This is a genomic window from Bradyrhizobium algeriense, assembly GCF_036924595.1.
Classification (GTDB): domain Bacteria; phylum Pseudomonadota; class Alphaproteobacteria; order Rhizobiales; family Xanthobacteraceae; genus Bradyrhizobium; species Bradyrhizobium algeriense.
In genome coordinates this window covers 3,175,294-3,231,760 of record NZ_JAZHRV010000001.1, presented here as the reverse complement: position 1 = coordinate 3,231,760, position 56,467 = coordinate 3,175,294, and the positions used below count along the sequence as shown (strand labels likewise).

53 protein-coding genes (2 of these 53 running past the window's edge) are annotated in these 56,467 nt (G+C 63.2%); 25 read left to right on the top strand and 28 right to left on the bottom strand.

Translation table 11 applies throughout. From position 1 onward, the window contains the following. Positions 1-486 carry the 5' portion of a beta-1-3, beta-1-6-glucan biosynthesis protein gene (locus V1286_RS15935; protein ID WP_334480871.1) on the bottom strand. It extends 87 nt beyond the left edge of the window, so the window shows 486 of its 573 coding nt (coding positions 1-486); the start codon lies at positions 484-486; the stop codon falls past the left edge of the window. 249 nt (positions 487-735) lie between these two features. Here V1286_RS15935 and V1286_RS15930 point away from each other — a divergent pair, with 249 nt between their 5' ends. Beyond that, the gene (locus V1286_RS15930) at positions 736-2,361 is read left to right on the top strand and encodes a glycoside hydrolase family 17 protein (RefSeq protein ID WP_334480870.1); all 1,626 of its coding nucleotides are present in this window, start codon (positions 736-738) and stop codon (positions 2,359-2,361) included. On the opposite strand, the gene V1286_RS15925 is transcribed toward V1286_RS15930, so the two are convergent. Together V1286_RS15925 and V1286_RS15920 are read right to left on the bottom strand one after the other, a co-directional pair. Beyond that, complete coding sequence (locus V1286_RS15925; protein WP_334480869.1) at positions 2,321-2,701, bottom strand: hypothetical protein; 381 nt, start codon at positions 2,699-2,701, stop codon at positions 2,321-2,323. The two genes, V1286_RS15930 and V1286_RS15925, sit on opposite strands and share 41 nt — an antisense overlap. A gap of 96 nt (positions 2,702-2,797) precedes the next feature. After that, positions 2,798-4,174 (bottom strand): hypothetical protein, encoded by a 1,377-nt coding sequence (locus V1286_RS15920; RefSeq protein ID WP_334480868.1) that lies wholly within the window; start codon positions 4,172-4,174, stop codon positions 2,798-2,800. Positions 4,175-4,343: 169 nt separating this feature from the next. Between V1286_RS15920 and glmU the strand changes: the two genes are divergently transcribed. The 3 genes from glmU to V1286_RS15905 all read left to right on the top strand — a co-directional run bounded on the left by glmU (position 4,344) and on the right by V1286_RS15905 (position 7,086). Next, a complete protein-coding gene (gene glmU / locus V1286_RS15915; protein ID WP_334480867.1) occupies positions 4,344-5,702 on the top strand; it encodes a bifunctional UDP-N-acetylglucosamine diphosphorylase/glucosamine-1-phosphate N-acetyltransferase GlmU in 1,359 nt (452 codons plus the stop codon). Positions 5,703-5,855: 153 nt separating this feature from the next. Beyond that, positions 5,856-6,662, top strand: a complete 807-nt coding sequence (locus V1286_RS15910; RefSeq protein WP_334480866.1) for an FRG domain-containing protein — start codon at positions 5,856-5,858, stop codon at positions 6,660-6,662. A gap of 28 nt (positions 6,663-6,690) precedes the next feature. Beyond that, a complete protein-coding gene (locus V1286_RS15905; RefSeq protein WP_334480865.1) occupies positions 6,691-7,086 on the top strand; it encodes a DUF4145 domain-containing protein in 396 nt (131 codons plus the stop codon). Positions 7,087-7,280: 194 nt separating this feature from the next. Here the strand turns inward: V1286_RS15905 and V1286_RS15900 are convergent, their stop codons facing one another. After that, positions 7,281-7,733, bottom strand: coding sequence for a hypothetical protein (locus V1286_RS15900; RefSeq protein WP_334480864.1), 453 nt, complete (start codon positions 7,731-7,733; stop codon positions 7,281-7,283). A gap of 327 nt (positions 7,734-8,060) precedes the next feature. On the opposite strand from V1286_RS15900, the gene V1286_RS15895 reads away from it, so the two are divergent. Continuing rightward, positions 8,061-8,450, top strand: coding sequence for a hypothetical protein (locus V1286_RS15895; RefSeq protein WP_334480863.1), 390 nt, complete (start codon positions 8,061-8,063; stop codon positions 8,448-8,450). 107 nt (positions 8,451-8,557) lie between these two features. Here V1286_RS15895 and V1286_RS15890 read toward each other — a convergent pair whose 3' ends face one another. Continuing rightward, positions 8,558-9,136, bottom strand: coding sequence for a hypothetical protein (locus V1286_RS15890; protein WP_334480861.1), 579 nt, complete (start codon positions 9,134-9,136; stop codon positions 8,558-8,560). Positions 9,137-9,670: 534 nt separating this feature from the next. Here V1286_RS15890 and V1286_RS15885 point away from each other — a divergent pair. The 4 genes from V1286_RS15885 (at position 9,671) to V1286_RS15870 (ending at position 15,277) form a co-directional block, all read left to right on the top strand. Continuing rightward, the gene (locus V1286_RS15885; RefSeq protein WP_334480859.1) at positions 9,671-10,321 is read left to right on the top strand and encodes a PEPxxWA-CTERM sorting domain-containing protein; all 651 of its coding nucleotides are present in this window, start codon (positions 9,671-9,673) and stop codon (positions 10,319-10,321) included. A gap of 1,265 nt (positions 10,322-11,586) precedes the next feature. Then, positions 11,587-13,413: a glutamine--fructose-6-phosphate transaminase (isomerizing) gene (glmS, locus tag V1286_RS15880; protein ID WP_334480857.1), complete on the top strand. Its 1,827-nt coding sequence runs from the start codon at positions 11,587-11,589 to the stop codon at positions 13,411-13,413. A 90-nt stretch (positions 13,414-13,503) separates the two neighbouring features. After that, positions 13,504-14,286, top strand: a complete 783-nt coding sequence (locus V1286_RS15875) for a DUF502 domain-containing protein (RefSeq protein WP_334480855.1) — start codon at positions 13,504-13,506, stop codon at positions 14,284-14,286. A gap of 7 nt (positions 14,287-14,293) precedes the next feature. Continuing rightward, positions 14,294-15,277, top strand: coding sequence for a dihydrodipicolinate synthase family protein (locus V1286_RS15870; RefSeq protein WP_334480853.1), 984 nt, complete (start codon positions 14,294-14,296; stop codon positions 15,275-15,277). Here V1286_RS15870 and recG read toward each other — a convergent pair. The 3 genes from recG to V1286_RS15855 form a co-directional block, all read right to left on the bottom strand. Continuing rightward, positions 15,229-17,337 (bottom strand): ATP-dependent DNA helicase RecG, encoded by a 2,109-nt coding sequence (recG, locus tag V1286_RS15865; protein WP_334480851.1) that lies wholly within the window; start codon positions 17,335-17,337, stop codon positions 15,229-15,231. The genes V1286_RS15870 and recG overlap by 49 nt on opposite strands. 84 nt (positions 17,338-17,421) lie before the next feature. Beyond that, positions 17,422-18,045 carry a peptide chain release factor H gene (gene prfH, locus V1286_RS15860; protein ID WP_334480850.1) on the bottom strand — a complete coding sequence of 208 codons (624 nt, stop codon included), beginning with the start codon at positions 18,043-18,045 and terminating at the stop codon, positions 17,422-17,424. Then, the gene (locus V1286_RS15855; protein ID WP_334480849.1) at positions 18,042-19,235 is read right to left on the bottom strand and encodes an RNA ligase RtcB family protein; all 1,194 of its coding nucleotides are present in this window, start codon (positions 19,233-19,235) and stop codon (positions 18,042-18,044) included. Before V1286_RS15855 ends, prfH begins: the two co-directional genes overlap by 4 nt. 419 nt (positions 19,236-19,654) lie before the next feature. Here V1286_RS15855 and V1286_RS15850 point away from each other — a divergent pair, with 419 nt between their 5' ends. Together V1286_RS15850 and mfd are read left to right on the top strand one after the other, a co-directional pair. Further along, positions 19,655-19,945, top strand: a complete 291-nt coding sequence (locus V1286_RS15850) for an FAD assembly factor SdhE (protein WP_334480846.1) — start codon at positions 19,655-19,657, stop codon at positions 19,943-19,945. Further along, entirely contained in the window at positions 19,942-23,460 is a 3,519-nt protein-coding gene (gene mfd / locus V1286_RS15845) for a transcription-repair coupling factor (protein ID WP_334480845.1), read from the top strand. Before V1286_RS15850 ends, mfd begins: the two co-directional genes overlap by 4 nt. A 157-nt stretch (positions 23,461-23,617) precedes the next feature. Here the strand turns inward: mfd and V1286_RS15840 are convergent, their stop codons facing one another. From V1286_RS15840 to V1286_RS15830, 3 genes are all read right to left on the bottom strand, one after another. Continuing rightward, positions 23,618-24,859 (bottom strand): GGDEF domain-containing protein, encoded by a 1,242-nt coding sequence (locus V1286_RS15840; RefSeq protein WP_334480844.1) that lies wholly within the window; start codon positions 24,857-24,859, stop codon positions 23,618-23,620. Between the two features lie 93 nt (positions 24,860-24,952). Then, entirely contained in the window at positions 24,953-26,458 is a 1,506-nt protein-coding gene (locus tag V1286_RS15835) for an AMP-binding protein (RefSeq protein ID WP_108515763.1), read from the bottom strand. A 47-nt stretch (positions 26,459-26,505) separates the two neighbouring features. After that, entirely contained in the window at positions 26,506-28,350 is a 1,845-nt protein-coding gene (locus V1286_RS15830) for an extracellular solute-binding protein (protein WP_334480842.1), read from the bottom strand. Between the two features lie 260 nt (positions 28,351-28,610). Between V1286_RS15830 and V1286_RS15825 the strand changes: the two genes are divergently transcribed. Further along, positions 28,611-29,381, top strand: coding sequence for an invasion associated locus B family protein (locus V1286_RS15825; protein WP_334480841.1), 771 nt, complete (start codon positions 28,611-28,613; stop codon positions 29,379-29,381). 116 nt (positions 29,382-29,497) lie between these two features. Here the strand turns inward: V1286_RS15825 and hspQ are convergent, their stop codons facing one another. Then, a complete protein-coding gene (gene hspQ / locus V1286_RS15820; RefSeq protein ID WP_108515756.1) occupies positions 29,498-29,830 on the bottom strand; it encodes a heat shock protein HspQ in 333 nt (110 codons plus the stop codon). Positions 29,831-29,953: 123 nt separating this feature from the next. Between hspQ and V1286_RS15815 the strand changes: the two genes are divergently transcribed. Beyond that, positions 29,954-30,907: an AEC family transporter gene (locus V1286_RS15815; RefSeq protein WP_334480839.1), complete on the top strand. Its 954-nt coding sequence runs from the start codon at positions 29,954-29,956 to the stop codon at positions 30,905-30,907. 99 nt (positions 30,908-31,006) lie between these two features. Here the strand turns inward: V1286_RS15815 and V1286_RS15810 are convergent, their stop codons facing one another. Next, on the bottom strand, positions 31,007-32,197 hold the full coding sequence (locus tag V1286_RS15810) for a UbiH/UbiF family hydroxylase (RefSeq protein WP_334480838.1): 1,191 nt from the start codon (positions 32,195-32,197) through the stop codon (positions 31,007-31,009). A 134-nt stretch (positions 32,198-32,331) separates the two neighbouring features. Here V1286_RS15810 and pcsA point away from each other — a divergent pair, with 134 nt between their 5' ends. The 3 genes from pcsA (at position 32,332) to V1286_RS15795 (ending at position 34,857) form a co-directional block, all read left to right on the top strand. After that, a complete protein-coding gene (pcsA, locus tag V1286_RS15805) occupies positions 32,332-33,066 on the top strand; it encodes a phosphatidylcholine synthase (protein ID WP_334480837.1) in 735 nt (244 codons plus the stop codon). Further along, positions 33,063-33,788, top strand: a complete 726-nt coding sequence (locus tag V1286_RS15800; RefSeq protein WP_334480835.1) for a TerC family protein — start codon at positions 33,063-33,065, stop codon at positions 33,786-33,788. Before pcsA ends, V1286_RS15800 begins: the two co-directional genes overlap by 4 nt. 94 nt (positions 33,789-33,882) lie before the next feature. Further along, positions 33,883-34,857: a quinone oxidoreductase family protein gene (locus tag V1286_RS15795; protein ID WP_334480834.1), complete on the top strand. Its 975-nt coding sequence runs from the start codon at positions 33,883-33,885 to the stop codon at positions 34,855-34,857. Between the two features lie 59 nt (positions 34,858-34,916). On the opposite strand, the gene V1286_RS15790 is transcribed toward V1286_RS15795, so the two are convergent. The 5 genes from V1286_RS15790 to V1286_RS15775 form a co-directional block, all read right to left on the bottom strand. Then, on the bottom strand, positions 34,917-36,113 hold the full coding sequence (locus tag V1286_RS15790; protein WP_334480833.1) for an acetylornithine transaminase: 1,197 nt from the start codon (positions 36,111-36,113) through the stop codon (positions 34,917-34,919). 261 nt (positions 36,114-36,374) lie between these two features. After that, entirely contained in the window at positions 36,375-36,551 is a 177-nt protein-coding gene (locus tag V1286_RS38910; protein WP_417021259.1) for a PaaI family thioesterase, read from the bottom strand. Next, positions 36,478-36,825 carry a PaaI family thioesterase gene (locus V1286_RS15785; RefSeq protein WP_334480831.1) on the bottom strand — a complete coding sequence of 116 codons (348 nt, stop codon included), beginning with the start codon at positions 36,823-36,825 and terminating at the stop codon, positions 36,478-36,480. Before V1286_RS15785 ends, V1286_RS38910 begins: the two co-directional genes overlap by 74 nt. A gap of 15 nt (positions 36,826-36,840) precedes the next feature. Further along, on the bottom strand, positions 36,841-38,160 hold the full coding sequence (gene rimO, locus V1286_RS15780; RefSeq protein WP_334480829.1) for a 30S ribosomal protein S12 methylthiotransferase RimO: 1,320 nt from the start codon (positions 38,158-38,160) through the stop codon (positions 36,841-36,843). A gap of 77 nt (positions 38,161-38,237) precedes the next feature. Then, positions 38,238-38,702 (bottom strand): hypothetical protein, encoded by a 465-nt coding sequence (locus V1286_RS15775; RefSeq protein WP_334480827.1) that lies wholly within the window; start codon positions 38,700-38,702, stop codon positions 38,238-38,240. Between the two features lie 218 nt (positions 38,703-38,920). Between V1286_RS15775 and V1286_RS15770 the strand changes: the two genes are divergently transcribed. From V1286_RS15770 to V1286_RS15745, 6 genes are all read left to right on the top strand, one after another. Then, positions 38,921-39,511 (top strand): ANTAR domain-containing response regulator, encoded by a 591-nt coding sequence (locus V1286_RS15770; protein WP_057852587.1) that lies wholly within the window; start codon positions 38,921-38,923, stop codon positions 39,509-39,511. Beyond that, on the top strand, positions 39,508-40,674 hold the full coding sequence (locus V1286_RS15765) for a CmpA/NrtA family ABC transporter substrate-binding protein (RefSeq protein WP_334480826.1): 1,167 nt from the start codon (positions 39,508-39,510) through the stop codon (positions 40,672-40,674). The genes V1286_RS15770 and V1286_RS15765 overlap by 4 nt, the downstream gene beginning before the upstream one ends. Before the next feature lie 355 nt (positions 40,675-41,029). Then, entirely contained in the window at positions 41,030-42,829 is a 1,800-nt protein-coding gene (locus tag V1286_RS15760; protein ID WP_334480825.1) for a NirA family protein, read from the top strand. Further along, entirely contained in the window at positions 42,826-44,412 is a 1,587-nt protein-coding gene (locus V1286_RS15755; protein ID WP_334480823.1) for a sulfite reductase subunit alpha, read from the top strand. Before V1286_RS15760 ends, V1286_RS15755 begins: the two co-directional genes overlap by 4 nt. 325 nt (positions 44,413-44,737) lie before the next feature. Beyond that, positions 44,738-45,811, top strand: a complete 1,074-nt coding sequence (locus tag V1286_RS15750; protein ID WP_334480821.1) for a serine hydrolase — start codon at positions 44,738-44,740, stop codon at positions 45,809-45,811. Positions 45,812-45,990: 179 nt separating this feature from the next. Beyond that, complete coding sequence (locus V1286_RS15745) at positions 45,991-46,140, top strand: hypothetical protein (protein ID WP_334480820.1); 150 nt, start codon at positions 45,991-45,993, stop codon at positions 46,138-46,140. 3 nt (positions 46,141-46,143) lie between these two features. Here the strand turns inward: V1286_RS15745 and V1286_RS15740 are convergent, their stop codons facing one another. From V1286_RS15740 to pxpB, 3 genes are read right to left on the bottom strand one after another with little or no spacing between them, the layout of a single operon-like run. After that, positions 46,144-46,914: a LamB/YcsF family protein gene (locus V1286_RS15740; RefSeq protein WP_108522421.1), complete on the bottom strand. Its 771-nt coding sequence runs from the start codon at positions 46,912-46,914 to the stop codon at positions 46,144-46,146. A 35-nt stretch (positions 46,915-46,949) separates the two neighbouring features. After that, positions 46,950-48,005 (bottom strand): 5-oxoprolinase subunit C family protein, encoded by a 1,056-nt coding sequence (locus tag V1286_RS15735; protein ID WP_334480817.1) that lies wholly within the window; start codon positions 48,003-48,005, stop codon positions 46,950-46,952. Beyond that, positions 48,002-48,733, bottom strand: a complete 732-nt coding sequence (gene pxpB, locus V1286_RS15730) for a 5-oxoprolinase subunit PxpB (protein ID WP_334480815.1) — start codon at positions 48,731-48,733, stop codon at positions 48,002-48,004. The genes V1286_RS15735 and pxpB overlap by 4 nt, the downstream gene beginning before the upstream one ends. A gap of 227 nt (positions 48,734-48,960) precedes the next feature. Here pxpB and V1286_RS15725 point away from each other — a divergent pair, with 227 nt between their 5' ends. Together V1286_RS15725 and V1286_RS15720 are read left to right on the top strand one after the other, a co-directional pair. Further along, positions 48,961-49,659, top strand: a complete 699-nt coding sequence (locus tag V1286_RS15725; RefSeq protein WP_108522424.1) for a ribonuclease activity regulator RraA — start codon at positions 48,961-48,963, stop codon at positions 49,657-49,659. A 138-nt stretch (positions 49,660-49,797) separates the two neighbouring features. Then, entirely contained in the window at positions 49,798-50,202 is a 405-nt protein-coding gene (locus V1286_RS15720) for a (R)-mandelonitrile lyase (RefSeq protein WP_334480812.1), read from the top strand. A 12-nt stretch (positions 50,203-50,214) separates the two neighbouring features. Here V1286_RS15720 and V1286_RS15715 read toward each other — a convergent pair whose 3' ends face one another. The 3 genes from V1286_RS15715 to V1286_RS15705 all read right to left on the bottom strand — a co-directional run bounded on the left by V1286_RS15715 (position 50,215) and on the right by V1286_RS15705 (position 52,552). After that, positions 50,215-50,592 carry a hypothetical protein gene (locus V1286_RS15715; RefSeq protein WP_334480811.1) on the bottom strand — a complete coding sequence of 126 codons (378 nt, stop codon included), beginning with the start codon at positions 50,590-50,592 and terminating at the stop codon, positions 50,215-50,217. A 132-nt stretch (positions 50,593-50,724) separates the two neighbouring features. Beyond that, on the bottom strand, positions 50,725-51,564 hold the full coding sequence (locus V1286_RS15710; RefSeq protein ID WP_334480810.1) for a DUF2147 domain-containing protein: 840 nt from the start codon (positions 51,562-51,564) through the stop codon (positions 50,725-50,727). Between the two features lie 211 nt (positions 51,565-51,775). Further along, positions 51,776-52,552, bottom strand: a complete 777-nt coding sequence (locus V1286_RS15705) for a transporter substrate-binding domain-containing protein (protein ID WP_334480808.1) — start codon at positions 52,550-52,552, stop codon at positions 51,776-51,778. 96 nt (positions 52,553-52,648) lie between these two features. Here V1286_RS15705 and V1286_RS15700 point away from each other — a divergent pair, with 96 nt between their 5' ends. Beyond that, a complete protein-coding gene (locus V1286_RS15700; protein ID WP_334480807.1) occupies positions 52,649-53,161 on the top strand; it encodes a DUF1993 domain-containing protein in 513 nt (170 codons plus the stop codon). 21 nt (positions 53,162-53,182) lie between these two features. Here the strand turns inward: V1286_RS15700 and V1286_RS15695 are convergent, their stop codons facing one another. From V1286_RS15695 to V1286_RS15680, 4 genes are all read right to left on the bottom strand, one after another. Next, positions 53,183-53,608, bottom strand: a complete 426-nt coding sequence (locus tag V1286_RS15695; RefSeq protein ID WP_334480806.1) for a hypothetical protein — start codon at positions 53,606-53,608, stop codon at positions 53,183-53,185. A gap of 121 nt (positions 53,609-53,729) precedes the next feature. Beyond that, a complete protein-coding gene (locus V1286_RS15690; RefSeq protein WP_334480805.1) occupies positions 53,730-55,154 on the bottom strand; it encodes an amidase in 1,425 nt (474 codons plus the stop codon). 68 nt (positions 55,155-55,222) lie between these two features. After that, the gene (locus V1286_RS15685; protein ID WP_334480804.1) at positions 55,223-56,212 is read right to left on the bottom strand and encodes a hydroxyacid dehydrogenase; all 990 of its coding nucleotides are present in this window, start codon (positions 56,210-56,212) and stop codon (positions 55,223-55,225) included. Positions 56,213-56,242: 30 nt separating this feature from the next. Beyond that, positions 56,243-56,467 carry the 3' portion of an ABC transporter ATP-binding protein gene (locus V1286_RS15680; RefSeq protein ID WP_334480802.1) on the bottom strand. 876 nt of this gene lie beyond the right edge of the window, so the window shows 225 of its 1,101 coding nt (coding positions 877-1,101); the start codon falls outside the window, past its right edge; its stop codon occupies positions 56,243-56,245.

Below are 56,467 nucleotides of genomic sequence, written 5' to 3'. Positions count from 1 at the left end.
CGCCGGGTTGGCCGCCGCGGCAGCCTGGGGCTGGGCGCCCGGATTGATCCAGCAGACGTGGATGCGGCTGTCGAGGGTTTCGGCCACTTTGGGATCGATCTGTCCGCCAAAGCGGGTCAGGCAGCGGAAGGCCGCCTGGACATGGCCGCCGGGGCAGCCGAACCGGTCGTAGAGATCGAGATGCCGGAACGCGGTGTCGAGGTCGTCGCGCCACATCAGGCGAACCACGCGGCGGCCGAGCCAGACGCATTCGGGGTTTCCACCCGGGCCGTTGATGGCCTGGGCCGCCTCGACGAATTCGTCGGCCTTGCGCTGATTGTCCTTGTTGACGTCGGCGGCATTGGCGGGCGGCTTGCCGGACTGATCCTGGGGCGCCGGGGTGCCGCTCTGGGCAAACGCGCCGGCCGATCCGATCAGGAGGGCCAGGCCGGCAGCGGCGAAGCGCCGCAAAACCGCAACTCTTGGATCAAGCACCCGTCGACGCATACATTCCCCGATTAGTTTCCAGCCGCGCGCGGCTGGTGTGGTGGTCTGGCTTGTTGCCGCCCAAATTCGTCCCCAATGCGGCGGACAAGCTCGACGATTCACATGACGGGTATTTCGGATTTTGTCCAGCAAAGTCACAACTTTATCATGGCGGTGGTAAAACTGCCGCAGGGGATGAGGGGCAATAGGACCACCGTGCATCTTGGCAGAACGCCGTTGAACGGGTAATCGACGGTCCCCGCCCGGAGGATGGAACCGATTTCTCTTCGTACGCCGCTGGCGCTTCTCCTTTCATCGCTAGGTATGATCGCGGCCCTTTGGTGGTGGCTTGCCACCCCGATCACGCTTGTGCGCGCGCCGATCGATCCCAGCGCAAAACTGCAATGCGTTTCCTACGCGCCGTTCCGCGGCGCGCAGACGCCGCTGATTCCGTCCACGCAAATTCTTCCTGAACAGATCGCGCAGGATCTGGCGCAGCTTGCCAAGATCACCGACTGCGTGCGGACCTATTCGATCGAGAACGGGCTCGACCAGGTTCCGGCGCTGGCCGCCAAGGTCGGCCTGAAGGTGATCCAGGGAATCTGGCTCTCCAGCAACCGGATCAAGAATCTCGCCCAGATTTCGGTCGCGGTCGAACTGACCAAGGAACACCCTGACGTCATCACCGCGCTGGTGGTCGGCAACGAGGTGCTGCTGCGCGGCGAGATGACGACATCGGACCTCGCGGCCCACATCCGCTCGGTCAAGTCGCGCGTCACCGTCCCCGTGACCTATGCCGATGTCTGGGAATTCTGGCTGCGCAACCGCGAAGTATATGACGCCGTCGACTTCGTTACGATCCACATCCTGCCTTACTGGGAAGACATCCCGGTGCGCGCGAAGCACGCCGCCGGCCATGTCGACGATATCCGCAAGCGGATGGCGGTGGCGTTTCCGAACAAGGAAATCCTGATCGGCGAAACCGGCTGGCCGAGCGCGGGCAGGATGCGCGAAGGCGCGCTGCCGTCGCGCACCAACCAGGCGCGCGTCGTGTCCGAAATCCTCGACCTCGCCAAGCGCGAGAAGTTTCGGGTCAATTTGATCGAGGCCTACGACCAGCCGTGGAAGCGCCAGCTCGAAGGCACCGTCGGCGGCTATTGGGGCCTGATCGATGACGCGCAGCGCGCGGTGAAATATCCGCCCGGAGAGCCGATCAGCAATTATCCGTCCTGGAAACTGCAGATGGGAAGCGGGATGGCGCTCAGCGCCTTCGTCTTCCTGACGGGCTGGCTGACGCTGCGGCGGCGGCCGTGGAAGCCGCGGCCGGCCGCGTGGATCGCGGTCGGGACGTCGGCGACAACCGCCGGCATGCTGCTCGGGGTCGCCGTCGACAAGATGTATTATGAGAGCTACGGCGCCGGCGGCTGGCTGCAATGGGGGGCGCTGCTGGCGGCCGGCATTGCCTCACCCTTGCTGTGCGCGAACGCTGCGATGTCGGGACGGCCGCTACCGACATTCCTCGAATTGTTCGGGCCGCGCAACTTCCGGACCAAATCGGTGCTGACGGCGCTGTTGGGTTTCGTGCTTGTCGTCACCACGGTGATCGCAGCGGAAACCGCACTCGGCTTTACGTTCGATCCGCGCTACCGCGATTTTCCGTTCGCCTCGCTGACCATGGCGGTGGTGCCGTTCGCGGCCCTGATGCTGCTCAACCGGCCGGTGGAGGGCGTGCGCCCGATCGCTGAATCTACCTTTGCCGGTCTGCTGGTCGCCGCCGCGCTCTTCACCGGCTTCAACGAGGGCAACCAGAACTGGCAGTCGATGTGGACTTGCGCGATCTATCTGCTGCTGGCGCTCACGCTGTGGCGGGCGCGGGCCGTGCAAATCCCAAAATGAGCAGGCCGATCGCAATTCCCGACAGCACGATATTGTAGAGCACGATCCCGAATCCCGCCGCGATCAGCCCGCCGGTCAACAGCACGATCGACGGCCGCATGACGTGAAGCGTCGCAATGATCAGCGCGGCGATGCCGAATACCGAATTCTTGAAAAGGTACGTCGCAAGCGTCCGCGACTTGCACAGTATGCTTTGCAGGCCGGCGTCGCAGGCCAGCGCGACGGTTGAGAACTCGACCGCGAGGTAGCGCAGGTAAAGCGCGTAGCCGACGGTGACGAAGCCGACCACCAACAGGAATTGGACTTGATAGGGCGTGAGCCGGAACGGGGATTTTTTCATGGGCGCAATATGGTCGGGATTGGCTGCCGGGACAAGCGTTCGCCAATGGCGATAGCGCTTGTCAAAAGTTCGGCGTAACGCGCTGTAGTCAAAAGATTATTGTGAACTTTTCCTGTTGAAGAAGGACGATAATGTCGTCTGCGTCGCCGGTGGCGGCGGTTCCGGCTTCTTCGCTGTTTCCTCGACGACCGCCGCCGCCCGTTTGGCGATGCTGGGCCGGCGCGGCGTCGGCTTGGCGGCGGTGGGCGGCGAATCATCCGGCTTCAGCGACAGCCGCTGGCCCTCGAAGATCGCGGTCTCGCAAGGCCGTTTGTTTTCGGTCAGGACGGCGCAGATCCTGGCGGCGGCGCCGGCGTCGTTAAGCGGACCGGCTACCAGGCGAAGCTGCATGCCGAGCCCATTGGTGTTTTCCTTGATGACGATGATCGGACGCAACGCCGTCAGGAGGGCGTTCGATCTCGATTTCAACAGCCCGAGCCACAACGCGCGCAGCCCGTTCACCGAATTGGCACTGCCGAGATCGACCCCGAACTCGGTTCGCCGCAGCGAGACTTTTGGCGCGGTGTCATCGTCGGTTTCCGCATCGGTCGCCGATGGCGCCGCCGCCACGACGTCGGGGATCGGGCTCGCGATGACAGGGTTTGGCGCCTTGCCCGGCTCGATCAGCTTGCTGGCGGCGGGATCGGGCGGGGCCATCATCGACTGCAACGCCACCAGCGGCGTGGCGGGCGAAGGTTTTGCGGGCTCCGGCTTGACGGCGTCGGCTTTTGCCGCCTCGACCTTTACCAAGTCCGACTTTGCCAAGTCCGCTTTTGTCATGTCCGCTTTTGCCATCTCCGCCTTCGCCGTTTCGAGCTTGGCGCTATCCGCTTTGGCCGCGTCGGTCTTCGCAGCATCCTTTGCGGCGGAGTAAACCGCAGCAGGGGCGGGCTCCGGGGTGGCGGCAACGGGTTTGTCGGCGACGGGCTTGTCGGCGACGGGCGCCGTGGCCGTGGTGGTTATTACCGGCGCGACGGGTGGCGAAGGCTGCGGGTTTTGGGCGGCCTGCAGTTCCGCATTGGCAACCGGCGGCGAAGCCGCAGCGGAACCCTGCCGGGCGATGGCCCCGGTGACGGAGTCGAGCCCCTGTTCCAGACCGGTAACCCGGGAATACAGCCTGTCGCGATCGCTATTGAGCGTGTCGATGGCGGCGGCAAGCCGTCGCGCCTCGTTCTGGGTTTCTCTCGCAACCATCTGGATCTGTTGCGCTTGCCGGGCCAGATCGGCGGCGGCGACCTGTTCCCGCTTCAATCCGAGCGACGACTGGTTGGCCATCACGGCCAGAATCACCGCAGCCGTGGCGCCGACGCCCCATGATCCGATCCGCCACAGCGCGCGGCGGTCGAGCTCGTCTTCGTCGGCCAACAGGTTGCCCAGCACGCCACCGGTGTCATCCGCCTCGAAGTCCGCGAGATGGTCTGGTTTCTTGGCCAAGCGCCCCTGGCCCTCCTCAAGGCCCTGCCGAATCACAGGGGCAAACATTAACAGGAAAAGCGACGCCCACTTGAATCCGGACGTTTTCGGGGCGCCGAATCGGTTTGATCTCCGGGGGAAAACAATTAAAGACGGCCGGCGCCATCCGAATTGTCCGCTAGGAAGTAGAATGACCGCTCGATCCAGCCTGACTGTCGTGCTTGCGGCCGGTGAGGGGACGCGCATGCGATCCTCGCTGCCGAAGGTGTTGCACCCCGTCGCCGGCCAGTCGCTGCTGGCGCATGTGCTGGACGCGGCCCCGCACGGAACGGGCGCAGCCCTCGCGGTGGTGATCGGGCCGGACCACAAGGCGGTCGCCGACGAGGTCAAGCGCATCCGCACCGATGTAGCAACGTTCATTCAGGCTGAGCGCCTCGGCACGGCGCATGCCGTGCTGGCCGCCCGCGAGGCGATTGCGCGCGGTGCGGATGATCTGCTGGTGGCGTTCGGCGACACGCCGCTGATTTCGGCAGAAACCTTTACGCGGCTGCGCGCGCCGCTGGAGCAGGGCGCAGCCCTTGCCGTGCTCGGCTTCCGCGCCGCGGATCCGACCGGCTATGGCCGGCTGCTGCTCGAGGGCGGCCGCCTGGTGACAATCCGCGAGCATGCCGACGCGACCGAAGAAGAGCGCAAGGTGACGCTGTGCAATGCCGGCGTGATGGCGTTCGATGGCCACCGTGCGCTGGAAATTCTCGACCGGATCGGCAATGCCAACAGCAAGGGCGAGTATTATCTGGTCGATGCCGTTACCATCGTCAGGGAAATGGGATTGGAGGCCGTCGTGATCGAAACCAGCGAAGACGAAGTGCGCGGCATCAACAACAAGGCACAGCTCGCCGAAGCGGAAGCGGTGATGCAGGCGCGGCTGCGCAAGGCGGCGCTCGATGCCGGGGTGACGCTGATCGCGCCGGAGACGGTCCATCTCGCGGCCGATACCACGTTCGGCAACGATGTCACCATCGAGCCGTTCGTGGTGATCGGCCCCGGCGTCACCATTGCCGACGGCGCGGTGATCCATTCGTTCTCGCACATCGTGCAGGCCTCGATCGGCAAGAAGGCGTCCGTCGGCCCCTATGCCCGCCTGCGCCCCGGCACCTCGCTCGGCGACGGCGTCCGGATCGGCAACTTCGTGGAGACCAAGGCCGCGACGCTCGAGGCGGGCGCCAAGGTCAACCATCTCTCCTATGTCGGCGACGCCCATGTCGGCCCCAACGCCAATCTCGGCGCCGGCACCGTCACCTGCAACTATGACGGCTTCTTCAAGCACAAGACCACGATCGGCACCGGCGCCTTCATCGGCACCAACTCCTCGCTGGTGGCGCCGGTGAAAATCGGCAACGGCGCCTATATCGGTTCGGGCTCCGTCATCACCAAGGACGTGCCTGATGATGCGATGGCCGTGGAGCGCAGCCCGCAGAGCAACCGCGAAGGCGGGGCGGCGCGGTATCGCGAGATGAAGATGCGGGCGAAGAAGCCGAAAGAGGGTTAAGCGGCAGGGCCTGTTAGCTTTCCGCTTAAGGCTGTCTCAATCGGTAATAAGGTAATTGTCAGATATGCACGTTTTACGGGGCTAAACTCAATCATCCGCAATTTATGACGTGTATATAACGGGTGCCAGCTTCAGCTATCGCAAGGTACTTTGATGATCGATGGCAATTGCACATGGGAAGAATTCAAAACGCGCACCGCCGAATTATTGGACAAGGCAGAAGGCTCTAAGCTGCTCTTCAGAGGTCACGGTTCGTCGAAGTGGGAATTACAGACTACGCTTGAGCGCAGTCAGCATACGGTCGAGATCGAAGATTATTACGAGACGATCTTAAAAATCAGAACCGAAGTTCAGACCTATACCGGTCAGAGTTGGCCTGACGGTATCGACTTCAGCGAAATTCAAGCGAATCTTCGCGGCGGGTATGACTCGTTCTCAAGGTTGATGACGTTCGGAAGTTTCCCGCACTACGCATACATGGCTTACCTTCGCCATCATGGTTTCCCTTCGCCATTGCTCGATTGGAGTGCCTCTCCATTCGTCGCGGCCTACTTCGCCTTTCGTGAACCTCGTGAAGAGGACATAGCGATATTTGCGTTTCGCGAGCGTGGTCCCGGCGGTATGAAGATCGGGGGAAGTGACTCGCCGGCGATCACGCTATTAGGGCCGTACGTGCAAGGCCCGAAGCGCCATTTTGCTCAGCAGTCGCAGTATACGATCTGCACGACGTGGGAAGAAAACTGGCCGTTCTTCTCTGAGCATTCCAAGGTGTGTCGCCCCTACGATCCCGAAGCGGAATTTCAGCAGGACGTTATTTTCAAGTTCGTTCTTCCACACACAGAGCGAAGGAAGGTGCTCAGGGAACTTCAGATGTACAATTTGAACGCTTTCACTCTTTTCGGGTCGGAAGAGAGTTTGATGGAAAGTCTCTCAATTCGCGAGGAGCAAGGTGGCGGCTAATTTCAGTCGTTAGAAGACGCCAGCCGAGGTGGTGAAGGAGCTGAAGCTGTCCTTCGAGCTGTATTGGGGCGACTACAGCGTGTGCGCATCACGGCTGCGTACCAGCCTAGAGCGTATGATGGACCATTTCGGTGTCGCGAAGACGCGCATTCAGAAGAAGGATGCAGCCAAGGACGGCAAGCGCAGGGTGCTCGACCTATCTGCACGCATCGACATGTTCGCGAACAAGATCGGTTCGAAAGAGCACTCCGAAACCCCGCATGCATTGCGCACGATCGGCAACCTGGGTGCACACAGCTCGAAGGTGTCACAGGCCGCCGTGCTCGATGCCTACCAGCTCTGTGAGATGGCACTGGAGGACTTGTTCAAGGACCGTGGCGAGAGTACCAAGGCCATCATCAAGAGGCTCAAGGCACATAGGTAGGATGCATCAACCAAGCTTCTCGAAAGGTGCTCCAATGCCCATAATTATCTCACTGGGAGCCCCCAAAGCTTCTGGATAGGCTGGTACAGGGATTACGTTGACAGTGCACTCAATTGCAGTGCACTCAATTGCAATGGGCCAGCGGCAGATTAACTGCCACCGTAACGCCGTAACGCGCCGTTGAAGCTTACATCTTAGGCCGCGGTCTCAAAACCGTGATCGCCGAGATACTTCTGCAGTTGCTCGATCCGCCGCCGCATCGAGGCAGCGGTATCGCCCGGGCCGGGCATATAGACAGGCTTGCCGTCGCGACCGAACCGAAACACCGCGTCGCTGGCGTCCGCGCTCACGTCGCCGAATATCGGCTCCACCGCCGCGAAGTCCCGGTGCGGCGCAAAGCCTATCGATTGCGACCACACGGCGAGATCGCGCAGCAGCTTGCGCGCGTAACCCGGATCGACGGCAACCATGGGCGACCCGGCTTCCATCGAGTCCATGTACATCTTGAAATCCTCGCTTTCGAGGGATTTGAACATCACATCCTTGATGCCGAGATAGAACACGTCGATCAGAAACGAACCTGCCGCAAGGTAGTGCTGCGTGGCGCCGCGCGCCAGAACCAGCGTCCCTACACCAACGTCGAACACGGACTCGGTAAGAAAGCAATGTTGAATGGGCCCTGGGCGGCCCGGAGCACACGGGCGGGCAGACCTGCCTCCAGTGCCTCGGCCCGTCGCTTCTGCGCCACCACCTGTTTGCGCCGTTGTGCTTTTTTGGCGCGCTTTCGCACCATGTTTTTCGCCATGGCCGGTCCCTCCGCTGATTCGGAATTCCGGTATGATACATGCAGAGATTCCGTCTGGTAGAGAGGCGGCGCGTCAAATATTCTGGGGACAAGGTTCTGATCGAAATTCCCTGGCGGCGCGTTCGCCTGGCGCGTTCACCACGATCTCAACAAGCCTCAGTCCGGTGCCATGAGCCTTTCAGCCGAAGCCCTGTACAAGATGTCCGACGTGGAATTGCTGGCGGCCTATGTTGAAGCCCGGCGGCAATTCGTGGAAAAGAAGTTCACCCGCGATACCCATCGGGCGCGGCTGACGTGGATCAAGGCCAAGATGTTCGTCGGCAGTTCGGGTGGGGTCACCGAGCGCAACATGGCCATCGACGTCTCCGAGGAATTTGCCCGCAAGGGCCAGGAACTACGCGAGATGACGCGCGACCTCGATCTGCTCAAGGTCGATGTCGACATCATCGCGATCGTCATTCGATTCCGCGGCGCACCGGCGCCGGCAGACGCGCACGGCGAAGACGCGGTTGAAGGCGATCCCGAGCGCGAAGGCCATCGGGTTGCCGCGTCCGACTGACGTTAAGGGCCGCATCAAATCGCACAAAATCTTACCATGGCGCGCCATTTTCAATCAAAGCTGCGAATGCCGGCCGCCGCCGGTTCAATGCCGCCGGGCGGTGATGCTCATGGGGTTTTTACCGCCGCGCAGAACTGTTCCGTGACCGCCGTTGTTTCCTCGGTGACGTTCCAGCCGTTCGTCTCGGCGTTTTCCTTGGCCAACTTTTGCTCGTTCTGAAGCATCTTCTTGATCTGCGCGTACGGTTTCCAGTCGGCCTTGGACAGCTTGACGGGGGGAGCACCGCAGACGTTGTGGGCAATCGCTTTCTGCACACCAGTGCTGACGTCGCTCATGTGGCCCTCGACCACGGCGGTAAAGCGCGCCTTGGCGTATTGGCTGTTGGCTGCGATGAAGTCCCTGCAGAAGGCGACCCGTTGACCTCCGTCGCGGGCCTTGATGTAGGCCGTCTGCGTTTCGTAATGGAGGCGGTAGGCGAGCTTGTTGGCGTTCGGGTCGGATTTCACCGCTTCGAGCATGGCGCGGTGGTCACCCGAGGTGGCGTCATTGATCCTGATGTCACATACTTTGGCGAGGGAGACGACCGGAACGTAGGCCCGCACCTTGGCCTCCAAGGCATCGTTGGCGGGCGCAACCGGTGCGTACAGGCTGGCGACGATTGCGAAAGCAGCGAGACGGCGTTTCATGGTGACATGCTCCAGATCACCGAACGGCAAGCGGCGGCAGGGTTGGGATCGCGGTGGTGACCCCAGCGCGGCGACCCAGCCGCGAAGAGTCCAGCCCAGAAAAACGGGTTGAACAACTTTACTGTGCGAATTCGTTGGGCGGCTGTCGAGCGACCATCTTGATCTAAATCATGGTTCCGCATCCCGATTAGCCCTGCAAGTCGTCAAGGGCACCGTCAACGTGTCCGCGCGGTCGATCGCCGCCGCAGATACCACCTCGCAACCTGCCAGCGGGCATTGCTGGGCGAAAACTCGCCGGTCTGTCACCGTAATTCCGATTGGCCTGACGGTCCGCTGAAGCGGCGTATCACGGTGCTGCCACTGTGAGTGAGAGGGTTTCCGTCAACCTGGCCGCGTCTTTCTTTAGCGGGTCGACCTTATAGATGAAGATGGACTTTCATAAAACCTTATTAATACTGACGCGACATTGACGCGACAGACGATCCACACTCCTGGCAAGCGGCAGAGCCGCTGCATGACAGGAGATCTCGTTCGATGAATAAGTTTTTCCGTTTTCTGGCGACGTTCGGCTTCGTTTGCGTGGCCGGTTCGGCGCACGCCGCAGTCCTCACTGAAAGCTTCGATAGTCCGAACTTCGCCGACTGGCAAAGCGGTTGGTTTGGTCAGAACAGCAATGCCAAGCCCTTCTTCGCCAACCCGAACGAACGCGGCAACAACGTCACGGGCCTGACCATTTATGACGGCAACAGTGACGACGGTCGCGCGGTCGGGATATTCTTCAATGCCGCATTCGCGGCGACAATCACCAATTTCTCGTTTGACATGCTGAATTACACGAGCGGTCTCGACCAGTTGCTCGAAGTGTTCGACAAGGACGGCCATACGCTGTTCGGCACGGTCTTACCCGTGGTAGCGCAGGATCCGTCGGCCGATAACGGCAGCAACAACGGCTATGATTTCGCAGACCGCAAATACACCCGCTACAGTGTGGACTCGACCAATGGAATTGGCGGCTTCCGCATCCGGCCGTTTGGCTCCGAGGGCAATGTCTCTATCGATGACCTCAGCGCAACCATTGCTGCCGTCCCAGAACCGTCCACGTGGGCGATGATGATCCTGGGCTTCGCCAGCGTTGCTTACGTGACCTATCGCCGGCGGAAGTCGACCGAGCTCAGCGTGATCTGATCATCCAGCCTCGATCAGAAGCCACCGACAGGCCGCCTTCGGGCGGCCTTTGCGCTGGACCCGGTTGCGGATTGCGGTGACAGTGCTGGACTGCACCCGTCAGTACGTGTGGCCGGGGAAGCCTAAGTGAGCCGGGAGACTAATTACTGTTCGAGGACGATCTGGGCTTTAATGTCGGCGTCGCTCGAGAACTCTTCAGGCAGGACAAAGAGAGTGAAGCCGTCGCTTATTTGGAGGAGTTCATCGCGATAGGCTCAGCTGTGGCGATGATCGAAATGGCTGAGTATTCGGAGAACAAAGGAGATCACTTCTCCGGCTTGGCTTGGATGGAGAGAGCTGAGAAGTCTATTGCCGGCGATGATTTCAATTCACTCCTCTATCTTTCGGGAGCCTTGCGAAGGGGACTCGGTGTCGGGACAGCGATGCAGCGGTATTTCAAGGCATTCTACGGGACGACGGGCAAATCAATTCGGATTTTCCGAAATCGTGTCAAGCCCCGGAATCAAAAATATTCCGCTTCCACCTTTGGCCAAATCACCGCTATCACTTCGGCCGTCCACCCCGGCAAGAGGGGCGTATCGCGATCGTCACGGACGCGGGGTTGGATGCGGTGGACGCAGCGGCGTCGGGCGCGATCGTGGTCGCAGGGCGGGTTCTCCCGTGAGTGATCTTACGTTTGCGCAGACGACTGGCGTTTCAAGGCCTTCGCCAGAACCTCAGTCGGCATCTCGTCGATTGGAGTGACGGGTGAGGGCGCTGCGTACGGCGAAGTCGTGTGGTTCTGGCATCCGTTGCTGATGTCAAGCCAGCGGAGACGCGTCGGCCCGACCGGGCTAAAGACAAATCTCAATCCGCTGGTGACGGTGACAAAAGGAATTCGTCGCCGGGAAGAGCGCGTTATAAGCCGTAAAGCCATTGCGCAGGGAATGCCGGATTGCCTCCGCTGAACCTGTATGCTCGTGTGCGTTTCCTTCTACCCAGTGCACGCGAGACCGCGGGTGCAGCGCGCATCCGGCATTCCCTGCTCCCTCTCTTTCGGGGGAACCAAGGCCAAAGCTCGGGCAGGTCATGCCGCGAGATCGCGGAGCCGTATTCCGCACGCCTCGCGGATGTGACAGGTTAATCCCTGGTTAGGTGGTCCGTTAAGCTTTCCACTTAAGACTGTCTCAATACGCAACAATTATTGAGTATCTGTCAGACTGTATTTCTCGTTAAGAGACGGGCGGGTTGCGACGCGCTTCGTCGTTTTGGGGATATAAAACCGCATGTGCGGCATTGTCGGCATTCTTGGGAAAGCTCCGGTCGCGGAGCTGTTGGTGGATTCACTCAAGCGGCTTGAATATCGCGGCTATGATTCCGCAGGCGTCGCCACGCTGGAAGGCGGGCACCTCGCGCGCCGCCGCGCCGAGGGCAAGCTGAAGAACCTCGAAAAGCGGCTGGATGCCGAACCGCTCGCGGGCCACACCGGGATCGGGCACACCCGCTGGGCCACCCACGGCAAGCCGACCGAGAACAATGCGCATCCGCATGCGACCGATCGCGTCGCCGTGGTTCACAACGGCATCATCGAGAACTTTCGCGAGTTGCGCGAGGCGCTCGAGAAGAAGGGAACGGTGTTCAAGACCGAGACCGATACCGAGATCGTTCTGCATCTGGTCGACAGCCTGCTGCAGCAGGGCATCAAGCCGGTCGAGGCGGTGAGGGCGGCGCTGTCGGAACTGCGCGGCGCGTTCGCGCTCGGGTTCATCTTCTCAGGCGACGACGACCTGATGATCGGCGCCCGCAACGGCCCGCCGCTGGCGATCGGTCACGGCGACGGCGAAATGTATCTGGGGTCGGATGCGATCGCGCTCGGGCCGTTCACCGATACGATCAGCTATCTCGAAGACGGCGACTGGGTCGTGCTGACGCGCAAGGGCGCTGTTATCTACGACAAGAACAACGCGATCGTTCGCCGCGACGCGGTCAAGCACGCGGCCTCGACCTCGCTGGTCGACAAGGCGAACTACCGCCACTTCATGGCCAAAGAAATCCACGAGCAGCCGGAAGTGGTCGGCCATACCCTTGCCCGATATGTCGACATGGCGAGCGAGCGCGTGATGCTGCCGGTCAAGCTGCCGTTCGACTTCAAGGACATTCAGCGCATTTCGATCACCGCCTGCGGCACCGCGAGCTATGCCGGCTACGTCGCCAAATACTGGTTCGAGCGGTTCGCGCGCGTCCCGGTCGAGGTCGATGTCGCCTCGGAATTCCGCTACCGCGAGGCGCCCTTGCGCAAGGGCGATCTTGCGATCTTCATTTCGCAGTCGGGCGAGACCGCCGATACGCTGGCTGCGCTGCGCTACGCCAAGGCCGAGGGCGTGCACACGGTGTCCGTGGTCAACGTGCCGACCTCGACGATCGCGCGCGAAAGCGAAACCGTGCTGCAGACGTTGGCCGGCCCCGAGATCGGCGTCGCCTCGACCAAAGCGTTCACCTGCCAGTTGATGGTGCTGGCCTTGCTCGCGGTCGCGGCCGGCAAGGCGCGGGGCGAATTGTCGGAGGAGGACGAGGCAAAACTCGTCCACGGCCTCGTCGAGATTCCGCGGCTGATGGCGGCGGCCCTGACGTCAGAACCGCAGATCGAAAAATTGGCGCGCGACATCTCGAAATCAAAGGACGTGCTCTATCTCGGCCGCGGCACCAGCTATCCGCTGGCGCTGGAAGGCGCGCTGAAGCTGAAGGAAATTTCCTACATTCACGCCGAGGGCTATGCCGCCGGCGAACTCAAGCACGGGCCGATCGCGCTGATCGACGAAAACATGCCGGTCGTGGTAATCGCGCCGTTCGACCGGGTGTTCGAGAAGACCGTCTCCAACATGCAGGAAGTCGCAGCCCGTGGCGGCAACATCATCCTGATGACCGACGCCAAGGGGGCGGCGGAAGCCACCATCGAATCCCTGGTCACCATCGTGCTGCCCGACATGGCGGCGGCGTTCACCCCGATGGTCTACGCCGTCCCGGTGCAGCTGCTGGCCTATCATACCGCCGTGGTGATGGGGACCGACGTCGATCAGCCGCGAAATCTCGCCAAATCGGTAACCGTCGAATAGTCAAGTCAATCGACTGTCACGTTAGCCCTTCAAAAATCTGCTAGGATGGCTTAGCTGGGATCAAGCCGGCTGCTCCGACCTGGAACCACGATGAACCGCGAAGAACTGCCCCCGACCGCGTCCCCGGAGGAACCCCTGCCGGACGCGCACCATGCCGGGCTGATGGCCCGTTTCCGGAACTATTTCCTGACCGGACTGATTGTCGCAGGGCCGGTCGCGATCACGCTCTATTTGACCTGGTGGTTCGTGAACTGGGTCGACAGCATCGTCCGTCCGTTCGTGCCGACGGTCTACCGGCCGGAAACCTACCTGCCATTCGGCCTGCCCGGGTCGGGGCTGATCGTCGCCGTGGTGGCGCTGACGCTGCTCGGTTTCCTCACCGCCAACCTGATCGGGCGGACGCTGGTCGATCTCGGCGAACGCCTGCTCGGCCGCATGCCGGTGGTGCGCGCGATCTACCGCGGCCTCAAGCAGGTGTTCGAGACGCTGTTCTCGGGCAAGGGATCGAGCTTTCGCAAGGTCGGTCTGGTCGAATTTCCCTCGCCGGGCATGTGGTCGATCGTTTTGATCTCGCAGTCGCCGAGCGTGAACATCGCCAGCCAGCTTCCCGGCCAGGAGGAGCATATCTCGGTGTTCCTGCCCTGCGCGCCGAACCCGACCACGGGCTTCTTCTTCTACGTCCCGAAGAGCAAGATCATCGAAGTCGACATGAGCACCGAAGACGCGGCGACCCTGATCATGTCGGCCGGCGTGGTGCAGCCCGGCTCCGATCAACAGAAACGCAATGGCGCGCTGGCCGGCATGGCGAACGCGGCGCGTGTGGCCAATTCGGCCGCGCTGCAGGCGGCGCCCGCAAAGGTGAAGGTGGAGTAGGGTCTCCGTGTCGAAGAAGATCGAAGGCATCATTCCCGTGATGATCACGCCGTTTACGGAAAACGGCCAGATCGACTATCCGGGCCTCGGCCGGCTGGTGGAATGGTACATCGACAACGGTTCGGACGCGCTGTTTGCGGTCTGCCAGTCCAGCGAGATGCAGTATCTCAGCCTGGAAGAACGGGTTGAACTCGCCGCCTTCGTCAAGAAGGCCGCCGCCGGCCGCGTGCCGGTGATCGCTTCCGGCCACATCAGCGAAAGCCTGGAAGACCAGCTTGCCGAATTGACCGCGATTGCCGCCACCGGGGTTGACGGCATGGTGCTCGTCACCAACCGTCTCGACGCGAAGCGGGAAGGCGGCGGCAAGTTCATCGACGATCTGAGCTGGCTCCTCGCGCGGTTGCCAAAGCAAGTGCCCCTCGGCCTCTACGAGTGCCCGGCGCCCTATCGCCGTCTGCTCACCGACGATGAACTGACCTTCTGCGCGGGTACCGGCCGCTTCGTCATCCTCAAGGACGTCTCCTGCGACCTCGAAACGGTAAAACGCCGGGTGGCGCTGACCAGGGGCACGCCGCTTGCGATCGTCAACGCCAATGCGGCGATTGCCTATGAGGCGATGAAAGCCGGTTCGCGCGGCTTTACCGGCGTGTTCACGAACTTTCATCCCGATCTCTACCAGTGGTTGATGACCGAGGCGGCCGCCCATCCGGCGCTGGCGGACGAGCTTTCCGTCTACCTCGCGCTGTCGGCGATGGCCGAACCGATGGGCTATCCGAAGCTCGCAAAGCTCTACCACCAGCGTCTCGGTACGTTTTCCTGCACCGACAGCCGCGCCGTCACCTTCGATGTCCACGAAAAATTCTGGGCGCTGGAGGCGTTGATCGACAAGATCGTCGAGGGCACCGAGCACTACCGGTTTCGCATCGCCGCCGCCGGAGCGCGCTATCCCGCACCGATCAGCGGCACGGCCTCGTCGCGTTCGTACAGGTAAAGCAGGCAACGCAGCGCTTCGCCGCGCTCGCCCTTGAGTTTTGGATTGTCCTTCATGATCCGTAGCGCCTCGTCGCGGGCCTGCGTGATCAGTTGGGCATGCACGTCGGAGCGGGCGATGCGATAGCCGGGCAGGCCGCTCTGGCGGATGCCGAGCACATCGCCTTCGCCGCGCAGCTTCAGGTCCTCCTCGGCGATCCGAAAACCGTCGGTGGTCTCGCGGATCACCTTCAGCCGCGCCTTCGACATTTCGCCGAGCGGCTCCTTGTAGAGCAGCAGGCAGGTAGACGCCTCCGAGCCGCGCCCGATCCGGCCACGCAGCTGGTGCAATTGCGCGAGCCCGAAGCGCTCGGCGTTCTCGATCACCATGATGGTCGCGGCCGGGACGTCGACGCCGACCTCGACCACCGTGGTCGCCACCAGGAGCCCGATCTCGTGGGCGGCGAATTGCGCCATCACGCGGTCCTTCTCCGTGCCCTTCATCTGCCCGTGGACGAGACCAACCCTGTCGCCGAAGCGTTGCCGCAGCTTTTCAAACCGCTCCGTGGCGTTGGTGAGGTGCTCAGTCCCTTCGGCTTCGGATTCCTCTACCAGCGGGCAGATCCAGTAGACCAGCTTGCCGGCCTGTAGCGCGCGGCCGACGCCATCGGTCACCTCGTCGAGGCGGCTCATCGATATAGTGCGGGTTTCGATCGGCTGGCGGCCGGCCGGCTTCTCGCGCAGCTCGGAGACGTCCATGTCGCCGAAATATGTGAGCACCAGCGTGCGGGGGATCGGCGTCGCGCTCAGGACCAGCACGTCGACCGCTTCGCCCTTGTTGGTCAGCGCCAGCCGTTCGCGCACGCCGAAGCGGTGTTGTTCGTCGACCACGGCGAGCGCGAGCGCCTTGAAGATCACGTCGTCCTGGATCAGCGCGTGGGTGCCAACCAGGAAATCGATCTCGCCGGCTTCGAGCCGCGCCAAAATTTCGCGCCGCTCCTTGCCCTTCTCGCGGCCGGTCAGGATCGCCACGCGCAAGCCGGCGCGTTCGGCCAGCGGCGTGATGGTCTTGATATGCTGGCGGGCGAGGATTTCGGTCGGCGCCATCAGGGCGGCCTGCTTGCCGACCTCCGTAACCGCAGCGGCGGCCAAGAGCGCCACCACCGTCTTGCCGGAGCCGACGTCACCCTGCAGCAGCCGCAGCATCCTAACCGGCTGGCGCAGATCCTCGGCGATGGCGGCCATCGCCTCGCGCTGCGAGTTGGTGAGTGCATAAGGCAACGCGTCAATGATCCTGTGGCGCAGATGACCGTCGCCGGCGTTGCGGTCGCCCGCCGGGCGCCGCAATTGCGCGCGCACCAGCGCCAGCGCCAGTTGACCGGCCAGCAGTTCGTCGAACGCCATCCGTGACCAGAACGGGCCATCGGGCAAAATGTCGGTGAGTTCGAGCGGCACATGCACGCGGTTCAGCGCTTCCCGGATCGGCGGAAAGCTGCATCGGCGGATCACTTCCGGACTGATCCATTCCGGCAGTTCCGGCAGCTTTAGCAGCGCCTGCGCGATCGCCCGGCGGAGCGAACCCAGCGCGAGACCTTCGGTAAGCGGATAGACAGGATCGATGCCGGACAGTTTTGAAAACGCTGCTTCATCCACGACGCGATCGGGATGCACGATCTGCGGAATGCCGTCATACATCTGGAGCGTACCGGAAACGTAACGCTTCTCGCCGACCGGCAGCAGCTTTTCGACATAGCCGGGCTTGGCGCGGAAGAACGTCAGCACCACGTCGCCGGTATCGTCTGAGGCATAGACGAGGTAGGGCGCGCGGGAATTGCGCGGCGGCGGCGGCCGGTGGCGATCCACGGTGACTTCCAGCGTCACCATGGTTCCCTGTACCGCCTCGCGGATCTTCGGCTGCGCCCGGCGGTCGATCACGCTCGCCGGCAGGTGCAGCAGCAGATCGACCAGCCGCGGCGTCTCATCGCGCGACAGCAGATAGCGCAACAGCTTGTCCTGCTTCGGCCCGACGCCGGGAAGGGTCGTGACCGGTGCAAACAGCGGATTGAGCAGGGTGGGGCGCATCAAGGAAACCTAAGACCGTTTTGTGCCGTCATGCGCGGGTTTGAGCGAGACGTCCACGGCTTTTTTCCGACCAGGGTTCAACGATTACGACGCCCGGAAGGCGGTGCCCTTGAACCGCTTCACCGGACGTCCGCGCTCAAGGCGATCATGCACCGCGTGCGCATCGTTCTGCGCGGTGATTGCTTCCAGTTCGCCCTGCAGCCTGAGCAGCGCCGCGATCCGCTCCAGTGCCAGCGCCTTGTTTCGGTGCTGCGAGCGCTCCTCCCGCGCGACGACGGAGAGGCCGCTGGCAACGTGGGTGGCGCGGACAGCGCTTTCCGTCTTGTTCTGATGCTGGCCGCCGGGGCCGCCGGCGCGGAAGGATTCGAAGCGAACATCCTGGATCGCCAGCGCTTTCGGTGCGTCCGGCAATGCCGGTAGCTCGAACACGCCGATGAACCAGTTCTTCCGCTTGTGATGTGGCCGGAGGGGGCTTTGCGCCACCCACTGGATCGCTCCGATCCACGGCCGCGTGAATGCCGCCGCAGCATCGCCATGGATCACGATAATCGCCGACGCTGGACCATGCCCGTCTGCGTTCGGCCCCTCCAGGCAATCGGTCTCGAGCCCGAGCGAAGCAGCTTCGGCAGCAAGCGTTGCAACAGCCTTTGCGACCGCGATCCGGCATTCCGCCGGACCGCGTCCGCTGGTGAAGAGAAGTCGGATCATCTGCGATCCTCCTTCCAGCATTTTTCCCGCTTGCCGCCACCGGCTGCGACATTCGACTGCGCCTTCTTGAACGTCACCAGCGGCCGGAACGTCGCCACTACACGCGCCAGGCCGAACTCGACCAGGTCGGCGATGACGCGTTCAATGTTCTTGTAGGCCTCCGGCGCCTCTTCCGCGAGCAGGCCGCGATCACCGCAGACGACGATGCCGCCATAGGGATTGCGTTCCAGCCGCGCCACGTCGGACTTTTTGACCCGGACGCGGCCGTGCATGGAGCCGCGGTCGTATTTGCGGCCCGCGCCATGCGCGAGCGAGGCGAGCGCCTCCGTTCGCATCGCCGGTAGCGGCTCCACCAGATACGACAGCGTGCCGCGCGAGCCCGGCACCGGCACCAGCCCACGATCGGACGCCGCCGCGCCTTTTCGGTGCAGCGCCATGACGTCGCCGCCTGCGCTGTGCGCACGCTCGACCATGTTGTGCGCGAGATCGTTGACGGGACGCAGATCCGCACGCGCCGCCACTGCTGCTCGTTCCGCGATGATGCGACGATTGAGTTTGGCCCACTGCACGGCGTGATCGTGCACGTCCATGTAGGCTCCGCCTCCATCGCTCGCGGGATCAAGTGCTGCCTGCCCCTTCAGCAGGATGCGCTCCAGGATCGAGAAGCCGAGGCCCCGGGAGCCGGAATGGACCAGGACATACGCACGGTCGCGGTCGAGCCCCGCCTGCGCGGCAATCTCAGGCTCAAGGATTTCCTCGATGGCCTGGAGTTCGCAGAAGTGGTTGCCGCCACCGATGCTGCCAAGCGAGGCATCAAAGGTGGTGGCGTGTAGGCCGGCGTCGGCCATGACGCTGTTGATGTCGCCGTCCCACGGCTGATCGAGCGCGTGCAGCCGGTCGGCCAGTTGGTCGAGCCGCAGCTTGCGTGCGGGGATATCAAGCTCAAACAGTCCCATCCCGCAGCCGATGTCGGAGCCGACCAGTTGCGGGTGAATGCGATCCGCCAGAACGGCGCAGCCGACCGGGCCATATTTGCCGGGATGGAGATCCGGCATGGCCGCGACCGCCCGCACGCCGGGCAGTCCGGCGACCTGCTGGAGTTGAAGCGTGGCATTACCCTCGATCCAGGATTTGGACGAGGCGAAGACGTGGATCGGCGCGCGGCCGTCCACCTTGGGAGAAGTGCCCATTGAAAAGCTTTCAGAAGATTTGAGAATCGTCGACGCGCGCAACGCAGATATCGCTGACTTAAGCGCGCGAATTCCCAAGCGGCGCGGCTAACGCACGCGTCCTTAGGCGATGCCCTCGACGGGGCGGCGAGACAACGTCATCGAGCCTTCTCCGTGATGATCGTGCCAAAATCGGCCACCGATCGCGCGAGACACATAGCGGCGAAATGGAAAAGCTGCAAGTCCCGCCACGGGCTGAGAGCGCGGACGTCGAAGCAACCAGCGCGGGAGGTGCGAGGGCAGTGGACCGTCTCGCAATCCATACACGCCACTTTCGCATGGATCTGTGGGCGAAACGCTACTGACATTCTCCAGTGCGAGGGCTATATCAACCCCGCCCGGCACGTCCGGGCTTTTGGCGTTCGAAATGGAATGGGACAATGACGGGTACGACACGATCAAGCGGTGGCCTCGACGACCGCCGCAAGCGGCTTTTATTCCGCTGCTGGCATCGCGGTACCCGCGAGATGGATCTCATCCTCGGCCGCTTTGCAGATGCCGAGATATCCGCCATGCGCGATGAAGATCTGGCCGAACTCGAACGCCTGATCGAGGTGCCCGATCCCGATCTCTATGCCGCGGTGATCGGCGACACGCCGCTCGATCCGGAATATGCGACCGCGCTGTTCGACCGCATCAAGGCGTTTCGCGCCGTGGATCACGACGCATGAAGTCGCCTGTCAAATCGCCTGCCGCGTTGCTGGCTCCCGGCCGCGCGCTGACCTTTGCCAACGTCGCCGAAGGCGCCGAGGGGCTGGTCGTATCCGATCTGGCGCGCGCGGTGGCGGCACGACCAAAACCGCCGGCAGTCAGCCTTGCCGTCGTCTGCCGCGACGGCCCGCGCATGCAGCAGCTCGCGCGGGCGCTGGAATTCTTCGCCCCCGATTTGCCGGTGATGCAGTTTCCGGCCTGGGACTGCCAGCCCTATGACCGGGTGTCGCCGCATGGCAGCATCCTGGCGCAGCGCCTGACCACGCTGGCGCGGTTGTCGCGCCTGCAGGGCAGCGACAAGCCGCTGATCGTGCTGACGACGGTCAACGCCATCGTGCAGCGCGTGCCGGCGCGCGAGGTGGTGGCGGCACAGGCGCTGTCGGTTGCGCCCGGCCACGTCGTGCCGATGGACTCGATCGTGGCCTGGCTGGAGCACAATGGCTACAACCGCTCGTCGACCGTGCGCGAGCCCGGCGAATACGCCGTGCGCGGCGGTATCCTCGATCTGTTTCCGGCCGGTCTCGACCAGCCCGTGCGGTTCGACTTCTTCGGCGACAGCCTTGAATCGATCCGTACGTTCGATGCGGAAACCCAGCGCACGCTGCTCGACATGCGCGCGCTCGATCTGGTTCCGGTCTCGGAATTCCAGCTCGTCACCGAAACCATCCGCCGCTTTCGCATGGGCTATGTCGCGACCTTCGGCGCGCCGCAGCGCGACGATCTGCTCTATGAGGCCGTCAGCGAGGGCCGCCGGCATCCCGGCATGGAGCATTGGCTGCCGCTGTTCCAGGAGCGGATGGATACGCTGTTCGACTATCTCGACGGCGCGCCGGTTGCGATCGAGCCGCAGAGCGAGGACGCCGCGCGCGAACGCTTCAAGCAGATCCAGGATTATTATGAGGCCAGGCGCGAGGCGCTGGAACACCCGGGCTCCGGTGCGATCTACAAGCCATTGCCGCCGGACCGGCTCTATCTGACGGAGGCCGAGTGGACCGAGCGCCTCGGTGAGGCGGCGGTGGCGCGGCTGACGCCATTTGCGGTGCCTGAGGGTAGTGCCGATGTGTTCGACGCCGGCGCGCGGCAGGGCCGCAATTTCACGCCCGAGCGCGCCGATGGTTCGGTCAACGTGTTCGAAGCCGTGGTGGCGCACGTGCTGGCGTTGCAGGCGCAACGCAAGAAGGTGGTGATCACGCTGTGGAGCGAAGGCTCCCGCGACCGCATGGGTAGCATGCTGCGGGATCACAAGCTCGCCAATCTCACCAGCGTCAACGCCTGGCGCACGGTGCAGGCGACGCCGCGCAACGAGGCCATGCTGGCGGTTGTCGGCATGGAGAGCGGTTTTGAGACCGACGAATTCGCTGTCATCAGCGAACAGGACATCCTCGGCGACCGTCTGGTGCGGCCGCGCAAATCGAGCCGCAAACTCGACAACTTCATCTCGGAGGTCACGAGCCTTTCGACCGGCGATCTCGTGGTCCATGTCGAGCACGGCATCGGACGCTTCGTCGGATTGCAGACCATCGAGGTCGGCGGCGCGCCGCATGACTGCCTCGAACTGCATTATGCCGCCGAAACAAAACTGTTCCTGCCGGTCGAAAACATCGAACTGCTGTCACGCTACGGCTCCGACCACGCCAATGTCGAACTGGACAGGCTGGGCGGCGGCGGCTGGCAGGCGCGCAAGGCCAAACTCAAGAACCGCATCCGCGAGATCGCCGGCGAACTGATCAAGATCGCGGCCGAGCGGCATCTGCACGAAGCGCCGAAAATGCCGGTGCAGCCGCATGTCTATGACGAGTTCTGCGCGCGCTTCCCATACGAGGAAACCGAGGACCAGTTAGGGGCGATCACGTCCACGCTGAAGGATCTCGAAAGCGGCAGGTCGATGGACCGGCTGATCTGCGGCGACGTCGGCTTCGGCAAGACCGAGGTGGCGCTGCGGGCGGCGTTTGCCGTCGCGCTCGATGGCAAGCAGGTCGCCGTCGTGGTGCCGACCACGCTGCTCGCGCGGCAGCACAGCAAGAATTTTGCCGAACGTTTTCGCGGTTTCCCGGTCAATGTCGCGCAGGCCTCCCGTCTGATCCCGGCCAAGGAGCTGACGCAGGTCAAGAAGGGGTTGACCGATGGTAATGTCGACATCGTGGTCGGCACCCATGCGCTGCTCGGCAAGGCGATCAAGTTCAGAGATTTAGGGCTTCTGATCGTCGACGAGGAGCAGCATTTTGGCGTCAGCCACAAGGAGCGGCTGAAGCAATTGCGCGCGCAAGTACACGTGCTGACGCTGAGCGCCACGCCGATCCCGCGTACGCTGCAGCTCGCGCTCACCGGCGTTCGCGATCTCTCGATCATCGCCTCGCCCCCGGTCGATCGCCTCGCGGTGCGCACCTTCGTGGCGCCGCACGATCCGCTAATGATCCGCGAGGCGCTGCTGCGCGAACGCTACCGCGGCGGGCAGGCGTTCTACGTGGTGCCGCGGATCGAGGATCTCGCCGGCGTCAAGGACTTCCTCGACAAGAACGTGCCGGAGATGAAGGTTGCGGTCGCGCACGGCCAGATGGCGCCGACCGTGATGGAAGACATCATGTCGGCGTTCTACGACGGCAAATACGACATCCTGCTCTCGACCACCATCATCGAGTCCGGCCTCGATATTCCCACCGCCAATACGCTGATCGTGCACCGCGCCGACATGTTCGGGCTGGCGCAGCTCTATCAGCTGCGCGGCCGGGTGGGGCGTTCGAAGCTGCGGGCCTATGCGCTGTTCACATTGCCGGCGCAGCAGAAGATCACAGCCCAGGCCGAGCGGCGGCTGAAGGTGCTGCAGTCGCTGGAAACGCTCGGCGCGGGCTTCCAGCTGGCCTCGCACGACCTCGACATCCGCGGCGCCGGCAATCTGCTCGGCGAGGAGCAATCCGGCCACATCAAGGAAGTCGGCTTCGAGCTCTATCAATCGATGCTGGAGGAGGCGATCCTCAACCTCAAGGCCGGCGTGGCGGAGCCTGCCGCCGACCGCTGGTCGCCGCAGATCACCATCGGCATGCCGGTGCTGATCCCCGAGGATTACGTCAACGACCTCGCGGTGCGGCTGTCGCTGTACCGGCGGCTCGCCGATCTCGAGACCGACGAGGAGATCGACAATTTCGCCGCCGAAATGCGCGACCGCTTTGGCGTGCTGCCGGACGAAGTGCGCTATCTCTTCAAAGTCGCGGCCATCAAGGCCTATTGCCGGCGTGCCAATGTCGAGAAGGTCGACGCCGGACCGAAGGGCGCGGTGATCTCGTTCCGCGACAACAAATTCGCGCAGCCGGACCGGCTGGTGTTCTTCATCCGCCAGCACGGCCAGGCCGCCAAGGTGCGACCCGACATGAAGGTGGTGTTCCTGCAGACATGGAAGACGCCGGAAGAGCGGTTGATGGGCACGACCGAAATCCTGCGGCAACTCGCCAATCTCGCCGAGAGCAAGAAGGCGGCTTAGCGCGCTTCGATCCGTCCACGTCATTGCCTGCGACAAACGCGAAGCGTTTGCGCAAGGTAGCGAAGCGACGAAGCAATCCATAGTTCCGCAAAACGGAGAGATGGATTGCTTCGCTACGCTCGCAATGACGTGGATAGACATTACGCCTAGGGCAACTTCACGACGCCGCGCGATGCGCCTCTTGCTGCAGTCGTGACCGCAGCGACTTCACGGAATCGTTCGGCAGCAGCGTTGCCACGGTGACCGCCGGCTCCGATCGTGCGTCGCGCGTGCCGTGGCTGGTATGGCGCATGACGCTCGACAGCCGCCGCGCGATGGTGTGCGCCGTCTTCAGGTCGGTCTCGGCAAAGACCACGACAACCGAGCCGTCTTGCTGGGCGGCGCCGAAATCCATTTGCCGCATCAGGCGGCTGATGATCCGCGCGCCGTCGAATTGCGCGCGGGGATGCTCGGGATCGAACGCAAAGCGTGCGACCGACAATCCGCCGCCACGTTGCTGCGTCTGGTAGATGGCGCTGGCGAAGTCGCGCTCGAAGGCGTCCCGGGTGAGCAGGCCGGTCCGCGCGTCGATCAGGCCGTCGGCGTCGATGGCCTTCAGCGTGCGGCTCAGATGCGCTTCGAAGGCATGCTGGCGGATCAGCGGCAGCGCCGCCGCGACCACCAGGGTGGCGTCGTCGGAGACGATTTCGAGGTTCGGCAGATCGTAGGCCGGCGCCAGATCGTTTGCCGTCACGACGACGGGAAGGTTGCGGAAACGGGCATCCTCCGTCAGCACGGTGAGGAAGGCGTCGACCACGCGCGGGCTGAAACCTTCGCCGAGCACGATGCCGTCGATGTCTCTGACGTTGAGATGCTTCGCAGCCGCCTCGATCGAGAGTGCGCCGACCACGCCGGTGCGCTCGCCAAGCGCGACCGACAGCGTCGGATAGGCGCCGCCGCGGCCGATCAGCAGCACGGTAGCGTCGCGCGCCGGATCGATATGCGACAGCGCCATCGATGTTGCCGGCACCAGCCGGCGCATCACGGTCGCATGCAGCGAGCGCACGCGCAGCGCGGCACGCAGTCGTGCCGCCAGACGGTCGGAGCCGCCTTGAGGTTGCGAGGTTTGGGTCTGAAAGAAAGAAATGACGTCGTCCGGATGCGGGAGCCGCGGGTCGACCGCGATCAGCGGCAGATATGGCTGGCGTGCTGCAGCCCGCGCTGCCAGCTCCGCGAGGCCAGCTGCATCGGCGTCGGAGGTATCAGCCAGCACGGCGGCCGGTTGCACCTGTTCGACGGCGCGCACCGCGTCCGCCCACTCGGTCTCGACCACCGGAAACAGCTTCGCGAGGTCGAGCGTGGCGGCAAAGGACGGCCGTCTCGCGGTCGACACGACGAGGATCGGACCTTGCTGGGACATCTTGGGAAACTCGGATCAAGCGCGCATCTGGAGCCTGCGACTCTAGTTTGCAGCGCTTAATGCGGCGTCAACGCCGGCCTCGCCTGGAGGCTCTCAGGCCGCGCTGCTCCGATCGCGAAATGCTTCCACCATCAATGGGTTAAGACCGAGTTCTGTCAGCGCGTCGCGGGCGCGCGCGTTGTCGAGCGCGCGGCCGGCGAGCCGGTGGCCGCTGAGGCGGTCGGGCAATGCAGTCAAGAGCGCGCCTTGGCCGAGCCGCCGCGCCCACTCCTGCAGGTCCTGCGCCAGGAAGCGGTAGCCGCCGACGGCCATGACGCCGGACGGAGGCGCCGTGATGTTGATCGCGCCGGTCACGCGGTCGAGCCGCGCCGCGTAATCCGTATCGACGTAGTCGCGCGGCGGCGAGGCGATCAGGGAGTCGCTCGGCGGCGGAGGCGGTGCATAGGCTGCGACCGGCACCATCGGCCCGCGCAATCCCAACGTGCCGCGTGGCGTCAGCAGGATCTCACCCGCGATCGACGATCCCGGCAACTCGCGGGGCGCGCCGTGGGGACCGGGCTTGATCAGGGCCGGCGAGCCGTCCTCCGCGATCCGGCGCGCACCGAACAATCCGGCCTCGCCGAACAGATAGACATCCGTCAGCGTCGCCTGCTGCGCGGTCCAGCACGCGCTGGAGCCGACCTGTTCCGGCGTGCGCCACAGGCCGACGACATTGCGCAGGCTCGGCATCCGCGCAGCGAGGTCCATCTCGTCCAGCCGCAGCGCCAGTTGGGCCGGTGCAATCAGTGTATCGCAGGCCTGCTCGATGATCTGTTGTTCCAGCGCCTCCTCGTCGAACGGATGGTGCAGCACCAGCGTTCCGCCCGACAAGAGCCAGACCGCCAGCGACGAGGCAAGGCCGGCAAACGACATCGGCGAGAAGGCCGACAGCACCGTTGCGCCCTGCGGCACGTCGCTTTCGAGCGACATGGAAAGGCCGCCGGCAATCAGGCCGAGATGGGCGCGCGGAACCGGCCGGAAACCGTCCGAGGTGACGTCGAACGAAATCAGCGCCGCCTTGCGGCCGTCCTGGATCACGGCGCGCGAGGTCAGGGATTCCCGGAAAATCGCGTTGTCGAGCGAGGCCATGCCTTCGGGCAGGTCGCTGCCGAAGCCGCAGACATGGCGGATCGAGAACGCTTCGGCGGCGGCGTTCATGGCGATGTCCGAATAGACCACGCCGTCGATCTTGCCCGAGGTTACGATCCCCCGCGCGGCGGTGCGGTTGAGCGCCATGGTCAATTCCGACTGCCGCCAGAGCAGCGGCAGCACCGCGACGACGAGGCCGGCGCGGAAGGCGGCGAGCACAGTGAGCGCGAATTCGATGGTGTTGGGCAGTTGAACCGCGATCACGGAATTCGACGGCAAGCCGGATTCGATGAAATGCGCTGATAGCGACGAGATCATGCGGTCGGCCTGCGCGAAGGTAAGCCGCTTCGGCGGCTGGCCGGTGATGCGCTGCTTGTTGAGGGGGTCGACCAGCGCCAGCGCATCTGGCTGTCGCGCCAGGTTCCGTTTGAACAATGTATCGAGCGTTGGCGAAGCGGTGGGCTGGGTCACGGCGTTACTTCGGCTCTGTCACGGGGGGTTGCATTACTTGGGTGAGTTCACTTCGTTCCCGGCTTCTGCCACCAAGTTTCCGGCAGATAGCCCGTCAACGCGGTCGCTACAGGTCGTTCTACCCGATTCCAGCGCGCGATCCATTGCTCCTGCACGTTAATAACGGGGATAGCGTAGAAGCCCGACATCAGGACGCGGTCGAGCGCCCGTACCGCGGAGACGAAAGCCGGGCGCTCGCGCGCCTCGAGCAGTGCCGCGATCAGGGCGTCGATGGCGGGCTCCTTCGCCCCCATGTAATTCCGCGTGCCGGGAATGTCGGCGGCCTGGCTACCAAAGTAGAAGGACTGCTCGTTGCCGGGGGACAGCGATTGATCCCAGCGGTTCTGCAGCATGTCGAACTCGTAGCCGAGCCGGCGCTGGTCGAACTGCACGGGATCGACCGCGCGAACGCTGGCCTCGATGCCGGCGCGCTTGAGGTCGCGCTGATAGGCCAGTGCGATCCGCTCCTGATCGCGCGTCGTTACCAGGATTTCGAAGGTGAAGGGGATTTTGGTCGCACGCTGCCGCAGCACGGTTCCATCGAGTTCGTAACCGGCTTCCGACAGCAATTTGAGCGCGCTGCGCAAGGTCGTGCGATCGCGTCCCGATCCGTCGGTGACGGGCAGGCGGTAGCTGCCATCGAGAATATCCGGCCGGATGCGCTCGGTGAACGGCTTCAAAAGCTCGCGCTCGCGTTCGTCCGCGGGACGGCCATAGGCGGACAGTTCGGAGCCTGCGAAGAAGCCCGCTGAGCGCGCATAGAGCCCGAAAAAGTAATTCCGGTTGATCCACTCGAAATCGAACAACAGCGTCAGCGCCTGACGTACGCGGATATCGGAAAAGATCGGACGCCTGGTATTGAACACCAGAAATTGCGAGGGCTGCGGCATCGAGATCCGGGCCGTCTCGCGGATCACCTCGCCGTTGCGGGCGGCGGCAAAATCGTAACCGTCGTGCCAGCGCAGCGGTTCGGTCTCGACCCGAAAATCGTAAAGGCTGCGCTTGAAAGCCTCGAACTCGCCATTGGCATCGCGATAATAGTCGAGCCTGACTTCGTCGAAATTCCAAAGACCCCGGTTAACGGGCAGGTCGCGTCCCCAGTAATCGGGGTTACGCATGAACGTGACACTGGCGCCGGGCCTGACGGCCGTGACCCGATAGGGGCCGGAGCCGGTTGGCGCCGTCATCGAGGTTTCTTCGAACGTCGCAACGTCCACGGCATGCCGCGGCAGAATCGGCATCAGGCCGAGGATCAACGGCAATTCGCGATCGGGGACGCCGCCGAAGTCGAACCGCACCGTGAGCGGGTCGGGCGCCTCGGCCTTCGCGACCTTGGAATAATACTGGCGGTGATTTGGCCGTCCCTTGTCGCGCAGCAAGGCCCATGTGAACAGCACATCATCGGCGAGCACGGGCTGTCCGTCGGAGAAGCGGGCCTTGGGATCGAGATGAAAGGTGACGTAACTCCTGTCGTCGTCGGTTTCCACGCTTTTCGCCAGCAGCCCGTAAAGCGTGAACGGCTCGTCATTGTTGCGCACCAGCAGGCTCTCGAGCACGAGGCCGCGTTCGAACGGAAGACCCCGGACCTGTTGCACGGCGACACCCCGGACGATCAGGGGGTTGAGGCTGTCAAACGTGCCGAGTATGCCCTCCACCAGCCGCCCGCCCTTCGGCGCATCGGGGTTGGCGTAGGGCATATGCGTGAAGTTGGGCGGAAGGGCCGGTGCGCCATGCATCGCCAGCGCGTGGCTTTCGGCCGCCTTTGCTGCGCAGAACGGCGCGAACGGCGTTACACCCAGCGCGAGGGCAACACACGCCAACACACGCAGGCGGATACGCCCGCAGACGGTCATAGGCTGGCAGGGATTTGATTCGAAAATGCGCACCCGAAAGCTTTACCATAGGCTTCGGCCTGGACCTTCGGGGAATGCCAAAGATGCCTGTCGGCATTGATCTTTTCGCCTGTCGCTGTATTGAAGGCGGGCAATTGATGATGGCGGGAACACCTGTCACGTATCCGCCTCAATTGCCAACGAGACAGCCGCCTCAGCGCGGCTAGGTGTCGGTGCCTGTAGCGGTTTCGGGCGCTGCGGTTCAGAAAGGGTTTTCCGCAATGAATTTCCGTATCTTGGCCGGGTCGATCCGGCCGCGTGGGCAGATCATCGCCCTGTTGGCGGCCTCGGCATTGTCGGCAACGTTGATCGTTTCGGGCGCTCAGGCCCAGCAGCCGGCGCCCGGCGCGCCGAAGGCGCCTCCGAAGGCTGCTCCCAAGGCTCCGGCCGCGCAAGCCCCTCCGGCTGGTGCTCCTCCCGCCGGCGCTGCCCCCCAGCCGCAGGAACAGCAAGTCCAGCTGATCTACGCGCCCTGGACCAAGTTCTGCCTCAAGGGTCAGGAAGCCGGCGCCAAGCAGGTTTGCTTCACCGGCAAGGACGGCCGCATCGAGTCCGGCCAGCCCGTCATCGCCGCCGTCATTATCGAGCCGGAGGGCGAGCCGAAGAAGCTCTTGCGCGTGACACTGCCGCTCGGCATGCAGCTCGTGCACGGAACCCGGATCATCGTCGACAGCAATGCGCCGCTGCAGGGGCCCTACGTCATCTGCTTCCAGAACGGTTGCATGTCCGACTACGAAGCAACGCCCGAGCTGATCGCCAGCTTGAAGAAGGGCCAGAATCTCGTTGTTCAGGCGATCAATTCCAACGGCGCGCCGCTGACGCTGCCGCTGCCGCTCGCGGGTGAATTCGCCAAGGCCTATGACGGTCCGCCGACCGATCCGAAGGTGTTCGAGGAAAACCAGAAGAAGCTGCAGGAAGAGCTGCAGAAGCGTGCTGAAGAGCAGCGCAAGAAGCTCGAGGGTGGCGGCGCCGCCAATCCGGCGGCGAAGTAAGAGCCCGCATCGCTCGACAAAACACAAAAGGCGCCCGGGCAGGGCGCCTTTTTTATTTCGGATTCTATCGTGCTGGTCAGTGAGGACGCTCGACCCGCGGCCTCGCGTCGGCCGCGCTAGTTCAGCGACGGATTGCGCGGGCGATAGCCGCCCGACTTGTCCTTCACGAAGATCTCGGCGACCTGCGAATGGCGGATCGGCTCGCCGGAATCGTCCGGCAGCAGGTTTTGTTCGGAGACATAGGCGACGTATTCGGACTCCGAATTTTCCGCGAGCAGGTGATAGAACGGCTGATCCTTGTGAGGCCGAAGCTCCTCGGGAATCGACAACCACCATTCCTCGGTATTGTTGAATTCCGGATCGATGTCGAAAATCACGCCCCGGAATGAAAACACCCGGTGGCGGACGATCTGCCCGATCTGAAATTTGGCGGTGCGCGCTTTGATCATGTTCCGTCGAATAGACCATGATTGTGGCCGATGCTAGGGGCAATAGGACGAATTAACCTTTACATGTGGTGGCCGCGTCCGGCGCCATGCCCCCGAAATCACTGACGAAAAGACGTTTTCGAGATGGTCGATATCCTCAACCTCGCGCTTCCCTATTTTGGGTTGATTTTCATCGGCTTTGCCTGCGGCAAGACCAGAGGGCTGCCGGAATCGGGGCTCGCCTGGATGAACTTCTTCCTACTGTACGTTTCTCTGCCGGCGTTGCTGTTTCGCATCATGTCGGAGACACCGTTTTCCGAACTGAACAACCCGCCATTCCTGATCGCGACGACGATCGGCACGGTCAGCGCTTTCGTGCTGGCGATGGTGACAGGGCGGATCATCGGCGACCTCTCGCTGCGCAAGGCGACGATCTCGGGCCTTGCCGGCGCCTACGGAAATATCGGCTACATGGGACCGGGGCTGGCGCTGGCGGTGCTTGGCAGCAAGGCGGCGGCGCCGACGGCGCTGATCTTCTGCTGCGACAGCATTTTCCTGTTCTCGATCGTGCCGCTGTTGATGGCGCTGACCGATCGCAAGCATCCCTCCTTCCTGCACGCGATTGGCGTCGCCGTGCGGCAGATCGTGCTGAACCCGCTGATCATGTCGGCTGCCGCCGGAGCGCTCGCGGCGGCGCTACAAATTCAATTGCCCGTTGCGGTCGACAAAACCCTGCTGTTCCTGCAGAACGCGGCCGCCCCGACCGCACTGTTCGTGCTCGGCGTCACCGTGGCGTTGCGCCCGTTCGATCGCGTGCCCTGGGAAGTGCCCGGCGTGATCGCGATCAAGCTGCTGGTCCATCCGCTGATCGTGTTCGGCTTGATGCTGCTGTTCGGGCCGTTCGCGCAGCCCTGGGCGGCGACCGCGGTCCTGATGGCAGCGCTGCCGCCGGCGCTGAACGTGTTCGTGATGGCGCGGCAGAACAATACCTGGATCGAGCCGGCGTCGGTCGCCGTCCTGATCGGGACCTTCGCCTCCGTGGTCACGCTGACCGGCGTGATGTGGTTCATCCAGAGCGGCCGGCTGGTGTTTCCGTAAGGCGTGGCACGGGTGCTCGAGACACAAAATCGCGAAAACAACCCCATGCAAAGTAGAACAGGGCTCGGCTCGCAGCACTCACGCCGCTGGCGTCCGGCTCTAGCTGACGCGCTTCCAGGTCGGCGCCAGCCCCTCGCGCATCGCGAGCCGCCGCAGCGGGCCAAATGAGCCAAGAAGGTGCATGCCCACCGCGCGCAGCGATTGCATGGGCAGGAAGTCGCTGAGCAGTGAGCGATTGGCGACATCGATGGCAATCAGCCGGCTTGCGACGTCGGCGCGGCGGGCGGACTGATACCGCGCCAGCACCGCCGGCGATCCCGGATCTTCCCCGAGCGAGATCGCGCTGCCTGCGATGTCGGCGATATCGGCCGCATCGCGCAATCCCATGTTGAGGCCCTGCGCGCCGATCGGCGGCACCACATGGGCGGATTCGCCGACCAGCGCGACGCGATGGCTGGCGAATTGGTCGGGACGCTCGATCGTCAGCGGAAAGATGTTGCGGCCGGCTTCAACCTGGACGCGGCCGAGAATGGAGTGCGACTGCGTTTCCGCGGCCTCCGACAATTCGTCGTCGCTGAGCGACATCAGCCGCTCGGCTTCCCTGGTCGCCGAGACCCACACCACGCTGCAGCGGTTGCCGGGCAGGGGCACGAATACGCACGGACCTTGCGCGGTGTGAAATTCGGTGGAGATGCCGTTGTGCGGCCGCGAATGGGTGATGTTGAAGGTCAGCGCCGACTGATGCAGGTCGCGGCGGCTGATCCCGATTCCGGCCGCCTCGCGGGAAGGCGATTGCCGCCCGTCGGCGCCGATCACCAGCCGCGCGGTGAGTTGCTCGCCCTTGCCGGTATGGATGGTGACGACCGCGTCCTGCGGATCGATCGTTGCCGCCTCATCGTCAAATCGGGTCAGGTTCGAAAGCCCGGCGGCGCGCTCTTCGAGGGCGACCATCAGCGAGCGGTTGTCGATGTTGTAGCCGAACTGTTCGAGACCGATCTCGTCCGAGGTGAAGCGCACCTCGGGCGCGCGGATCAGCCGGCCGGTGTCGTCGACGAGGCGCATGGTCCGCAAGGCGGCGGCCTTGTCGCGGCAGCGGGGCCAGACCTCCAGACGTTCGAGTAGGTCGGTGGAAGCCCCGAGCAGCGCCGTGGTGCGGTTGTCGGCATAGGGGACGCGGCGGGCGAGCAGCGCGACCTTCGCGCCGGTCGCGGCCAGCGCGATGGCCGCGGTCAATCCCGCCGGGCCGCCGCCGATCACGGCGGCGTCATAAACTTGCGATGCATCGTTCATATTGGGACAATTGACGTTCGGAGCGGCATTTTCAAGCCATCAACTGGCCGAAATGTTTCCGCCCAATCGCGCGGCGGAACGCCGCAAGCGCCGATATGCAAATCGGAGCGATTCCTGATAGCACTGCCGGAGCAATGGACCAGACAACCGAGCCAGATTCCGCACCCACGACCAGCCGAATGCGGACCGCAGCATTCGCCGTGCATCTCTTCACGGCAATGGGCGCGGGCATCGCGTTGCTGGCGATGCTGGAGGCCGTGCGCGAACACTGGGCCAACATGTTCGGCTGGCTTGGCGTCGCCTTGGTCATCGATGCGATCGATGGCCCGCTGGCGCGAAAACTGGAGGTCGTTCGGTTACAGCCGAACTGGTCGGGCGAGGTGCTCGATCTCGTCGTCGATTACGTGACCTACGTCTTCGTGCCCGCCTATGCCATCACCGCGAGCGGGATGCTGCTGCCGGTGGCGGCGCCAATTCTCGGCATCGGCATTATGGTGTCGGGTGCGCTTTATTTTGCGGACAAGCGCATGAAGGCGTCAGACAATCATTTCCGCGGCTTTCCCGCGCTATGGAACGTCGCGGCGTTTTATTTGTTCTTGTTGCACTTGCCGCCTGCGCTTTCCAGCCTCGGCATCGCAGTCCTGATCGCGCTGACATTCGCGCCGTTTCATGTATTGCATCCGATCCGGGTGGTGCGTCTGCGCTGGCTGACCCTGTGGCTGATGGCCGTCGGAGCCGTGCTGGCGGTCTATACGCTCTTCCGCGATTTCGACGTGGGCGCTCCCGTCGTCGCCGGGCTTTGCGCCATCGCGGCTTACGTAATAGGAAGTGACGCCGTGATCCGGCAAATCAAGTCGTTCAAGGCATGATGGAATTATTGACGAGCCCGGAAGCCTGGGCGGCGCTGTTGACCTTGACGGCGCTGGAAATCGTGCTCGGCATCGATAACGTCATTTTCATTTCGGTGATCGTGTCGCGCATTCCTCCCGCGCAGGCCAAACGCGCACGCCAGATCGGTCTGCTTCTTGCGCTGGTGTTTCGCATCATACTGCTCAGCGTGCTGGTGTGGCTGATCGGCCTGACGGAGCCCGTCGTCACCGTGAGAAACGTCGAGTTTTCGTGGCGCGACATCATCCTGATAGGCGGCGGGGCGTTCCTGATTGCCAAGGCGACGCATGAAATACATGGCGAGGTCGAGGCCGGCGACGCCGAACCTGATGGCGAACCAAAGGCCAGCGCATTTTTCTGGGTGATCGTTCAGATCATCGTCATCGACATGGTGTTTTCGCTGGACTCGATTATCACCGCGATCGGCATGGCGCAGGATCTCGAAATCATGATCGCGGCCGTCGTGATCGCGTGCATCGTCATGTACGTCTCGTCGGGCCCGGTGGCGCGGTTTGTGGCAAATCATCCGACCACAAAAATGCTGGCGCTGGCGTTCCTGGTGCTGATTGGCGTGGCGCTGGTCGCGGACGGTTTCCAATTCCATATCCCGCGCGGCTACATCTATTTTGCCATGTTGTTCGCGGCCGCCGTAGAACTGTTCAATGTGCTCGCCAGGCGCAATCGCAGGAAGGCCGCCCGGTAGCCGGTTTCGGCCGGTGAGTTGACATCCGGGCGGCGATGGCTTTCGTTTCGCTTTCGAGTTGGGTACTTCAGGAAATACCGAGGGAGAGACTGTCATGACCAAGGCCGTGCGCGTGCACAAGGTGGGGGGTCCGGAAGCCCTGGTGTATGAGGACGTGGACGTGCCGGCGCCGGGACCGGGCGAGGTCCGTATCCGTCAGCATGCCGTCGGCCTGAATTTCATCGACGTCTACTTCCGCACCGGCCTCTACAAGGCGCCGGGCCTGCCGTTCATCGCCGGAAACGAAGCCGCGGGCGAGGTGGTGGCGGTCGGGACGGGTGTCACCAATTTTCATCCCGGCGATCGCGTCGCTTACTATTTCACGCTTGGCGGCTACGCCAGCGAGCGGGTGATCCCGGCGGACAAGCTGGTCAAGCTGCCCGACCACATCACCTACGAGCAGGGCGCCGTCTTGATGCTCAAGGGGCTGACGGTCTGGTACCTCCTGCACAAGACCTTCAAGGTCGAACCCGGCCATCGTGTGCTGATCCATGCCGCCGCCGGCGGCATTGGGCTGCTCGCCTGCCAGTGGGCAAAGGCGCTCGGCGCGCATGTGATCGGTACCGTGGGCTCCAAGCCAAAAGCCGACCTCGCGCTCGCGAATGGCTGCGACCACGTCATCCTCTACAATGAGGAGGACTTCGTGGCGCGGGTCAAACAGATCAGCCGCAACGAACTCTGCGATGTCGTCTATGACGGCGTCGGCAAGACCACTTTCCCGGGCTCGCTGTCGTGTCTGCGGCCCCGCGGCCTGTTCGTGAGCTTTGGCAACGCCTCCGGCCCGGTGCCGCCGTTTCCGCTCACCGAACTCAACAATCACGGCTCGCTGTTCGCGACGCGGCCGAAGCTTAACGACTACGTCTCTACCCGCAAGGAACTGCTCGAAGGCGCCGACACGCTGTTTGCCGCGGTCATCAATGGCAAGCTCCACGTGCCGATCAATCATGCCTACGCGCTGAAGGACGCAGCGAAGGCACATACCGAGCTCGAGAGCAGGGCGACGACGGGGGCTGCGATTTTTAGGCCGTAGGTCTCGGCCCGCCATTCCGGGGCGATGCGAAGCATCGAACCCGGAATGACGTAAAGAGGCTAAGCCACCCGCCTTGCCGCGCCCGCCTTCACCAAAATCGCGTCAAGGCAATCGATCATCAGCGATATCTCCTCGCGCGTGACGTTGAGCGCCGGCATGAAGCGCAGCGCATCGGGCTGCGGCGAGTTGATGAGCACGCCGTCCGCAAGCGCCTCGGCCACGATCGCGGCACCGATCGGCAGTTTCAAGTCGAGCGCCAGCAACAGTCCGCGGCCGCGCACCTCGCCGAGACCATGGCGCGCCGACAGTTTCTGCAACTCGCTTTCCAGGAAAAGGCCGGCATCCGTCACCGCTTTCAGGAATTCCGGTTTTGAGACCTCCTCAAGCACGGCAAGCCCTGCGGCGCACATCAAGGGATTGCCGTTGAACGTGCCGCCCTGGTCGCCATGCTCGAAGCACGACGCATGCGCGGTCGCGAGCAGGGCCGCGAGCGGCACGCCGCCGCCGATGCCCTTGCCGAGGGTCATGATGTCGGGATCGATATCGGCATGTTCGTAGTGGAACAGTTTTCCGGTCCGGCCCATACCGGTCTGGATCTCGTCGACGATCAGGAGCATGCCGTGCTCCTTGGTCAGCGAGCGCAACTCTTGCAGGAATTGATCGGTCGCCGGCCAGACGCCGGCTTCGCCCTGGATCGGCTCCAGCATCACCGCGACCGTGTTATCGGAGATCAGCGCCTTCACTGAATCGAGGTCGTTGAGCTTAGCCTTGCGGAAGCCCGATACTTTCGGCTCGAACAGCGGCTCGAACGCCTTCTTGCCCGATGCCGACATGGTCGCGAGCGTGCGGCCATGAAAGCCGCCTTCGAAGGAGATGATTTCGAACGCGCCGTTCTTGTATTTCGCGCCGTATTTCCGCGCGAGCTTGATGGCGCCCTCATTGGCCTCCGCGCCTGAATTGGCGAAGAACACCTTATCGAAGCAGCTTTTCTCCACCAGCGCTTTCGCCAGCTTGAGGCTGGGACCGTTGTAGAAGGCGGGGCTTGGCGTCAGCAGCAGCTTGGCCTGCGCCGCGAGCGCTTCCGCAATGGCAGGCGGCGAATGGCCGAGCGCGTTGACGGCCCAACCCTGCACGAAGTCGAGATAGCGCTTGCGGGAATCGTCCCAGAGATAGGAGCCCGCACCGCGGACGAACACCACCGGCGGGCGAGCGGTAATCTCCATCAGCGCATCGAACGGATGGGTAGCGTCAGTCATGTCGATCTCCTCAGGGGTTTGGGGAAGGGGCAGGCCGAAACGCAAGAAGGCCGCACTTTTGAGGGTGCGGCCTTCTCGAAAACGTTGCTGAACTAGTTAATCAGCGTTGTCGTCGGACACGGCGCAACCCATCGTCGCTGGAGCGACGACGCAGGCAGGCGCGGCGGTTGGTCCGGTTCAGTTTCATGGCGCAGGGCCATACAGCTTGATAGTAGTGGATGTCAAGGGCTTGCGAAATTGTCCGCCCCTCCCAGTTGAAATCTAAGACCGGGTCTTGCGCTCGCGAACGCGCAGTTCGGCCCTGGCCGTAGCGACTATCTGGCCTTCGCTGTCAGTGAGTTCAGCCATCACTTCAGCCGAGCGCTCATCTTGATGTATAAGGCGCGCCGTCGCAATCATCACTCCCAATGCCGCGGGCTTCAGGAAGCTCGTATCCAGGCGGGTCGTTACGGCCGTCAGATGAGGGCAGCCTAGCCATGACCGCGTTGCCCGTTGCGGAGTCGAGCATCGCCGCCAACATACCGCCCTGCACGGTGCCATGGCGGTTGGCGAATTCCTTTTTTGCCGTAAATCGAAGTTTCACTTCACCAGAATGCGGATCTACAGAGACGATCTCCCGACCAAGAAGGTGGGCGGCTGGCGGTACTTCCTTCAAGTGATCCGACATCTGGTCGCCCCCATGCCACACCGCGACGCGATCCGTCGTGATCATCTTCAGAAGCTGGCTTCAGAACCCCGCGACGCTGCCGTGCAGATCGTACTGGTCGGCGCGCTCGATCTTCGCCGTGACGATCTCGCCGACCTTCAGCGGGCGACGGCTGGAGAGGTAGACGGCGCCGTCAATCTGCGGCGCGTCGGCCTTTGAACGTCCCTTGGCGACGGTCGGGCCGACCTCATCGACGATGATCTGCTGCCTGGTGCCGACGTTGCGCTTCAGACGCCGCGCGGAGATTTTCTGCTGCCGCGCCATCAGCGCATTCCAGCGCTCCTGCTTGATCTCGTCGGGTACGGCGCTGCCGATCGCGTTGGAAGCTGCCCCCGCCACCGGCTCGTATTTGAAGCAGCCGAGACGATCGATCTCGGCCTCTTCGAGCCAGTCGAGCAAATACGCAAAATCGGAATCGGTTTCGCCGGGGAAGCCGACGATGAAGGTCGAGCGCAGCGTCAAATCAGGACATTCCTCGCGCCACTTCTGGATCCGCGCCAGTGTCTTTTCCTGCGCTGCGGGACGCTTCATGGCCCGCAGCACGTCCGGGCTTGCGTGCTGAAAGGGGATATCGAGATAGGGCAGAATCTTGCCCTCGGTCATCAGGCCGATGACCTCGTCGACATGCGGGTAGGGGTAGACATATTGCAGCCGCACCCAAGCGCCGAGTTCGCCGAGTTCCTTGGCGAGGTCGAAGAATTTGGCGCGGACCTGGCGGTCCTTCCAGGGGCTGTCGGCATATTTGATGTCGACGCCATAGGCCGAAGTGTCCTGCGAGATGACGAGCAGTTCCTTGACGCCGGCACTGACCAGCCTTTCCGCCTCGCGCAGCACGTCATTGGCCGGGCGCGACACCAGGTCGCCGCGCAGCTTTGGAATGATGCAGAAGCTGCAGCGGTTGTTGCAGCCCTCGGAAATCTTCAGATAGGCGTAGTGCCGCGGCGTGAGCTTGACGCCTTGCGGCGGCACCAGATCGAGATGCGGGTTATGAACCGGCGGCAGGGCCCGGTGCACCGCCTCCAGCACGCTCTCATATTGCTGCGGGCCGGTGATCGACAACACGCCGGGATACGCCGCCTCGATCTGCTCGGGTTCCGCGCCCATGCAGCCGGTGACGATGACCTTGCCGTTCTCGGCCATCGCCTCGCCGATGGCGCCGAGCGATTCCTGCTTGGCGCTGTCGAGGAAGCCGCAGGTGTTGACGATGACGATGTCGGCGCCGTCATGCTTGCGGGCCAGCTCATAGCCTTCGGCGCGCAGCCGGGTGATAATGCGCTCGGAATCCACCAGCGCCTTTGGGCAGCCGAGGGATGTGAATGATATACGCGGCGCTCGTTCCATTTATCGGCTCATAGATAAGTGTAAATAGTCAAGGTATTTGCAAGCTAGTTTTAATAGCAGGATCGCGGACGGCTAGATCATGTAAGAGCGTAATTAGAATATTGCCCGGTGCCGTCAGGAAAATGGATCTCCCAAATTTCGTGCCCGGTAAAGTTAAAGGCTTGCAGCTTCGTGCTTTCACCGAACACCAAAGTTAGATCCGCCGTCTCACTATCGAATTGCACACCGTTGCAGACTTGTCTCTGCAACCGATTGGATACTTCTTCCTTCGCATCGATTGGTGCGGGAAGGCCGTATTTCTTTTGATGATCGAAGCTACTCAACGATGCGCGCCCGTCTTGGATTAGACGCCAGTACTGGGCTTTCAATACGGTGCCATCGGAAAATCTAATCACGATGGCCGCCGTTCCCTCCGCGTCAGGGATATCGTCGGCGATTACCGAGACGCTGACATTTCTCAGTCTGGCCAGACTCTGTTCGAAAGACTTCGTCACTGACGCTCCAACCTGCCATACAGGGCCAGCACTTTCATAGGATGCCATCGGCCGGCGCTGTTCCTTGGAGGACTTGGCTCAAGAGTTTACATTCTCTGTCTCAGGGGCACCCAAGCGAAACAAAGCTGACTTTGGGCGCGGCGGCCTGTTGCATATTTAATCTGCCTGATTGATATGCACGAGCTAGTCCCAATTGCCCATAATTACAAGGCTTTGCGGGGGCTTTTGACGTGCTATGGATACCCTGCCGGGTTAAGAGTTGATCCATGAGCGCTGAGTCGTCGCCGAAAATCGTCATTGTCGACGAAAGCCCGATCCGGGCCGCGATCCTGGAAGAGGGATTGCGGGAGGCGGGCTTTACCGGCGTCGTGCATATCAGCGAAATGCAGAGCCTGCTGGCGCGGATTTATGCGCTCGACCCCGACGTCATCCTGATCGACCTGGAAAACCCCAGCCGCGACGTTCTGGAACAGATGTTCCAGGTCAGCCGCGCGGTGCGGCGGCCGATCGCCATGTTCGTCGACCAGAGCGATGCGGCCTCGATCCAGGCCTCCGTCGATGCCGGCGTTTCCGCCTATATCGTCGATGGCCTGAAGAAGGAGCGGATCAAACCGATCCTCGACCTCTGCATCTCCCGCTTCAACGCCTTCTCGAAGCTGCAGGACGAGCTCGACCGCACCAAGTCCGCGCTCGAAGAGCGCAAGGTGATCGACCGTGCCAAGGGAATCCTGATGAAGGTGAAGGGCCTCACCGAAGACGAGGCCTACGTACTCATGCGCTCCACGGCGATGCGCGAGAAAAAGAAAATCGGCGAGATCGCGCAGTCGATCCTGACCGCCTCGGAGCTGTTGAAATGACCACACCGCTGCATATCGGTTTCATTCCGCTGGTCGACGCCGCCGCGCTGATCATCGCCGTCGACAAGGGCTTTGCGGCCGCCGAAGGGCTCGATGTCACGCTGGTGCGGGAGGTGTCGTGGTCGAATGTCCGTGACAAGCTCAATATCGGCCTGTTCGACGCGGCGCATTTGCTGGCGCCGGTAGCGATTGCGTCGAGTCTCGGGCTTGGACACGTCAAGGTGCCAATCGTGGCGCCATTCAATCTGGGCCTCAACGGCAATGCGATCACGGTATCACCGGCGCTGCATGCGGCGATCATGGGCGAGCTCGAGGGCGACGCCATCGATCCCATGGCCACCGCTCTGGCGCTCGCGCGCGTCGTCGCCAACAGGCGCAAGAGCGGCGCGGAACCGCTGACTTTTGGCATGACGTTCCCGTTCTCCACCCACAATTACCAGCTTCGGTTCTGGATGGCGGCGGGCGGGGTCGATCCCGACGAGGACGTTCGCCTGGTGGTGCTGCCGCCGCCCTACATGGTGGACAGCCTCGCCAACGGGCATGTCGATGCGTTTTGCGTCGGCGCGCCCTGGAACTCGGTCGCGGTCGATCTCGGCGTCGGCCACATCCTGCATTTCGTCTCGGACATCCTGGTCCGTGCGGCCGAGAAGGTTCTCGCAGTCAGGCAAAGCTGGTCGGAAAAGAATGCGGACGTGCTGGCTGCCCTGGTCCGGGCGGCTTCCCACGCTGCCGAATATATCGAGGATCCCGGAAACCGCGCCGAGACCGCGCATGTCCTGGCGCGGCCCGACCGGATCGGCGTCGGCGCCGAGGTGATCCAGCGCACCCTCGACGGCCGGCTGAAGATTTCACCCGACGGCCAGCGGCGCGAGAGCGGCCGCTATCTTCTGGTCGGGCGCGAGGGCGCGGGCCGTCCCGATCCCGCGCAGGCCGCCTGGCTCTATGCGCAGATGGTGCGCTGGGGTCAGACGGCGATGCGGCCGGAGGCGCTGCGAACCGCCATGGGCGTCTTCAGGCCGGACCTCTACGACGCCGCCAAGGGGCATCAGGGCAAGCCCCCTGGCGCTTCTGACGCGATCGGCGCCTTTGCCGGTCCGGCGTTCGACCCCGGCGACATCGCCGGCCATCTGGCGGCTTTCAAAATTGGGCATTGGAAACCTTGAGCCGGGCCTACTGAAGCAATATTAGGCAAAAGTCGTATCCGCTTAATTGCTAGGCAATTTGCACGCGGCACGGCAATGAAGAAGACTTCATAGTTTCGAGGTCGTCCTCGGAACAGTTTGAAATACCAACATATTCTTTTTGAACCCGACTGGCACGCAACTTGTATGTTGCAGTGCGGTCGGCTCGTCGCTGAAGCCTGCTGACCTACGTCCAAGATGGATTTCCGCAGCAACGAAGCTGGTCGGACCGCATAGCAAAATCACAGCCCGGCGACGCGCCGGGCCGATTTTCCTGGCGGTCTATCCCCATTCGTTGATGCCACCCCTCGTGGCCGCAGGAGCTTCGTCGCGCACCATGAAGATCGAAACCCTCACAGTCGATTTTACCGACGAGCAGAAACGCTACCTCGAAGGCTTCACTACCGGTCTGCAGATCAGCCGGGTCGGGCGCGGCCTTGGCGGCAACGCCGGTAGGGCGAATACTGAGCCGACCGGACCGGATGCTGCGCATATCAAGGCGCAGGACAAGGTCACAGCCGCCGGCAAGAAGCTCGCCGACCAGGAAAAATTCAAGCGCGAGGAGCATCCGTTCGATGCCTATCCCCGGCTGAAGCAGCAAGCGCTCGACAATGCGCCACCGAACCCTGCGGATAATTTCCGCTGGCGCTATTACGGCCTGTTTTATGTGGCGCCGGCGCAGGATTCCTACATGTGCCGCTTACGGATCCCGAACGGCATCCTGAAGCACTGGCAGTTTTCGGGTCTTGCCGATCTCGCCGAAAAACTGTGCGGACCGTTTTGCCACGTCACCACGCGGGCCAATCTGCAGGTGCGCGAGATTCCGCCGAAGCACGCGGTGGCGTTGATCGAAGGCATTCAGGACCTTGGCCTGTGTTCGCGCGGCACCGGCGCCGACAACATCCGCAACGTCACGGGGACGCCGACGGCGGGGATCGATCCGCAGGAACTGTTGGATACCCGCGAATATGCGCGGGAGTGGCACTACCACATCCTCAACGATCGCTCGCTGTACGGGCTGCCGCGCAAGTTCAACGTCGCCTTCGACGGAGCCGGCAAGATCGCCGTGCTGGAGGACACCAACGACATCGCGTTTTCCGCGGTCGAGGTGAAGGACGGTTTCGGTGTCGATCCCGGCGTCTGGTTTCGCCTGGGGCTCGGCGGCATCACCGGCCACAGGGATTTTGCCAAATATGGCGACATCATCGTCAAGCCGGCCGATGCGACAAAAGTGTCTGACGCCATCGTGCGCATCTTCATCGATCTCGGCGACCGCACCAACCGCAACAAGGCCCGGTTGAAATACGTGCTCGACGACATGGGGCACGACAAGTTTCTCGCACTGGTCGAGGAGCGGCTCGGCAAACCCTTCACCCGCGTACCGCCGGAAGCGCTCGCCCCGCGGCCGGCTTTCGATCGCATGGCGCATATCGGGGTGCACAGGCAGAAGCAGGAGGGATTGAACTGGATTGGCGTGTCGCTGCCGCTCGGCAAAGTCACCTGCGATCAGATGCGCGGGCTGGCCAGGATCGCGCAGGACCTCGGCGACGGCGATATCCGGCTGACGGTCTGGCAGAACCTGCTGATCCCGGGGGTGCGCGACGGGAACGTCGAACTGGCGATCGCCGCGATCAGGAAGATCGGATTGGCGGTCGAAGCCTCGCAAATTCGCGCCGGGCTGATCGCCTGCACCGGCAATGCCGGATGCCGGTTTGCAGCGTCGAATACCAAGCGCCATGCCGCCGAGATCGGCGACTGGTGCGAACCGCGCGTCAACATCGACACGCCGCTCAACATCCACGTCACCGGCTGCCATCATTCCTGCGCGCAGCACTACATCAGCGATATCGGACTGATCGCCGCCAAGGTGGATGTCGGCGAGGATGTCGATCCGGTCGAGGGCTATCATTTGTTCACCGGCGGCGGCTTTGGTCCGGATGCTGATGTCGGGCAGGAGGTCTATCACGACCTCAAGGCCGAGGATGCGCCGAAGACGGTCGAGCGACTGCTGAAGGCCTATCTCGCGCATCGCGTTTCGCCCGAAGAAACTTTCCTGACGTTCGCGCGCCGCCATGACGGCGAGACGCTGCGCAAGCTCGCCGACGCCCAGGTCACAGACGCTCAGGTGTCCTCATGAACCAGATCACGCCTCCACCGAAGATCGAGATCATCCCGTCCAGTGCGCCGTTCTCCGAAGCGCAGCGCTCGTGGCTGAACGGCTTCTTCGCCGGACTTCTGTCAGATGCGACGCCGCTGTCGGCGGAGCAGGGCGCGGCCGTGATGCTGGGCTCGGCCGGTGATGGCGATGACGGCGAAGCGCCCTGGCACGACCAGACCATGCCGATGGCCGACCGCATGAAGCTCGCGGAAGGCCGCCCGCTGCGGCGGCGCATGATGGCGGCGATGGCGCAGCAGGATTGCGGGCAGTGTGGCTACGATTGTCATAACTATTCGGAAGCTATCGCGAGCAAGAGCGAGGCGCGCCTCAACCTTTGCGTCCCCGGCGGCAAGGAAACCGCGCGGATGCTGAAGGCGCTCTATGAGGAGATCGACAAGGCGCCGGCCACGCCTTCAGCGGCACCGGCTGCGCCCGCGGTCGTGGCCGAGCCCGGACGGTCGCGCGACAATCCGATCGCGGCGACCTTCCTTTCGCGTCGCCTCCTCAACAAGAAGGGTTCGGAGAAGGAGACCTGGCACATCGAGTTCGATCTGTCCGGCTGCGGGCTCGATTATGTGGTCGGCGATTCCTTCGGCATCTTCGCGCGCAACGATGTCGGGCTGGTCGACCAGATCATCGCGCTGCTCGGCGCCTCCCACACCACCAAGGTCAATGGCAAGACGCTGCGGGAAGTCCTGATCGACGACGTCTCGCTGTCGCCGGCGCCGGACTCGCTGTTCGAGCTGATCTCCTTCATCACGGGTGGGACCACCCGCGAGAAGGCGAGGGCGCTGGCGCAGGGCGAGGACCCCGATGGTGACGCGGCGACGCTCGACGTGATGGCAGTGCTGCAGAAATTCTCTGGCGTGCGCCCGCACCCCGAGGCCTTTGTCGAGGCGCTCGAGCCGCTGCAGCCGCGGCTCTATTCGATCTCGTCGTCGCACAATGCGACGCCCGGAAAGCTGTCGCTGACGGTCGACTGCGTGCGCTACATGATCAACAAGCGCAAACGCTTAGGGTTGGCTTCGACCTTCCTCGCCGAACGCATCAATCCCGGCGATGAGCTGAAGGTCTATGTGCAGAAAGCCCATGGCTTCGCGCTGCCGCAGGATCCCAAGGTTCCGATCATCATGATCGGGCCCGGCACCGGCGTGGCGCCGTTCCGCGCCTTCCTGCTCGACCGCCGCGCCACCGGCGCGCCGGGCAAGAACTGGCTGTTCTTCGGCCATCAGCGCAGCGACTGCGATTTCTTCTATGCCGACGAACTCAATGCCTTGAAGACGTCGGGCCTGCTGACGCGGTTGTCGCTGGCGTGGTCGCGCGACGGCGACAAGAAGTTCTATGTGCAGGACCGCATGCGCGAGGTCGGCCGCGAATTGTGGACCTGGCTTGCCGAGGGCGCCAACATCTATGTCTGCGGCGACGCCAAGCGGATGGCCAAGGACGTCGAGCGGGCCCTGGTCGATATCGTCGCGCAGTTCGGCGCCCGAACCACCGACGAGGCCGTCAGCTTTGTCGGGGAACTCAAGAAGCAGGGCCGGTTCCAGCAGGACGTTTACTAGGGAGTTGACGCAAGCTGAACGAATGTGAGGCGTCAGCGCCTGGTTCCCAGAGTATCCGGATTGTGATTTCGGTTGCCTCGCCAACGCTCATACGTGTCTTGGCCGAGACCAAGCAGCGATAATAACAATGTCGAAGGAAACCCCACGATCGACATGCTGTTGTTTGATGGCGCGCTTGTGTCAATCGCTGGCTCACTCGACCGGCGATCCAGCGCTGGTTATCTCATGATGCCTGTCGGATTGTGATATGAGATCATGGTGCTCCTCGTTCACCGCGGGCTTGGCCCTTCTGTTCGTCCTCCTGCCCAGTCCGGCGCGCGTGGCCATGACAGACCTGGACTCACGGGTTCAGGACATTATGGCGGAAAATTTCGCGCCTGTGGTGACGGCCAATGATGCCGGCGGGCTCGCATCCGCCGTGTACGTCGCGGGCCACGTCCAGTTCTTCAACTACGGTCTCGCCGATCAAGCCGGCAAGCGGCCGATCACACCGGACACGCTGTTCAACATAGCGTCCGTGCGCAAGGTGTTTGAGGCTGCACTGGTCGCGCTCGGAACGCTGCGCGGCGAAATAAGTCTGGACGATCCGGTCAACAAGTACGTCACCGAATTGAACGGCGACTATATTCGTCGGGTCACGATTGGTGAGCTTGCGACCCATACTTCCGGCCTCTTGCTGGCGACGGATCACCCACCATGGCCCAACGAGTCATACTCGTTGGGCCAATTTCTCGACATCCTCAACGCCTGGACGCCGCAGGCGGGCGAACAGCCGGGCAAACAACGCATCTACACGCATGCCGGTTACGTGCTGCTGCAGCTGGCGCTTGAGCGTCGGTATGGGGTTCCAATAGGTCAGCTCATTGAAAGTCGGATCCTGAGGCCGCTAGGGATGAGTTCGACGCTGCTTCCCGAACGTGGACCGGACAACCGTGCCGTCATGCGTCCTGAATTCATGCAGCGCGTCGTCCAGGGCTATTCCGATGACGGCATGCCAATCGGTCCGCCGGGCGACCAGCACAGCTATTATGATTTCCCTGGGAGCGGGCAGATGTTCTCGTCGGCGCGGGATCTCGCCATTTTTCTCACCGCCTGCCTCGACGGTAGAGCGGTGGATCCGCAGTTGCGCGAAGCGCTGCAGATGACTCAGCGTGAAATGTTCCGTTTCAACGAGAAATTCGGACAAGCGATGGCGTGGGAGAATGTCGACGTGGACGGAGTAGGCGTCGTTGACAAACCGGGCGGGCTCAACAACGCGTCGGCCTATGTCGGACTTGTACCGGATCACAAGGTCGGCGTGATTCTGCTCGCGAACCGTGGCGACTTTGGGCATGAAATCGCCCGCGACCGTGTGCTTCCGGCACTGTCGCGATTGGAACCGAACCTGCCAGCTCACTGATTTGGGTTCCGGCTAGCTCAAATCGGCCCGAATAAAATTCTCGCTCTGGTCGGGGAGAGGGGAATTTTCCCCTCGAAATGGAGCGCGCCGAAGCGCCCGCATCGCTATTTCCGCGGATATCTTGAATTCGGACGCAAACGATATTCCATATGCAGTCCATGCCGCGTTGGAGATCGATCATGCGCGAACTATCGGCGGAAGCCCGCCTGCACCTTTACGCACGCTCGGTGTCCCGCCGTTCCGGCACCGGCTATACCGCCGCGCTCTACAGCGCGTTCGCGCTCATTGCCGCCATCGTGTTCGGCACGCTCTCGGTTCATCCGTTCTAGGAATTAAATTATCGTCTTGAACGGCGCGACCGCGATCCCTGCATCCTTCAACGCCTGACGCACCGCGCGCGCGATGTCGACCGCGCCGGCCGTATCGCCGTGAATGCACACGGTGTCGGTGCGCATCTTGATCACCTTGCCGGTGACTGACACCACCGCGCCGTCCTGCACCATCCGCACCACGCGGTCGGCGATCGCCTTCGCATCGTGCAATACCGCGCCGGGCTTCTTGCGCGACACCAGCGAGCCATTGTCTTCATAGGCGCGGTCGGCAAAGACCTCGTGCACCATCGGCAGGTTGGCGGCTTCGCCCGCCTGCACCAGCTTGGAATTGGCGAGCACCACGAAAATCAGATTGGGATCGACCGCCTTGATGCCGTTGGCGATGGCCTTCGCGGTCATGTCGTCCTCACAGGCGACGTTGGAGAGCGCGCCATGCGCTTTCACGTGGGTCACCTTGTGGCCGGCTGCGGTCGCAATCGCCTGCAACGCGCCGATCTGGTAGGCGATGAGGTTCTCGATCTCCGACGACTTCAAGCCGGGGATCGGCCGCCGGCCGAAGCCGTGCAGGTCGCGATACCCGGGATGCGCGCCGACACTGACGCCGCGCGCTTTCGCCAGTTCAACCGTGCGACGCATGATGTCGGCGTCGCCGGCATGAAAGCCGCAGGCGACGTTCACCGAGGTCGCCAGCTCGATCATGGCGGCGTCGTTGCCCATTTCCCACGCGCCAAATCCTTCGCCGAGATCGCAATTGAGGTCGATGGTTGTCATGGTGTTGATCCGCTTCTCGTGAGTGGATTGGGTGATCAGTCCGGGCCGGATATGTCGGCCAGAGAGACGGCGTGCCAGGTTCCGGCATCGACGGCGCTGACGGCGTGGCCCGCGACATTGGCATCGTGCAGCGCATCGATGTTGAGATCAACGCTTTCGATAGCCCGCAGCCGCTCGGGCAGGGTGCGCAACAACTCGGCAAATTTTCGCGCTTCCGCCTGCGCTTCCGCCATGCTGACGGCCCGGAAGCGAAAGGCGCGCCCGGCCGGGATCTGCGCAAACCGTCCGAAGTCGGCCGAAATCACCGCCGCGATCTTGGGATAGCCGCCGCTGGTGCCGCGATCGCGCATCAGTACGATCGGCTGGCCGTTGCCGGGCACCTGCAGGCTGCCGTTGACGGTACCGTCGGAAACGATGTTGTGGCCGTGGAGATGTCTGAGTACCGGGCCTTCGAGCCGGTAGCCCATGCGGTCGCTGGTCGCGGAAATCTTCCATTCGCTGTCGAGAAGCAGGTTTTTGGTCTCGTCGGCGAATTCGTCATCCTGTGGACCCCACACCACGCGGATCGGCGCGTCGGTTGCCGCGGGCAGCTCGATCCGCCGCTCCGGCGCACCGCTGGCCACCTTTGTCTGCAGTTCGTCGCCGGCTTGCAGGGGGCGCGGATAAGGGCTGCCGAGGCCCGCGCGCGCGTTAACGGCGAGGCTGCCGAACATCGGCTCGCCGGCAATGCCGCCTTCGACCGCGAGATAGCTGAACGAGCCGCCGCGGGCAAAACCGAGCGTCAGCGTCTCGCCATCGGCGAGGGTTGCGGACGTATCCGACGCCACGGCACGGCCGGCGATATCGGCATTGCGCGGGGCTCCCGCCAGCGCGACGCGCACCGCGCCGCCGCGTGCGGTGAACCTTGCTCCGAACGGGCCGACCTCGACAGCCGCCGTGAACGGTTCATTGCCGGCCAGCGTATTCGCGGCCGCCAGCGCCAGCCGATCCATCGCCCCGCTCGGCACCAGGCCGTAACGCTGCGCGCCGGGACGTCCGCCGTCCTGTACCGAACTTGCCGGGCCGATCGATGCAATGACGAGCTTGCTCATGAGGCGATCTGCTCGGCAATGAATTCGCCGGCTTCGGCGGCGCGATCCTGCTCCGCAAAAGTCTTGGCATCGACCGCCGTAAAGGTGACGTTGTCGCCGGGCTCCAGCAGGAAGATCGGATCGCGATGCAGCTGATAGGTGCGGACGGCCGTTTGTCCCAGCAGGTGCCAGCCGCTCGGGCCGGCGAGGCACTGCACGCCGGTCTGTACGCCACCGATTGAGATGGTGCCGGCCGGCGTCAGCAAACGCGGGTTCTGCCGCCGCGGCATGTGCAGGGAGTCCGTGAGCCCGCTGAGATAGGACCAGCCGGGCGTAAAGCCGATCATGGCTACCCGGTAGTCGCCGGCGACATGCCGCGCCACGATCTCGTCGGGCGTCGTGTTGAGGGTTTTTGCGACATCCTCGAGGTCGATGCCGTGCTCGCCGCCATAGACCACCGGAATGCGCCAGCGCCGGGTCTTTGTCGTTGCCGGTACCGGCCGCTGCGCGAGTGTGAGAATCTTTTCGCCAAGCTTGTCGAAATCGATCAACACGGGATCGTAATGCACCAGCAGCGAGCGATAGGTCGGCACCGTCTCGGTGACGCCCGTCACCGGCTCGGCGGCCATCGCACGGTCGAGCGCCAATACGCGCCGGTTGGCGGCATCGTCGATGTTGCGGCTGAATTCCACCGTGATGGCGCTGTCGCCACTCGGCAAAAGGCGGGGCGGGGGAAGCGTCGCGGCCATGGCCTCTAAACTGTCTCGCAGCTTCTGTGCTGCGCCTCCACCTCTAGCGTGTTTTGGACGCGAGTGGAATTCGCTTCGCGCGAAATCAGCCAGTAAGTTCAATAAATTAATCTGCATGCCGACGATAAGATGTTGTGATCGCGCTTCTTTCGCCGAGCCCTTGACGTGACATCCGCGCTTCGCAAGATGCGCTACCTTTCACCCATCCTCCGGAGCCTGCATTCCAGATGTCCCTGTCCCCCGAAGCCCTCGCAACCCTGTCCGGCGTATCCACCGCCACCATCACCACCGTGCTGCTCAAGAAGGGCCTGCGAAACGTCTGGATGCGCGGCACCAAGCCGCTGCGGCCCGGGCAGCCGCGGCTGGTCGGACCGGCCTTTACGCTGCGCTTCGTGCCCGCGCGCGAAGATCTGGCAACGCCGGAATCCTGGTCGTCGCCGATTTCGACCCGCACTGCGATTGAAGCGATGCCGAAAGGTTGCATCACCGTGGTCGACGCCATGGGCGTCACCGACGCCGGCATCTTCGGCGACATTCTCTGTGCGCGCATGGTCAAGCGCGGCGTGGCCGCGCTGATCACCGATGGCGTGGTGCGCGACGTCGAAGGCGTGCTCGGTACCAATTTGCCCGTGTGGTGCGACGGCTTTGCGGCGCCGCCTTCGGTGGCCGGGCTGACCTTCGTCGGCTGGGGTGAGCCGATCGGCTGTGGCGGGGTCGCGGTATTCCCCAACGACATCGTCGTCGCCGACCAGGACGGCGCGGTCCTGATCCCGCAGGCGCTGCTCGACCATGTGCTGGCCGAAGGGCCGGAGCAGGAACGGATGGAAGCCTGGATCGTCAACGAGGTGAACAACGGCGCGGCATTGCCCGGCCTCTATCCGATGAACGCCGAGACCAAGGCGCGCTACGCGGCCAGCAAGAAATAACTATGTGTAGGGTGGGCTAAGCGAAGCGAGCCCACCGTCTATCGCAGTATCCAGCCCCGGGTTGGTGGGCACGGCGCGAAGAGCGCCTTTGCCCACCCTACAAGATCAAACACAAGTCCAGAAAAAGGAGACAACTCCATGGATATCCATCTCGCGGGTTCCCGGCCGACGCGCCGGGCGCCGCCGGAATATTTCACCGGCACGGTGCTGCAGGATCCGATCATCCAGACCGAGGCGCCGGCACGGCTGGCCTCGACGCGCGTCTCCTTTGAGCCGGGCGCGCGCACGGCCTGGCACACGCATCCGCTGGGCCAGACGCTCTATGTCATCTCAGGGGTCGGACGGGTGCAGGCCAAAGGCGGACCGATCAGGGAAATTCGCCCCGGTGATGTCGTCTGGATTCCGCCCGGTGAGAAGCACTGGCATGGCGCTTCGCCGACCAACGCCATGACTCACATTGCCATGCAGGAAGCGGCCGACGGCAGCTACGTCACCTGGATGGAGCACGTGACCGACGCGGAGTATTCCGAGAAGCTCGGCTAAACTGCTGTCGCTTCACACGCGTTGCGCGGTCCAGGTGCCGGAGCACAGGGCTGCGCGCCATGTGCCCGATCCCGACGTGGCCGTGAGAACGCCGGAACCGACCGCGCGCTTCATGCCGCTCGCCAGGGTCACATGGATGGCGCCCGCTTCGGCCACGCGGCCGGACGCCGTTACAGTCGCGCTGTTCGAGGCGACCTGGCCGTTGTTGATTCCGATCGAGACCGACGCGCCGCTGTTGCAGGCGGCGTTCGACGAGGTGATCTGCACATTCCAGGCGCCGTCGAACGTCGCGGCCGCGGATGGTGTCGCAAAGCCCAGTGCAGCAATCAGCGAAGTGGCTACCAGAGATTTCCGAGACGTTACCATGACGTGCCCTTTTGGTTTGGACACGATCATGGTCTCACAGCGGTTCCATGACGACTGTGACTGTCATCACGGGCTAATTCTCAGTGAAAAGCGGGCGCAGTGAAAAGCCCCGCGTTGCGGCGGGGCTTCCAGTTGAATGCGCAGGTTGGCTGCCGGTCAGTTGACGCGGGTCCAGGTCTGACCGCCACAGAACATGCCGCCAAAGGCGCAGCCCTGAACGCGGAGACTGTCGGTGCTCTTGAGGGCGATCGTCGAATCGTAGGTGCTGCCTGAATTCGGATCGAAAATCCGGCCGCTCCACTTGTCCTTGCCGGGCTTCATGTTGATCAGGACCTGCTCGCCGTTCTGGTTCGACTTCTTGTCGACGGAATAGCCGCAGAGATTGGGGCCGCACTGTTCGATCCGCACTTTGCCTTCCTTCTCCTCCGTCAGCCATATGCCGAGCGGTGAGTTCGCAGACGAAGGCGCGGATGCTGCCGGGACGGCGGCCTGTTGTTGTTGCGGCGGCGGTGGCGCTGGCGCGGCAACGGGAGCTGGCGCCGGCGGCGCGGCCGGAGCGGCATTCTGTTGCACTGGAGGCGCGGGCGTTGCTGGCGCAGGCGCAGCCCTATCCGCCGGCGCTACGGCTGCCGTCGACGGCTCGCCCCTCGAAGTGGTGGCTGGAGCGGGCGGAGCAGGGGCGGCAGGCGCAGCCGCCGGAGCGGCGGCCTGTTCAGCCGGTGCAGGTGCAGCCGGGGTTGCCGCCTCGGGTGCGGCCTGCGGGGCGGACTTCGCCTGCTGCGGCGCCTTCTTGCCCGGACGATCAAGGTCGCCTTCCTCGCCACGCGAGCGCTTGGCCTTCTTGCCGGTATTATCGTAGACGCCGGGAATCTGAACCGTGCCGCGATCGGGATCGATGGTGATAGTGCGGCCGCCATACTCAAACGAGTACTGGGCCTGCGCGGTGGTGAGGCTGCTCGCCAGCAAGAGCACGGCGATAGCGAGACACTTCTTCATTGTTGCGACCTCCTGAGCAGGGAACCCCATTCCCCCAAAGCTATTATGCAGCAATAGCTCCACCCAACGTGATCCAGATCACTTTCAAAGTATAAGTCGTGTACTAGCGGCTTTGGTTCAAATTCGACTTCGGTAGTCTAACTTGGGGCAGTCTAAATAGCGCCCAAGGGACGGTCAATTTCCTGCGAAAACAGGCTTATCCGACCAGGAATCAATCGAACCAGGCCGCATAAATTTTCTTGAAGCTGCCGTCCTCAGTGGCGATGTGCAGCCACTGATCGACAAAGGCCTTCAGGGCTATGTCGCGCTGCAGCCAATAAGCCTTCTCGGCGAAGTCGAACGGCTTTTCCGGATGCACCGCGCAGAGCACGCCCGGGTGCTGTTTCTGCTGGTAGCGGGTCTCGGAAGAGTCCGTCATCATCAGGTCGGCATTGCCCTTGGCGATTTCGTCGAAAATCGTGACGTTGTCGTTCCACATCTTGATCTCGGCGTTCTTGATGTTCGCCTTGGCGAAGCGTTCATTGGTGCCGCCTGGATTGACGATGACGCGCGTGCCGGCCTTGTCGATATCGGCAATGGTCTCATACTTGTCCTTGTCGGCGCAGCGGGCGATCGGCGTCTTGCCCTCGCGCATGATCGGCGTCGAGAACATTCCCTTCTTCTGCCGGTCGAGCGTGATCGAGACGCCGCCCATCGCGATATCGAAATTGTCGGCTTCGAAATCCTTCATCAGCTGCGGCCACGCCGTCTGAACGAATTCGACCTTGACGCCGAGCGCCTTGCCAAGCGCTTCCGCCATGTCGACGTCGAAGCCGGTAAATTTCGAGGTCGTCTTGTCGAGATAGGTGAAGGGACGATAGTCGCCGGTCATGCCGACCCGCAGCGTGCCGCGCTTGATGATGTCGTCGAGGCGGGAATTCGCTGGCTGAGCGTTGGCGACAACGGTCCACAGGACAGCCATTGCAAGACTAACGAACACTCGAAACATCAGGTCTTCTCCGCCGACAAATTCGATGACACTTTGGAGCGATGGCGCCGATTTAAACCAGATATCGCGGTGGTGCCACCCGGAGAAATTGAAATCGTGACCATCTCGCTCTACGAAGCTTCCGTCGGCGTGTTCGTGCCGTATCTCGGCAATCTGTCGGTTCTTCTCGACCACGCCTCGGCCCATGCGAGAGCCCGAAACATCGATCCGGCCGTGCTTCTGAACATGCGGCTCTCACCCACCATGTACAGCCTGAAGCAGCAGGTGGCAGAAGCCAACCGGCATGCGGTCGTTGCCGGCGCGCTGCTGGCCGGCCGTGCCCCACATACATTTTCTGACAGCGAGCCCGACATCGCCGAGCTCAAGTCGCGGATTTCAGCGGCGATCGATTTCGTGAAGGGCTTGCCGCGTGCCGAGATCGACGCCGCAGCCGACAAGGAAGTCGCTTTCACGTTCAAGAACGGCACCCAGCGAAAATTCACTGGAAAATCGTTGCTGCTGACGTTCAGCGTTCCGCAATTCTTCTTTCATGTCACGACGGCCTACGACATCCTGCGCCATGCGGGTGTCGATCTTGCCAAGAAGGATTTTCTGGGACCGCCGGGATAGCCGTCAGACAGCGCCGGAAGGCTATGCCTCGCTGCTGTCCTTGCTGACCAGATTGGCGGCGGCGCCGCGTTCGGTCATCTCGCTCTTCAATTGCTCGAAGCGCCGGCGTGCGTCGCTTTCGCGATCGTCCACCGTCTGGATCGCGGCTTCTCTTGACATCGGGCCGGAGACGATCGGAGCGGAATTCTCCCCGATGGTCTCGTCGACATAGTAGTCGCCATTCTCAAGGCGAACCGTCCACTTGAAACGGATCGAGGCCATCGGCCCCGGACCGTGCCTGGAGTAACCGTGAGCCTCGATCGGCGAAGGGGTCACTGGGATCGGTGGAGGGGCCACCGGCCCATGCTCCGCGACCACGGGTTTATCGGGCTCGCGGTGGCTCTCCGGTCGGTCGAGAATGCTGGCGATGGCCGCCAGCGCGTTGTCGGTCGGGTCGCTCTGAGTCACGATTCAGCCTCCGGATCGGGGCGTCGTGAGCAGAATCAATGTCCCCGTTGCCGCCCCGTGTCTTCCCTCGTTACCGAATAAGGCTGCGCCTTGTCCATCCGTGGCGTTTTTGGGGCGGAGTTTAAGCACACACCGGCGGTATTCTGCTCTTCCAGGGCCGCTCCTGTTCGAGCTGCCCGGCCAGCCGGAACAGGGTCGCCTCATCGCCGAACCTGGCCGAGAACATCATGCCGAGCGGCAATCCGGCCTTGTTCCACGCCAGCGGCACCGACATCGCCGGCTGCCCGGACATATTGAACATGGCGGTCCCGGGCATATAGCGGCGCAGGATCGGGGGAATATGCGACAGATCCTCCGACATGGCGTTGAGTTCGCCGATGCGCAGCGGCGGCGCGCACAATGTCGGACACAGGAAGACGTCGCAGCTCTCGAAGAAAGCCGCCAGCGAGCGCGAAATCTGGAAGGCTGCGAGCTGGGCGGCGACGTAATCGGTCGCGGTGGTCTTTTGCGCGTTGTGAGCGAACGCCAGCGTCAATATCTCGAAATCGTTTTCCGTTGCGGCGCGCCCGAGCCTCTGCTCGATCAGCCGTACCGTCAACGCGGTGTTGCCGCCGACGATGGTGGTCATGGCGGCGGCCGGATCAGCGGCAAGCACTGGCGCCCGTTCCTCGACGTGATGGCCGAGTCCCGCCAGAAGGCCCGCAATCACGCGCACGGCCGCCGCGATTTCCGGATCGATAGCGTCGCCATACGGCGATTTGTCGGTGAAGGCGATGCGGAGCTTACCCGGATCGCGGCCGACTTCCTGCGAAAACGGCCGTTCCGGCGGCGGCACCATGTAGGGGCTCGAAGGCTCGGGACCGTGGATTGCGTCCATCATGACAGCGCTGTCGCGCACGCTGATGCTCACGACGTGGCCGCAGGAGAAGCCACCCCAGCCTTCGCCGCGATCGGGGCCGAGCGGATTGCGCGCCCGGGTCGGCTTCAAGCCGAACACGCCGGACGCGGAGGCGGGGATCCGGATCGAGCCGCCGCCATCGCTGGCATGCGCGACAGGGAGGATGCGGGCGGCAACGGCCGCTGCCGCGCCACCCGACGAACCGCCGGAAGAATGCTCGAGATTCCAGGGATTGCGGGTCGGCCCGTGCAGGCGCGACTCCGTCGTCGGCATCAGGCCGAATTCGGGACTGGAGCTCTTGCCGAAGATCGAGACGCCAGTATCGAGAAAGCGCTGCGCCAGCGTGCCACTGTGGTCGGCCACAAAATCCTTCAGGACCGTGGCGCCGGAGGTCGTGCGCGTGCCCTCCAGGAGATCGAGGTCCTTCAGCAGGAACGGTACGCCGGTAAAGGGGCCGTCGGGCAGGCCGTGCTCGACCTGGCGTTCGGCATAGTCGTAATGCTTGACCACGACCGCGTTGATCTGCGGATCGACCTTCGCGGTACGGGCGATGGCCTCGTCGAGCAATTCCCTGGCCGCGACTTCTTTCTTCCGAACCAGTTCGGCAAGGCCGACCGCGTCGTAATTGCCGTATTCCTTGAAGGCCATGCTAGATACCTCGCTTGCCGGCCGGTCGGTGGACCGGCCGCGCCCGGGGTCATTGACTTGCGGGCGATTTAGCCGAGCACATCCTGATTGATCACGTTCTGGCGCACGGGTTCGCCATCCAGCACGCTCAGAATGTTGCGGGCGGTCTGCTCGCTCATCCGGTCGACGGCTTCCACCGTGACGCCTGCGACATGCGGCGCCATGATGACATTCGGCAGGGCGAGCAATGCCTGACCGGCCGGCGGGGGCTCCTGCGCGAAGACGTCGAGGCCGGCGCCGGCAAGCTTGCCGGAGACCAACGCAGCGTGCAGGGCGGCCTCGTCGACGATTCCGCCGCGCGCCGTGTTGATCAGATAGGCTGATGGCTTCATCCGCTTCAACCGGTCAGCATTGAACATGCCGACCGTCTCCGGATTCTTCGGGCAATGGATGCTGACGAAGTCGGCACGCGGCAGCGCGGCGTTGAGGTCGGCGATCGGATCGCAACCGGCGGCCTTGATGTCGGCGGCAGGCTTGTAGGGGTCGAAAACCAGGACGTTCATTTCCATCGCGAGGCACCGCTTGGCGGTGCGCGTGCCGATGCGGCCGAAGCCTATGATCAGAACCGTCTTGCCGAAGAGGTCATAGGGCAGCATTCCCAACCGATCGGCCCATTTGTCGTCCCTGACAAGCGAGTGCATTTCCGTCGCGCGCTTGGCGAGCGTCAGCATCATGAACAGGGCATGCTCGGCAACGGACGGCGAATTGGCGGTGCCAGCCACCATCAGCGGGACCTTGCGGCGGCTGAGCGCGGGAACGTCAACGGCGTCGAATCCGACGCCGATCCGGGTCACCACCAGCATGTCTTGCGAGGCTTCGAGCTCGGGCTCGCCGAAGCGGGTGCCGCCGAGGGCGACGCCGTGGACCGGGGCATGCTCCTTCAGCTTGGCTTCGAAATCCTTCTGCGAAATCATGTTGGGGAATTCGACAAGTTCGACGTCGTCCCGCGCGTGAAGTAGCGCTCTTCCCGGTTGCGACATCGATTCTGTGATGAAGATTTTCTTCTTGTTGGTAGCCATTCCCTGCCCTTAGGTCTCGTTGCTGTGCCGTCAAAGGACGACGCCGGTCACCTCGTTTAGCAGGTGCATGTTGTTGAGGTCCACAGCCAATCGGAGCGGGGCGCCGTCGTGCGCATCGGCGTTGGGATTGACCCGCCCGCAGACCTGCGAGCCCTCCATCGTAAAGTAAATCAGCGTTTCCATTCCCATCGGCTCGGTGACATCAAGCACCGTGTCGAATGTCTCGACGCCCGGCTGGGGATGCGGCTTTGCCTC

Coding starts and splice junctions, on each gene's coding strand:
- V1286_RS15930 (WP_334480870.1), top strand. CDS start 736: ATGGAACCGATTTCTCTTCGTACGCCGCTGGCGCTTCTCCTTTCATCG.
- V1286_RS15925 (WP_334480869.1), bottom strand. CDS start 2,701: ATGAAAAAATCCCCGTTCCGGCTCACGCCCTATCAAGTCCAATTCCTG.
- glmU (WP_334480867.1), top strand. CDS start 4,344: ATGACCGCTCGATCCAGCCTGACTGTCGTGCTTGCGGCCGGTGAGGGG.
- V1286_RS15910 (WP_334480866.1), top strand. CDS start 5,856: ATGATCGATGGCAATTGCACATGGGAAGAATTCAAAACGCGCACCGCC.
- V1286_RS15895 (WP_334480863.1), top strand. CDS start 8,061: ATGAGCCTTTCAGCCGAAGCCCTGTACAAGATGTCCGACGTGGAATTG.
- V1286_RS15890 (WP_334480861.1), bottom strand. CDS start 9,136: ATGAAACGCCGTCTCGCTGCTTTCGCAATCGTCGCCAGCCTGTACGCA.
- V1286_RS15885 (WP_334480859.1), top strand. CDS start 9,671: ATGAATAAGTTTTTCCGTTTTCTGGCGACGTTCGGCTTCGTTTGCGTG.
- glmS (WP_334480857.1), top strand. CDS start 11,587: ATGTGCGGCATTGTCGGCATTCTTGGGAAAGCTCCGGTCGCGGAGCTG.
- V1286_RS15875 (WP_334480855.1), top strand. CDS start 13,504: ATGAACCGCGAAGAACTGCCCCCGACCGCGTCCCCGGAGGAACCCCTG.
- recG (WP_334480851.1), bottom strand. CDS start 17,337: ATGCGCCCCACCCTGCTCAATCCGCTGTTTGCACCGGTCACGACCCTT.
- prfH (WP_334480850.1), bottom strand. CDS start 18,045: ATGATCCGACTTCTCTTCACCAGCGGACGCGGTCCGGCGGAATGCCGG.
- V1286_RS15855 (WP_334480849.1), bottom strand. CDS start 19,235: ATGGGCACTTCTCCCAAGGTGGACGGCCGCGCGCCGATCCACGTCTTC.
- V1286_RS15850 (WP_334480846.1), top strand. CDS start 19,655: ATGACGGGTACGACACGATCAAGCGGTGGCCTCGACGACCGCCGCAAG.
- mfd (WP_334480845.1), top strand. CDS start 19,942: ATGAAGTCGCCTGTCAAATCGCCTGCCGCGTTGCTGGCTCCCGGCCGC.
- V1286_RS15840 (WP_334480844.1), bottom strand. CDS start 24,859: ATGTCCCAGCAAGGTCCGATCCTCGTCGTGTCGACCGCGAGACGGCCG.
- V1286_RS15830 (WP_334480842.1), bottom strand. CDS start 28,350: ATGACCGTCTGCGGGCGTATCCGCCTGCGTGTGTTGGCGTGTGTTGCC.
- V1286_RS15825 (WP_334480841.1), top strand. CDS start 28,611: ATGAATTTCCGTATCTTGGCCGGGTCGATCCGGCCGCGTGGGCAGATC.
- hspQ (WP_108515756.1), bottom strand. CDS start 29,830: ATGATCAAAGCGCGCACCGCCAAATTTCAGATCGGGCAGATCGTCCGC.
- V1286_RS15815 (WP_334480839.1), top strand. CDS start 29,954: ATGGTCGATATCCTCAACCTCGCGCTTCCCTATTTTGGGTTGATTTTC.
- V1286_RS15810 (WP_334480838.1), bottom strand. CDS start 32,197: ATGAACGATGCATCGCAAGTTTATGACGCCGCCGTGATCGGCGGCGGC.
- pcsA (WP_334480837.1), top strand. CDS start 32,332: ATGGACCAGACAACCGAGCCAGATTCCGCACCCACGACCAGCCGAATG.
- V1286_RS15800 (WP_334480835.1), top strand. CDS start 33,063: ATGATGGAATTATTGACGAGCCCGGAAGCCTGGGCGGCGCTGTTGACC.
- V1286_RS15795 (WP_334480834.1), top strand. CDS start 33,883: ATGACCAAGGCCGTGCGCGTGCACAAGGTGGGGGGTCCGGAAGCCCTG.
- V1286_RS15790 (WP_334480833.1), bottom strand. CDS start 36,113: ATGACTGACGCTACCCATCCGTTCGATGCGCTGATGGAGATTACCGCT.
- V1286_RS15785 (WP_334480831.1), bottom strand. CDS start 36,825: ATGATCACGACGGATCGCGTCGCGGTGTGGCATGGGGGCGACCAGATG.
- rimO (WP_334480829.1), bottom strand. CDS start 38,160: ATGGAACGAGCGCCGCGTATATCATTCACATCCCTCGGCTGCCCAAAG.
- V1286_RS15775 (WP_334480827.1), bottom strand. CDS start 38,702: ATGGCATCCTATGAAAGTGCTGGCCCTGTATGGCAGGTTGGAGCGTCA.
- V1286_RS15770 (WP_057852587.1), top strand. CDS start 38,921: ATGAGCGCTGAGTCGTCGCCGAAAATCGTCATTGTCGACGAAAGCCCG.
- V1286_RS15765 (WP_334480826.1), top strand. CDS start 39,508: ATGACCACACCGCTGCATATCGGTTTCATTCCGCTGGTCGACGCCGCC.
- V1286_RS15760 (WP_334480825.1), top strand. CDS start 41,030: ATGAAGATCGAAACCCTCACAGTCGATTTTACCGACGAGCAGAAACGC.
- V1286_RS15755 (WP_334480823.1), top strand. CDS start 42,826: ATGAACCAGATCACGCCTCCACCGAAGATCGAGATCATCCCGTCCAGT.
- V1286_RS15750 (WP_334480821.1), top strand. CDS start 44,738: ATGACAGACCTGGACTCACGGGTTCAGGACATTATGGCGGAAAATTTC.
- V1286_RS15745 (WP_334480820.1), top strand. CDS start 45,991: ATGCGCGAACTATCGGCGGAAGCCCGCCTGCACCTTTACGCACGCTCG.
- V1286_RS15740 (WP_108522421.1), bottom strand. CDS start 46,914: ATGACAACCATCGACCTCAATTGCGATCTCGGCGAAGGATTTGGCGCG.
- V1286_RS15735 (WP_334480817.1), bottom strand. CDS start 48,005: ATGAGCAAGCTCGTCATTGCATCGATCGGCCCGGCAAGTTCGGTACAG.
- pxpB (WP_334480815.1), bottom strand. CDS start 48,733: ATGGCCGCGACGCTTCCCCCGCCCCGCCTTTTGCCGAGTGGCGACAGC.
- V1286_RS15725 (WP_108522424.1), top strand. CDS start 48,961: ATGTCCCTGTCCCCCGAAGCCCTCGCAACCCTGTCCGGCGTATCCACC.
- V1286_RS15720 (WP_334480812.1), top strand. CDS start 49,798: ATGGATATCCATCTCGCGGGTTCCCGGCCGACGCGCCGGGCGCCGCCG.
- V1286_RS15710 (WP_334480810.1), bottom strand. CDS start 51,564: ATGAAGAAGTGTCTCGCTATCGCCGTGCTCTTGCTGGCGAGCAGCCTC.
- V1286_RS15705 (WP_334480808.1), bottom strand. CDS start 52,552: ATGTTTCGAGTGTTCGTTAGTCTTGCAATGGCTGTCCTGTGGACCGTT.
- V1286_RS15690 (WP_334480805.1), bottom strand. CDS start 55,154: ATGGCCTTCAAGGAATACGGCAATTACGACGCGGTCGGCCTTGCCGAA.
- V1286_RS15685 (WP_334480804.1), bottom strand. CDS start 56,212: ATGGCTACCAACAAGAAGAAAATCTTCATCACAGAATCGATGTCGCAA.